This is a genomic window from Hymenobacter gummosus, assembly GCF_003970915.1.
GTDB classification, from domain to species: Bacteria; Bacteroidota; Bacteroidia; order Cytophagales; family Hymenobacteraceae; genus Solirubrum; species Solirubrum gummosum.
In genome coordinates, this window is the sequence record NZ_RXOF01000014.1 from 1 (window position 1) to 56,113 (window position 56,113).

50 protein-coding genes (1 of these 50 cut by a window edge) are annotated in these 56,113 nt (G+C 66.0%); 24 read left to right on the plus strand and 26 right to left on the minus strand.

The genetic code is table 11. The annotated features are described in order from the left end of the window. Positions 1-150: 150 nt before the first annotated feature. Positions 151-594, minus strand: coding sequence for a DUF3592 domain-containing protein (locus EJV47_RS20355; RefSeq protein ID WP_165903849.1), 444 nt, complete (start codon positions 592-594; stop codon positions 151-153). A gap of 211 nt (positions 595-805) precedes the next feature. Here EJV47_RS20355 and EJV47_RS20360 point away from each other — a divergent pair, with 211 nt between their 5' ends. The 3 genes from EJV47_RS20360 to EJV47_RS20370 all read left to right on the plus strand — a co-directional run bounded on the left by EJV47_RS20360 (position 806) and on the right by EJV47_RS20370 (position 3,502). Next, positions 806-1,453: a YceI family protein gene (locus tag EJV47_RS20360; RefSeq protein ID WP_126695049.1), complete on the plus strand. Its 648-nt coding sequence runs from the start codon at positions 806-808 to the stop codon at positions 1,451-1,453. 185 nt (positions 1,454-1,638) lie between these two features. Continuing rightward, positions 1,639-3,012: an OmpA family protein gene (locus EJV47_RS20365; RefSeq protein ID WP_126695050.1), complete on the plus strand. Its 1,374-nt coding sequence runs from the start codon at positions 1,639-1,641 to the stop codon at positions 3,010-3,012. Between the two features lie 73 nt (positions 3,013-3,085). Then, positions 3,086-3,502, plus strand: a complete 417-nt coding sequence (locus tag EJV47_RS20370) for a hypothetical protein (RefSeq protein ID WP_126695051.1) — start codon at positions 3,086-3,088, stop codon at positions 3,500-3,502. 201 nt (positions 3,503-3,703) lie between these two features. Here the strand turns inward: EJV47_RS20370 and EJV47_RS20375 are convergent, their stop codons facing one another. Then, positions 3,704-6,433, minus strand: coding sequence for an MGH1-like glycoside hydrolase domain-containing protein (locus EJV47_RS20375; RefSeq protein ID WP_126695052.1), 2,730 nt, complete (start codon positions 6,431-6,433; stop codon positions 3,704-3,706). 480 nt (positions 6,434-6,913) lie between these two features. Between EJV47_RS20375 and EJV47_RS20380 the strand changes: the two genes are divergently transcribed. Continuing rightward, positions 6,914-7,156 (plus strand): hypothetical protein, encoded by a 243-nt coding sequence (locus tag EJV47_RS20380; protein ID WP_126695053.1) that lies wholly within the window; start codon positions 6,914-6,916, stop codon positions 7,154-7,156. Positions 7,157-7,392: 236 nt separating this feature from the next. Here the strand turns inward: EJV47_RS20380 and EJV47_RS20385 are convergent, their stop codons facing one another. From EJV47_RS20385 to EJV47_RS20400, 4 genes are all read right to left on the minus strand, one after another. Further along, entirely contained in the window at positions 7,393-9,942 is a 2,550-nt protein-coding gene (locus tag EJV47_RS20385) for an FdhF/YdeP family oxidoreductase (RefSeq protein WP_126695054.1), read from the minus strand. Between the two features lie 103 nt (positions 9,943-10,045). Beyond that, positions 10,046-10,381: a DUF7009 family protein gene (locus tag EJV47_RS20390; protein WP_126695055.1), complete on the minus strand. Its 336-nt coding sequence runs from the start codon at positions 10,379-10,381 to the stop codon at positions 10,046-10,048. A 136-nt stretch (positions 10,382-10,517) separates the two neighbouring features. Continuing rightward, the gene (fdhD, locus tag EJV47_RS20395; protein WP_126695056.1) at positions 10,518-11,393 is read right to left on the minus strand and encodes a formate dehydrogenase accessory sulfurtransferase FdhD; all 876 of its coding nucleotides are present in this window, start codon (positions 11,391-11,393) and stop codon (positions 10,518-10,520) included. Between the two features lie 57 nt (positions 11,394-11,450). Beyond that, on the minus strand, positions 11,451-12,197 hold the full coding sequence (locus EJV47_RS20400) for a J domain-containing protein (RefSeq protein WP_165903850.1): 747 nt from the start codon (positions 12,195-12,197) through the stop codon (positions 11,451-11,453). Positions 12,198-12,406: 209 nt separating this feature from the next. Between EJV47_RS20400 and moeB the strand changes: the two genes are divergently transcribed. Continuing rightward, on the plus strand, positions 12,407-13,555 hold the full coding sequence (moeB, locus tag EJV47_RS20405) for a molybdopterin-synthase adenylyltransferase MoeB (protein WP_126695058.1): 1,149 nt from the start codon (positions 12,407-12,409) through the stop codon (positions 13,553-13,555). Positions 13,556-13,826: 271 nt separating this feature from the next. Beyond that, the gene (locus tag EJV47_RS20410) at positions 13,827-14,990 is read left to right on the plus strand and encodes a putative sulfate/molybdate transporter (RefSeq protein WP_126695059.1); all 1,164 of its coding nucleotides are present in this window, start codon (positions 13,827-13,829) and stop codon (positions 14,988-14,990) included. Positions 14,991-15,060: 70 nt separating this feature from the next. On the opposite strand, the gene EJV47_RS20415 is transcribed toward EJV47_RS20410, so the two are convergent. The 4 genes from EJV47_RS20415 to moaA form a co-directional block, all read right to left on the minus strand. Continuing rightward, entirely contained in the window at positions 15,061-15,450 is a 390-nt protein-coding gene (locus EJV47_RS20415) for a hypothetical protein (RefSeq protein WP_126695060.1), read from the minus strand. A gap of 95 nt (positions 15,451-15,545) precedes the next feature. Further along, positions 15,546-16,349: an alpha/beta hydrolase gene (locus tag EJV47_RS20420; protein WP_126695061.1), complete on the minus strand. Its 804-nt coding sequence runs from the start codon at positions 16,347-16,349 to the stop codon at positions 15,546-15,548. A 24-nt stretch (positions 16,350-16,373) separates the two neighbouring features. Further along, positions 16,374-16,778 carry a hypothetical protein gene (locus EJV47_RS20425; protein ID WP_126695062.1) on the minus strand — a complete coding sequence of 135 codons (405 nt, stop codon included), beginning with the start codon at positions 16,776-16,778 and terminating at the stop codon, positions 16,374-16,376. Between the two features lie 140 nt (positions 16,779-16,918). Then, positions 16,919-17,935, minus strand: a complete 1,017-nt coding sequence (gene moaA, locus EJV47_RS20430; protein WP_126695063.1) for a GTP 3',8-cyclase MoaA — start codon at positions 17,933-17,935, stop codon at positions 16,919-16,921. 117 nt (positions 17,936-18,052) lie between these two features. Here moaA and moaD point away from each other — a divergent pair, with 117 nt between their 5' ends. Both moaD and EJV47_RS20440 read left to right on the plus strand, forming a co-directional pair. After that, positions 18,053-18,295, plus strand: coding sequence for a molybdopterin converting factor subunit 1 (moaD, locus tag EJV47_RS20435; RefSeq protein WP_126695064.1), 243 nt, complete (start codon positions 18,053-18,055; stop codon positions 18,293-18,295). A 123-nt stretch (positions 18,296-18,418) separates the two neighbouring features. Next, complete coding sequence (locus EJV47_RS20440) at positions 18,419-18,835, plus strand: molybdenum cofactor biosynthesis protein MoaE (RefSeq protein ID WP_126695065.1); 417 nt, start codon at positions 18,419-18,421, stop codon at positions 18,833-18,835. A gap of 78 nt (positions 18,836-18,913) precedes the next feature. On the opposite strand, the gene EJV47_RS20445 is transcribed toward EJV47_RS20440, so the two are convergent. Next, positions 18,914-19,351 (minus strand): hypothetical protein, encoded by a 438-nt coding sequence (locus EJV47_RS20445; RefSeq protein ID WP_126695066.1) that lies wholly within the window; start codon positions 19,349-19,351, stop codon positions 18,914-18,916. Positions 19,352-19,438: 87 nt separating this feature from the next. Continuing rightward, positions 19,439-20,659 carry an XdhC family protein gene (locus EJV47_RS20450; protein ID WP_126695067.1) on the minus strand — a complete coding sequence of 407 codons (1,221 nt, stop codon included), beginning with the start codon at positions 20,657-20,659 and terminating at the stop codon, positions 19,439-19,441. A gap of 142 nt (positions 20,660-20,801) precedes the next feature. Between EJV47_RS20450 and EJV47_RS20455 the strand changes: the two genes are divergently transcribed. The 3 genes from EJV47_RS20455 to EJV47_RS20465 all read left to right on the plus strand — a co-directional run bounded on the left by EJV47_RS20455 (position 20,802) and on the right by EJV47_RS20465 (position 22,960). Then, positions 20,802-21,497 carry a hypothetical protein gene (locus tag EJV47_RS20455; RefSeq protein WP_126695068.1) on the plus strand — a complete coding sequence of 232 codons (696 nt, stop codon included), beginning with the start codon at positions 20,802-20,804 and terminating at the stop codon, positions 21,495-21,497. A 334-nt stretch (positions 21,498-21,831) separates the two neighbouring features. Further along, on the plus strand, positions 21,832-22,329 hold the full coding sequence (locus EJV47_RS20460; protein ID WP_126695069.1) for a VOC family protein: 498 nt from the start codon (positions 21,832-21,834) through the stop codon (positions 22,327-22,329). 172 nt (positions 22,330-22,501) lie between these two features. Beyond that, positions 22,502-22,960 (plus strand): hypothetical protein, encoded by a 459-nt coding sequence (locus tag EJV47_RS20465; protein WP_126695070.1) that lies wholly within the window; start codon positions 22,502-22,504, stop codon positions 22,958-22,960. A gap of 77 nt (positions 22,961-23,037) precedes the next feature. Here the strand turns inward: EJV47_RS20465 and EJV47_RS20470 are convergent, their stop codons facing one another. The 6 genes from EJV47_RS20470 to moaC form a co-directional block, all read right to left on the minus strand. Then, the gene (locus EJV47_RS20470) at positions 23,038-25,275 is read right to left on the minus strand and encodes a xanthine dehydrogenase family protein molybdopterin-binding subunit (RefSeq protein WP_126695071.1); all 2,238 of its coding nucleotides are present in this window, start codon (positions 25,273-25,275) and stop codon (positions 23,038-23,040) included. Continuing rightward, the gene (locus tag EJV47_RS20475; RefSeq protein WP_126695072.1) at positions 25,272-26,294 is read right to left on the minus strand and encodes an FAD binding domain-containing protein; all 1,023 of its coding nucleotides are present in this window, start codon (positions 26,292-26,294) and stop codon (positions 25,272-25,274) included. The genes EJV47_RS20470 and EJV47_RS20475 overlap by 4 nt, the downstream gene beginning before the upstream one ends. Positions 26,295-26,323: 29 nt before the next feature. Further along, on the minus strand, positions 26,324-26,896 hold the full coding sequence (locus tag EJV47_RS20480) for a (2Fe-2S)-binding protein (protein WP_126695073.1): 573 nt from the start codon (positions 26,894-26,896) through the stop codon (positions 26,324-26,326). Between the two features lie 245 nt (positions 26,897-27,141). Next, positions 27,142-28,443, minus strand: a complete 1,302-nt coding sequence (locus tag EJV47_RS20485; protein WP_126695074.1) for a leucine-rich repeat domain-containing protein — start codon at positions 28,441-28,443, stop codon at positions 27,142-27,144. Positions 28,444-28,506: 63 nt separating this feature from the next. After that, entirely contained in the window at positions 28,507-29,673 is a 1,167-nt protein-coding gene (locus EJV47_RS20490; protein WP_126695075.1) for an NTP transferase domain-containing protein, read from the minus strand. A gap of 171 nt (positions 29,674-29,844) precedes the next feature. Further along, complete coding sequence (moaC, locus tag EJV47_RS20495) at positions 29,845-30,333, minus strand: cyclic pyranopterin monophosphate synthase MoaC (protein ID WP_126695076.1); 489 nt, start codon at positions 30,331-30,333, stop codon at positions 29,845-29,847. Between the two features lie 245 nt (positions 30,334-30,578). On the opposite strand from moaC, the gene EJV47_RS20500 reads away from it, so the two are divergent. Continuing rightward, positions 30,579-31,820, plus strand: coding sequence for a molybdopterin molybdotransferase MoeA (locus EJV47_RS20500; protein WP_126695077.1), 1,242 nt, complete (start codon positions 30,579-30,581; stop codon positions 31,818-31,820). A 7-nt stretch (positions 31,821-31,827) separates the two neighbouring features. Further along, complete coding sequence (locus EJV47_RS20505; RefSeq protein ID WP_126695078.1) at positions 31,828-32,400, plus strand: hypothetical protein; 573 nt, start codon at positions 31,828-31,830, stop codon at positions 32,398-32,400. 61 nt (positions 32,401-32,461) lie between these two features. On the opposite strand, the gene ygiD is transcribed toward EJV47_RS20505, so the two are convergent. After that, a complete protein-coding gene (gene ygiD, locus EJV47_RS20510; protein ID WP_207895942.1) occupies positions 32,462-33,352 on the minus strand; it encodes a 4,5-DOPA-extradiol-dioxygenase in 891 nt (296 codons plus the stop codon). 124 nt (positions 33,353-33,476) lie between these two features. Between ygiD and EJV47_RS20515 the strand changes: the two genes are divergently transcribed. From EJV47_RS20515 to EJV47_RS20525, 3 genes are all read left to right on the plus strand, one after another. Next, the gene (locus tag EJV47_RS20515) at positions 33,477-33,875 is read left to right on the plus strand and encodes a hypothetical protein (RefSeq protein WP_126695079.1); all 399 of its coding nucleotides are present in this window, start codon (positions 33,477-33,479) and stop codon (positions 33,873-33,875) included. A 61-nt stretch (positions 33,876-33,936) separates the two neighbouring features. Next, on the plus strand, positions 33,937-34,305 hold the full coding sequence (locus tag EJV47_RS20520) for a VOC family protein (protein ID WP_126695080.1): 369 nt from the start codon (positions 33,937-33,939) through the stop codon (positions 34,303-34,305). A gap of 33 nt (positions 34,306-34,338) precedes the next feature. Next, positions 34,339-34,815 carry a cupin domain-containing protein gene (locus EJV47_RS20525; RefSeq protein WP_126695081.1) on the plus strand — a complete coding sequence of 159 codons (477 nt, stop codon included), beginning with the start codon at positions 34,339-34,341 and terminating at the stop codon, positions 34,813-34,815. Between the two features lie 119 nt (positions 34,816-34,934). On the opposite strand, the gene EJV47_RS20530 is transcribed toward EJV47_RS20525, so the two are convergent. Then, positions 34,935-35,534: a Crp/Fnr family transcriptional regulator gene (locus EJV47_RS20530; RefSeq protein WP_126695082.1), complete on the minus strand. Its 600-nt coding sequence runs from the start codon at positions 35,532-35,534 to the stop codon at positions 34,935-34,937. Between the two features lie 140 nt (positions 35,535-35,674). Between EJV47_RS20530 and EJV47_RS20535 the strand changes: the two genes are divergently transcribed. The 4 genes from EJV47_RS20535 (at position 35,675) to EJV47_RS20550 (ending at position 42,064) form a co-directional block, all read left to right on the plus strand. Continuing rightward, entirely contained in the window at positions 35,675-36,712 is a 1,038-nt protein-coding gene (locus EJV47_RS20535; RefSeq protein WP_126695083.1) for an LLM class flavin-dependent oxidoreductase, read from the plus strand. Between the two features lie 386 nt (positions 36,713-37,098). Then, a complete protein-coding gene (locus tag EJV47_RS20540) occupies positions 37,099-39,624 on the plus strand; it encodes a TonB-dependent receptor (RefSeq protein ID WP_126695084.1) in 2,526 nt (841 codons plus the stop codon). 90 nt (positions 39,625-39,714) lie between these two features. Further along, a complete protein-coding gene (locus EJV47_RS20545) occupies positions 39,715-41,034 on the plus strand; it encodes a PepSY-associated TM helix domain-containing protein (protein ID WP_165903851.1) in 1,320 nt (439 codons plus the stop codon). A gap of 166 nt (positions 41,035-41,200) precedes the next feature. Beyond that, on the plus strand, positions 41,201-42,064 hold the full coding sequence (locus EJV47_RS20550; protein ID WP_126695086.1) for a hypothetical protein: 864 nt from the start codon (positions 41,201-41,203) through the stop codon (positions 42,062-42,064). Positions 42,065-42,122: 58 nt separating this feature from the next. Here the strand turns inward: EJV47_RS20550 and dnaB are convergent, their stop codons facing one another. Next, the gene (dnaB, locus tag EJV47_RS20555) at positions 42,123-45,956 is read right to left on the minus strand and encodes a replicative DNA helicase (protein ID WP_165903852.1); all 3,834 of its coding nucleotides are present in this window, start codon (positions 45,954-45,956) and stop codon (positions 42,123-42,125) included. A gap of 424 nt (positions 45,957-46,380) precedes the next feature. Between dnaB and EJV47_RS20560 the strand changes: the two genes are divergently transcribed. Together EJV47_RS20560 and EJV47_RS20565 are read left to right on the plus strand one after the other, a co-directional pair. Beyond that, positions 46,381-47,763, plus strand: a complete 1,383-nt coding sequence (locus EJV47_RS20560; RefSeq protein ID WP_126695088.1) for a UDP-N-acetylmuramate--L-alanine ligase — start codon at positions 46,381-46,383, stop codon at positions 47,761-47,763. A gap of 128 nt (positions 47,764-47,891) precedes the next feature. After that, entirely contained in the window at positions 47,892-48,590 is a 699-nt protein-coding gene (locus EJV47_RS20565; RefSeq protein WP_126695089.1) for an alpha/beta fold hydrolase, read from the plus strand. Positions 48,591-48,805: 215 nt separating this feature from the next. Here EJV47_RS20565 and EJV47_RS28935 read toward each other — a convergent pair whose 3' ends face one another. The 3 genes from EJV47_RS28935 to EJV47_RS20575 are packed head-to-tail and all read right to left on the minus strand — an operon-like array spanning position 48,806 to position 50,373. Continuing rightward, positions 48,806-48,934, minus strand: coding sequence for a hypothetical protein (locus EJV47_RS28935; RefSeq protein ID WP_279389068.1), 129 nt, complete (start codon positions 48,932-48,934; stop codon positions 48,806-48,808). Then, entirely contained in the window at positions 48,931-49,566 is a 636-nt protein-coding gene (locus EJV47_RS20570; RefSeq protein ID WP_126695090.1) for a hypothetical protein, read from the minus strand. Before EJV47_RS20570 ends, EJV47_RS28935 begins: the two co-directional genes overlap by 4 nt. 15 nt (positions 49,567-49,581) lie before the next feature. Then, the gene (locus EJV47_RS20575; RefSeq protein WP_126695091.1) at positions 49,582-50,373 is read right to left on the minus strand and encodes a M48 family metallopeptidase; all 792 of its coding nucleotides are present in this window, start codon (positions 50,371-50,373) and stop codon (positions 49,582-49,584) included. A gap of 252 nt (positions 50,374-50,625) precedes the next feature. Here EJV47_RS20575 and EJV47_RS20580 point away from each other — a divergent pair, with 252 nt between their 5' ends. Together EJV47_RS20580 and EJV47_RS20585 are read left to right on the plus strand one after the other, a co-directional pair. Continuing rightward, entirely contained in the window at positions 50,626-51,240 is a 615-nt protein-coding gene (locus tag EJV47_RS20580) for a fumarylacetoacetate hydrolase family protein (protein ID WP_126695092.1), read from the plus strand. 228 nt (positions 51,241-51,468) lie between these two features. After that, positions 51,469-53,436, plus strand: coding sequence for a M23 family metallopeptidase (locus tag EJV47_RS20585; protein WP_126695093.1), 1,968 nt, complete (start codon positions 51,469-51,471; stop codon positions 53,434-53,436). Between the two features lie 71 nt (positions 53,437-53,507). Here EJV47_RS20585 and EJV47_RS20590 read toward each other — a convergent pair whose 3' ends face one another. Further along, entirely contained in the window at positions 53,508-55,130 is a 1,623-nt protein-coding gene (locus tag EJV47_RS20590) for a hypothetical protein (RefSeq protein ID WP_126695094.1), read from the minus strand. A 35-nt stretch (positions 55,131-55,165) separates the two neighbouring features. Next, on the minus strand, positions 55,166-56,113 hold the final stretch of the coding sequence (locus tag EJV47_RS20595) for a WG repeat-containing protein (RefSeq protein WP_126695095.1). 1,323 nt of this gene lie beyond the right edge of the window; only the last 948 of its 2,271 coding nucleotides appear in the window; its start codon lies off the right edge, out of view; its stop codon occupies positions 55,166-55,168.

The window sequence follows — 56,113 nt, forward strand, 5'->3', positions numbered from 1 at the left end:
GATGAACCCGCAGGCTCTCCTCAAACGAGCCCCAAGGTAAAAAACTGCTCCTGTTTCTTGCTTTCCATCACAGTATCTAGCCCCCCGCCGCTTGATGCGCGGAATCATCTGAGGAGGGGAACTAGCTCTAGCTTTAGACTAAGCCGCACTTTAAGCTAGATAGTAGAAGCCTCCCAGCACCAGCAGCGCCAGGCAAATCAGGCCGAATACGACGATGAGCAGGGTGTAATTGGTCTGGTCGAAGCGGCCCACGCTGAAGCGCTGCGGGTCGGCCGCGTCGTAGTGCACCGGTACCCGCTGCCCGCGCCGGTACTGCAGCCGGGCCAGGGAGTTGCCGGTGGCGGTGGTGCCCGTTACCGTCTGGCCCGCCAGCGTGCGGAAGCGCACCCGCAGCCGCGTCACCATGCCGCCCGCGGTGCCAGCCCCGATGCGGCCCTCCTCGAAGTCCACCACCTCGCCCTCCGTAGTCAGCGCGGCCGGCCCGGGGCTATGGCGCCGGCGAATCAGCCAGAGCACGAACAGAAACACCAGCAGCATGGCCGGGGCCAGCACGAGGAAGAAATTGCCGGGGGTGGGTTTGAGGGCCAGGAGCATGAGCAGCAAGGCTTGGTGCGTGAGCCGTATACGCGCCTGCGGCCCGCGCCGCCGTGGCTTCGTGGGGTGGCACGGGCCACTCCGCCCGGCCCGCCGCCGAGTGCGCCGCTGAAAACCTTGCCGCCTCGCGCCGGGCTTGTATCTTGCCCGGTGGCGGCCCGGCCCAGGTCGGCGGCCCCGGCTTCTCCAACTCCTTCTTTCTCCACTCCGCATGAAGAAACTGCTTCTCTCCCTGACGGCGGCCGCCGCGCTGCTCACGCTGCCCGCCTTCACCCCCGCCCCGACCCCGGCGGCGCCCCCGGCCGCGGCCCGCAAAGCCGCCCCCGAGCCCTACGCCGTGCAGCAGAACCTGAGCGGGGTGGGCTGGCGGGCCAAGAAAGTCGGTGGGGCGCACAACGGCGCGGTGCCGGTGAAAGAGGGCACCGTGCAGGTGCAGGGCAAGCAGATTGTGGGCGGCAGCTTCACCTTCGCCATGGACGGCCTGACGGTGGAGGACACCGACAGCCCGCGCCTGCTGAGCCACCTGAAGTCGGACGACTTTTTCAGCACCGCGAAGCACCCCACGGCCACTTTCGTCATCACCAGCGTGAAACCCACCAAGGCCGACGACCGGGGCAACAACGCCGACGTAACGGGCAACCTCACCATCAAGGGCATCACCAAGTCGATTACGTTCCCGGCCAAGACCGGCGTGAAGGACGGCCTGGCCTCGGCCTCGGGCACGGCCACCATCGACCGCACGCAGTTCGACATCAAGTACCGCTCGAAGTCCCTGCTCGAAACCGCCGCCGACAAGGTCATCGACGACAATTTCATCATCAGCTTCAACATCAACGCCAAGAAGGAAGTCCGCAGCTAAGGGCCGGTAAAACGGTTCTGGCCCGGGCGGCTCGGCGGCCATCCGGCCGCGCCCCGGTGCCGTGTGGCTGCCTGTACTGCCGCCCGTTTGGTCCACTGGCCGGACGGGCGGCCGTCTTTCCGGCGCCCCGGCACGCGAAGCCGCCCGGCCGCGGCGTTGTCGGGGCTGAACTACTTGCTTAGCCTATGCCCTACCGTTACGCCCTATGGATACTGTTGCTGCTCGGCAGCCCGCGGCCCGCGGCGGGCCAGAGCCGCCTGCGCATCGACGCGGCCGCGCCGGTGGATTCGGTGGTCGATAACGTACTGGTGGGCCGGGGCGTCCGCGTGGGCAACGTGCGCCTGACCGGCCTGCGCACCAGCCTGGGCAGCTTCGTTATCGATACCAGCGTCATCGGCATGCGGCGCGGGCTGCTGCTCTCCACCGGCGACGTGCGCCAGGTAGCCCAGGCCAACTCCTCGCCCGGCACCAGCGGCGTGGCGGCCGATTTCCGCCAGAAATTCCGGCCCGACAAGGATTTGGCGCGCATCTGCCGCTGCCGCCCCCGCGACCAGGTCGTCCTCGAATTTGACTTTGTGCCGGCCCACAACGCGGTGTCGTTCCGCTACTGCTTTGCCTCGGAGGAGTACCGGGAGTACGTCGGCTCGGGCTTCGACGACGCCTTTGCCTTCGTGCTCAGCGGCCCGAAAATCAAGCGCCGCAACCTGGCCTTGCTGCCCGGCAGCGAGGTGCGCGTGGCCATCAATACCGTCAACCAGCGCCGCCCGGAGCTGTACCTCAACAACGACTACTTCCTGAACTTCGGCCTGCTGAAAAAGTCGAAGAAGGGGCCGCGGGCCGCGTGGCCGCGCCGGCTCTGGAACTGGCTGTTCAACCGCCACAACTACGACCCGCGCGGCTTCTACACCCTGGAAAAGGAGAAAAAGAAGCTTAACCCGGTGCTGGTCGGCTCCTTTGAGTACGACGGCTTTACGCGGGTGCTCACGGCCCGGGCCTACGTGCAGCCCTGGCAGCTCTACCACCTGAAGCTAGTGCTGGCCGACGTGGGCGACGCGGCTTTCGACTCGGGCGTGTTTCTGGAGCAGGGCTCCTTCGGCAGCGTGCGCGACACCACCGAGCCCGGCTTCGTGGCCTACCGCGACCTGAGCCGGCGCATGAACTGGGACAGCATTTTTGGCCGCCTGCGCCCCGCTCCCACCGTGCTGGCCGCCCCGCCTGCCCCCGACCCCACCACCATTACCGTGGGCTTCGGGGTGGACGCCGACGGGCTGAGCCCCACCGAGCAGGCCCGCCTCGACGCCTTTGCCCGCTACGCCCTGGCCCACCCCGGGCCGCTGCAGATTCAGGGCTTCACCGACAACACCGGCTCAAGCCGCCACAACCAGGCCCTGTCGGAGCGCCGGGCGCTGCGGGTTATGTTCTACCTCAGCCGCCGGGGCGTGCCGCGCAGCCGCATGCAGTACCTGGGCCTGAGCGCCGAAAACCCCGTGGCCAGCAACGAGGACGACCAGGGCCGCGCCGCCAACCGCCGGGTGGAAGTCAGCCTGATTGAGGACTGATGCCGGCCAGAGGGGCGCCCGGCCTCCGTCCCGTTCCCAACTGCTTCGCTGCCTCACTGCTAAGTCGAGTACCATGCCCCTCTGGCACCTCACCGCCCGCAACATCAGCCCGCTACGCCTCTGGCGCACCGGCGCCTACTCGTTTCGGGTGATTGAGCCCGGGCCGCCCGTCGACGTGCTGACGAACTACGACTACGTGCTGTTTGACCGCCGATACGAAGGGGCGCTGCGCAGCACCGGCGCCGAGTTGCAGCTCACGCCCGTGACGGTAACTGATGAGGTGCGCCAGACCGTATGGCGGCACTACCTCGAAGCCAGTATCCGGCCCGCTGCTTCGCCCGAGGAAATAGCCCGGGCCGCGCCGCCCGGGCCGGTTATCTGCCGCTTCGGCGAAGACAGCGTGTTCGTGTCAGAGGCCCTGAAAACGCTGCTGCAGCAGATAGCCGGCCAAAAGCTCAGCTTCACGCCGGGGTTTTCCCGGTTTGCGTAGCCGGTTAGCCCAAGCGGCGGAGCGAGACTAAAACTAGCTCCCCTCCTCAGCTGAGGAGGGGTTGGGGGTGGTTGATGTTGTTCTGGAACGACATCTAGCTGTTAGCTTTCTAGCTCTAGTTTTTCAACCACCCCTAGCCCCTCCTCAGCTGAGGAGGGGAACTAGCCGTAGCTTTTAGCTCTAGCTCCGCGTCCGCGATTACTACATCGACAGCATGGCAGGTGCCCCGGGCTCCGGCTGCGGCTCGGCCTGCGCGGGGGCTTCGGGCTCGGCTTTCACCGGCCGCTCCAGGGCCCCGCCGATGGGGGCCAGCGGCTGCAGCAGGCGCACGACCAGGCCCGTCCAGCCGGTCTGGTGGCTGGCGCCGAGGCCGTGGCCGTCGTCGCCGTGAAAGTATTCGTGGAAGAGCAGGTAATCCTTGAAGTGCGGGTCGCGCTGCAGCAGCTGGTACTGGCCGAAGGCGGGGCGCTGGCCCTGCTCGTCGCGGCGGAAGATGCGGGTGAGGCGCCCGGCCAGGGCATTGGCCACGCCGTTGAGCGTCAGGTACTGGCCCGAACCGGTGGGGTACTCCACCGTTAGGGCGTCGCCGTAGTAGAAGTGAAAGCGCTGCAACGACTCGATGATGAGGTAGTTGATGGGAAACCACACCGGCCCGCGCCAGTTCGAGTTGCCGCCGAACAAGTCGGAGCAGGACTCACCGGCCTCGTAGCGCACCACGAAATCGGCTTCCGGGGTGTTGTAGATGTAGGGCTGCTCCTCGTGGTACTTCGACAGCGCCCGGATGCCGTAGTCGGAGAGAAATTCGGCCTCGTCGAGCATGCGGGTGAGCAGCTTTTCGAGGCGGTGGCGGCGCAGCAGGCTCAGCAGGTGCCGCTCCCCCTTGCCCGGCTCCTGCCAGCGCGACACCAGGGCCGAGAGCTGCGGGCGGTTGTCGAGCAGCCAGCGCAGGCGCTGGGTGAAGGCGGGCATGGCTTCGAGCAGTTCCTCATCGAGCACCTCCACGGCGAAGAGCGGAATCAGGCCCACGATACTGCGCACCTTGAGCTTCACCCGCTCGTCGTCGGGCAGGCGCAGCACGTCGTAGAAAAACTGGTCGTCCTCGTCCCAGAGGTTAAACGACCCGTCGCCGGCGTGGGTCATGGCCTCGGCGATGTAGAGAAAGTGCTCGAAGAACTTGCCGGCCATGTCCTGATACACCGGGTTGGTTTTGGCCAGCTCCAGCGCAATACGCATCAGGTTCAGCGCGTACATGGCCATCCACGAAGTGCCGTCGGCCTGCTCGATGTAGCCCCCGGTGGGCAGGGGCGCCGAGCGGTCGAACACGCCGATGTTGTCGAGCCCCAGGAAGCCGCCCTCGAAGATGTTGTGGTTGTTGCGGTCCTTGCGGTTGACCCACCAGGTGAAGTTCATCACCAGGCGGTGAAACAAAGTTTCGAGGAAGGAATGGTCGCCGTGGCCGTCGTTGAGCTTCTTGTCCATCTGGTACACGCGCCAGGTGGCCCAGGCGTGCACCGGCGGGTTCACGTCGGAGAAGTTCCACTCGTAGGCCGGCAGCTGCCCATTGGGGTGCATATACCAGTCGCGCGTCAGCAGCCGCAGCTGGTTTTTGGCGAATTCGGAGTCGACCACGGCCAGGGGCACGCAGTGGAAGGCCAAATCCCAGGCCGCGTACCACGGATACTCCCACTTGTCGGGCATCGACACGATGTCGGCGTTGCGCAGGTGGCGCCAGTTGGCGTTGCGGCCGCGGCGGCGGTCCAGGGGCAGGTACTCGGCGCCCGGGTCGCCGTCGAGCCACTGGGTCACGTCGTAATAGTAAAACTGCTTGCTCCAGAGCATCCCAGCCACGGCCTGGCGGTAGATGTTGCGGGCGTCCTCGTCGGGCTGCTGCTGCTGCAGGCAGTTATAGAACTCGTCGGCGTCCTGCAGGCGCTCCTGGAAGTGCCGGTCGAAAGCCGTGAAAGGCTCCTCCATCTGGTGCACGCTCAGGCGCAGGCACACCCGGCGCGAGGTGCCGGGCGCCACCTTGAAGGCGTAGTGCGCGGCCATTTTGGTGCCTTCGCCGGCGGGGTTCACGGCCAGGCGGTTGCCCTGCACCACGTAGTCGTTGATGCCGTCCTTATAGAACTCGCCCTCCCCGGCTTCCTCGTCGAACAAGCGGGCCACGTTGGTATCGTTGTCGCAGAAGAGCAGGTGGGGGTGGTCGGCGCAGTACAGGTAGTAGCGGCCCAGGTCGCGATGCTCCACTTCCACGGTGGTGGCGTCGAGCTGGCGCAGCTGGGGACGGTAGCTGTCGTAGCCCCAGCTCCAGGTGTTGCGAAACCAGAGCTGGGGCAGGATGTGCAGGGGCGCGGTTTTGGGGCCGCGGTTGTGGGCCGTAATCTGAATCAGCACGTCGTCGGGCCCGGCCTTGGCGTACTCGATGAACACGTCGAAGTACTTGTGCTGGTTGAAGATGCCAGTATCAAGCAGCTCGTACTCCGGCTCCTGACGGCTACGGCGGGCATTTTCATTGCGCAGACGCTGGTACGGAAACCCGCGCTGCGGGTACTTGTAAAGCATCTTCATGTAGGAGTGCGTGGGCGTGCTGTCGAGGTAGTAGTAGCACTCCTTCACGTCCTCGCCGTGGTTGCCCTGCCCGTTGGTGAGGCCAAACAGGCGCTCCTTGAGCTGCGCGTCGCGGCCGTTCCACAGGCCCACGCTCAGGCACAAGAGCTGCTGCTCGTCGGAGATGCCGCCCAGGCCTTCTTCGCCCCAGCGGTAGGCGTAGCTGCGGGCCATGTCGTGGGTCACGTGGTTCCAGGCGTTGCCGTCGGGCGAGTAGTCTTCGCGCACGGTGCCCCACTGGCGCTCAGTGAGGTAAGGGCCAAACTTCTGCCAGGGGGCCGTGCCGGCTTTGGTTTCGGCCAAGCGTATTTGTTCCTGCGTCATGCGGATATATGCCAGAAGCCCGCCGGAGCGGGCGCTGCGTCGTTGATTGAGAGAATAGCCGTCTGCGCATACCTGTCGTCATCGAATCCCGGGGTAGAGGTTCACCACTGAGCCCCGCTGCGCGCAGCCGGCTGGGCAAGTGTACGTAATCCGGGGCACACATTGTTGGGGCGAACCGGTAACTAGGCAGACCGGCAAGCCGGCGCAAACGTTTGCATTTAAGCAAGTTGCTCGACGGTATAGCTGACCTGGCCCCAGTAATAATCCTGGAAGCCAGCAGCGCAAAAACCGCCCTCAGGACGATGGCGCCTGACTTTTGCGGCTATAGTCCGTTGGCCCACCCCCATTGGTAGTAGCTACTCACCCCGGGGCATTTATAAATATTTCCTCCTCAACCAATTACCGCCAAATTTTCTCCAACGCCCCTGGAACTATCCGCCGATGCAATTGGCTTATGCGGCCAAACATTCCCCCACCCCTATGCTTGACACTTACCTCGTTGCCACTGGCTTCTACCAGATTGCCTGGCCCGACGCGCCCGGCGGCCAACCGGGCCTGACCTACGTGCGCCCCGGCGTCCGCGAATCGTTGCGGGTGTTTTTGTGCGCCGCCGCGCCCGAAATGGAAGTCTACACCGGGGAGCTGCAGAACGGCCGGCTGGTGTACCGCGGCCCCGCCGAGCTGGTGGAGCAGCTGCGCAACCTGGCCGAGCGGCAGAACTAGGGGGCCTCACCCCCCGGCCCCCTCTCCCGTGGAGAGGGGGAGCCTGACGTCAGCAACGACAGCGGGACCAATGAGCTTAGGCTCATTGGTCCCGCTTTGCATTTTCAAGTCGTTGAACAATCTCGTCAGCGGTGGGGTGGCGGAACCTGCGCGAAGCCACCCCGCGTCGCCAGCTGAGGTTGCTGACTTCAGGCTCCCCTCTCCACGGGAGAGAGGGCCGGGGGGGGGTGAGGTCCCTACGCCAGCGCCTTGGCCTTCGTTTCGCCTTCGGGCAGCATTTCCGGCACCGGCTCCAGCGTCACCACGGTGTACTTGGAGGTGGGCGTGTTGCTCACGGCGGCCACGCTGGCCACGGGTACCAGCACGTTGGTTTCGGGGTAGTAGGCGGCGCAGTTGCCCCGCGGCACGTCGTAGGGCACGGCAATGAACCGTTCGGCGTGGCGCTGCTGCCCGGCGAAGTGGCTCGTGAGGTTCACCAGCTGCCGGGGCCGGATGCCCCGCTCGCGCATGTCCTCGGCGTTGAGGAAGATGACGCGCCGCTCGCCGTACACGCCGCGGTACCGGTCGTTGTAGTCGTAGATGGTGGTGTTGAACTGGTCGTGGGAGCGGATGCTCATCAGCACCAGCTGCCCCGGCTCCAGCCGCTCGGCGGGCAGCTCGGTGACGGTGAAGTTGGCCTTGCCGTTGGGCGTGGTGAATTTCCGCTCCCGGGGGCCGTTGGGCAGGTAGAAGCCGCCGGGCCGCCGGATTTTCTGGTTGAAGTCCTCGAAGCCGGGAATCACCCGCGCAATCAGGTCCCGAATCCGGTCGTAGTTCTCGGTCAGCGCCGCCCAGTCGACTTGGGTTTTCTCGCCCAGCGTGGCCAGGGCCAGGCCCGCAATAATGGCCACTTCGCTGAGCATTTCGCCTTCCAGGGGCCGCAGCACGCCCTTATTCTGGCTGACCACGCCCATGGAATTCTCGCAGGAGGTGAACTGCGGCCCGCTGCGCTGCAGGTCGATATCCACGTGCGTGAGGCAGGGCAGAATCAGGGAAGTCTCGCCCGCGACGAGGTGGCCGCGGTTGAGCTTGGTGCTGATGAACACCGTGAGGCGCTGCCGGCGCAGGGCCTGGGCCAGCAGCTCGGTGTCGGGCGAGGCGGAGAGGAAATTGCCGCCCAGGCTCACGAACACGTGGGTGCGGCCCGCGTGCATGGCCTTGATGCTTTCCACCGTATCGAGGCCGTGCTCCCGCGGGGGCTGGAAGTTAAACTCCTTTTCCAGCGCGTCGAGGAAGGCCTGCTGCGGCCGCTCCCAGATGCCCATGGTCCGGTCGCCCTGCACGTTGGAGTGGCCGCGCACCGGGCACAGTCCGGCCCCGGGCTTGCCGATGGCGCCCTTGAGCAGGTGCAGGTTGACGATTTCCTGGATGGTCTGCACCCCGCTTTTCTGCTGCGTGAGGCCCATGGCCCAGCAGGTAATAATCTTCTGCCGCGGCCCGATGAGGTTGGCCGCTTCCAGCAGCTGGGCCCGCGTCAGCCCGCTCTGCTGCTCGATGTCCTCCCAACTCGTGCCCTCGATGTTGGCCAGGAACGCCTCGTAGTGGGCCGTGTATTCCTGGATAAATTCGTGGTCGACGACCTGGCCGGGGTTCAGGGCTTCGGCTTCCAGCAGGTGCTTCATGATGCCGCGCAGCACGGCCATGTCGCCGTTGATGCGCACCTGCAGGTAGAGGTCGGTGATGGGCGTCCCGTCGCCGAGCAGGGCGCCCACGGCCCGCAGCGGGTTCATAAAGTCCTGCGGGTTCTTGAAGTGGTCGAGGCCGGCTTCGCGCAGGGGGTTGACGGCAATGATGCGGGCCCCGTTGCGCTTGGCCAGCTGCAGGGCCGAGAGCATGCGCGGGTGGTTGGTACCCGGGTTCTGGCCCATGATGAGGATGACCTCGGCCTCGTGGATGTCGCCCAGCGTCACCGAGCCCTTGCCCAGGCCGGTGGTCGGGCTCAGGGCCGAGCCGCTCGACTCGTGGCACATGTTGGAGCAGTCGGGCAGGTTGTTGGTGCCGAACTGCCGCACGAACAGCTGGTAGAGAAACGCCGGCTCGTTGGGCACCTTGCCGGAGGTGTAGAACACCGCCTCGTCGGGCGACTGCAGCGCGTTCAATTTCTCAGCCACCAGCCCAAAGGCCTCGGGCCAGCTGATGCGGGTGTAGTGCGAGGCGCCGGGGCGCAGCACCAGCGGGTGCGTCAGGCGGCCGGCGTTGTTCAGGTCGCGGTCCGACATGCGCGAGAGGTCCGCCAGGCTGTGGCGGGCGAAGAACTCCGGGTCGGCGCGGCGGGTGTCGGCGTCGGAGGCGGTGGCCTTGGCGCCGTTTTCGCAGAACTCGGCCACGGAGCGGTGGTCGTCGGGGTCGGGCCAGGCGCAGGAAGAGCAGTCGAAGCCGTCCTTCTGGTTGAGCTTCAGCAAGGCGTGCGTGCCCCGGCCCAGGCCCGCCTCGCCCCAGGCAAACTCCGCCGACTTGAGCACCGCCTTGATGCCGGCCGCCACCTTGGCCGGCGGGCCCAGCTTCAGGCCGGTAAAGTCGTCGGGCGGCTGGGCCAGCACCGGGTGCTGGTGTTTGGCGCCCAGGGTGTCGGGGGCGGGCAACAGCTCGGTATCCGCGTCGGCCTTGCCCTGGGGGGCGGGGTCGTAGTGGTCGGGCGCGGGGGCTTCGCCCTGGGCGGGGCGCTGCCCACTCCGGGGTGCCTGCCCGGCGCTCTGCTGCTGGGTTTTGCCGGCCTGCCCGGGGTTGGTGGCGGGAGAATCTTCCATGCTGACTGGGTAACACGTGACAGTTTGGAGTGACAGGTGACAAGTAACACGTGACAAGTCAGAACGACCAACCTGTCACGTGTTACTTGTCACCTGTTACCTGTCACCCTTTAAAATCCTTTTCTACGATTATACGCAGGGTTTGCCCGTCGGCCACGTCCAGGCGGCCTTCCAGGCCGACTTCGCCGGGCTGCAGCCAGCCCTGGGCCAGCGCGGCGGGCACCAGCACTTCCAGCGCGCCGGGCGTGTAGGCCACGCGCAGGGCCTGCTCGGCGGCGGTGGAGCTGTCGGGAGTTTGCTGCAGGGCGTAGCTGAGCCGGCCGGTCGGGCCGGGCGCCAGCGGCACCGTCACGGCCACGCGGCCGGTCTGGGCAAACTGCGCCAGGTCTTCGGTGGAGAGGCGCAGGCGCAGGGAGTCGTCTTCGAGGCGGAGCTTCATAAACCGCTGATTAAGGCTGATTGCACTGATTTGGCTGACTCATTCGGCTGGATTTAGGCAGTTGGTGCGCCGCTGGCCGTTACTGGCCCTACGTTCAACTGGCCGGGCCCGCCCCCAACTTCACTCATTCGCTCATTCACTCATTCACTCCCTGAACCCGCCAGGGGTGCGCGTAGATGTTGTACCGCTGCTGGCGCACGAAGCCCAGCAGGGTCAGGCCGAAATCCTGGGCGGCCTGCACGGCCAGGGAGCTGGGCGCGCCCACGGCCGCCAGCACCGCAATGCCGGCCACGGCGGCTTTCTGCACCAGCTCGAAGGAAGCCCGGCCGCTGACCAGCAGCACGTGCCGGCTCAGGGGCAGTTCGTCGGCCAGCAGGGCCGCGCCGATGAGCTTGTCGAGGGCGTTGTGGCGGCCCACGTCTTCGCGCAGCAGCAGCAGCTCCCCGGCGGGCGAAAACAGGGCCGCTGCGTGCAGGCCGCCGGTCTGCTCGAAGCCGGCTTGGGCCTGGCGCTGCCGCTCGGGCAGCTCGTGAATCACGGCGGCGGGCACCAGCGGACCGTCGGCGGGCAGCACGGGGCAGGCGGCGGCGTGCACGGCCGCGATGCTGGTTTTGCCGCAGACGCCGCAGCTGCTGCTGGTGTAGAAGTGGCGCTCCAGGCGCGGCAAATCCAGGGCGGCGGCGGTGGCCAGCTCGGCGCGCACCACGTTTTCGCGCTCCTCGGGCTTTTGCACGTCGGGGCAGTGCAGCAGGCCGGTGAGGTCGGCGCGGCTCCGGATCAGGCCCTCGGTGAGCAGGAAGCCGGCGGCCAGCTCCAGGTCGTGGCCGGGGGTACGCATGGTCACGGCCAGGGTGCGCTGCTCCCGCTGCCCGGCGGGGCCGTAGCCCAGGCGGATTTCCAGCGGCTCCTCGGCGGCCAGGATGTCGTCGGCTTCGCGGCGCTCCGCCCCCGTCACGCGCTGCACGCGGGTGTACTCGTAGCTGGCGGGTGGCAGAAAAACGGGCGCGGACATGGGCGAAATACTTCGGTGAGGGCTGCGAAGTAAACGGAAGTCCGGCGGATCCGGTCGTCAGAAGAACAGCAGCACACCCAGCGTGAGCAGCAACAGCAGGCTACCCGCCACGGCCAGGTTGATGCGCAGCTCGGGGGAAATACTGGGCAACAGGCCCGCCGCCGTGCACAGCAGCAGCAACACCGGCACCCAGCCGAAACTCGTCTGGTAAATGGCGCCGTTGTAGGGCCGGAGCGGTAGCTGCCCCGTCCGCCGCTCCGGCACGTCGATCAGGCGCACCACGCGCAGCAGCGGGGTTTGCCACACGGTCAGGTAGTTGGCGTCGCGTATGATCAGGGCCTGCCGGCTGTGCAGCTGGAAGCTGGTGTGGGGGGTGCGGAACGCGTAGCCCAGCTGCGGATCCGACATGGAAGCCCCGACCGACACCACCCGCCGCTCCAGCACGGCTTCGCGGGTGTACTCGCGCAGCGGCAGCGCCCAGTCCAGGGCCAGCAGCAGAACGAAAACGGCCAGCCCCAACAACACCTTACGGGCCACGCGGGCGTATCCGACCAGCTGTTCCCGCTCCTCGTCGCGGGCGCGCATGGCCGGCGGACGCGTGTCGGGCTGCTGGCGCAGCCACTCGTCGTAGGCCCGGCGAAGGGCGGGGTCGGTGAGGGTGGGCAGGCCCTCGGCCGCGGCCTGCTGCCGGGCCCGGGCCGCTTCGGAATCGGCCGCCTGCTCGCTCAGCTCCCGGTAGGCGCGCTTGATTTCCGCGGGGGTGGCGGCCCGGGGTACGCCCAGCAAGCGGTAGTAATCGGACATCGGTGGTGTGGTTTGAACGGCAGCAGGTGGTGAACGAAGCCCCGGCGGCATAAAGTACACAGGGCCCGCGGCAGTCGAAAACGTCTGTCTTATGCCGACGGCGGAATAATAGCCAACCTTTGCCCGCATCCGGCAGTTTCAACAGCCTCAACCGCTCATCCGCGCCCTACTCACTTGTTACCCGTCACGTGTTACGTGTCACTCCGAAGATGCTCAGTCCCGACGAACGACTCCGCTACCGCCGCCACCTGCAACTAGCCGACATCGGCGAAGCGGGCCAGCTGCGGCTGCGGGCCGCCCGCGTGTTGGTGGTAGGCGCCGGCGGGCTGGGCTGCCCCATTCTGCAATATCTGGCCGCCGCCGGCGTGGGCACTCTGGGCATTGCCGACGCCGACCGGGTGGAAATCAGCAACCTGCAGCGCCAGATTCTGTACGGTCCCGCCGACCTGGGCCAACTGAAAGCCGCCGCCGCCGCCCGCGAGGTGCAGCGCCTCAACCCGCTGGTGCACTGCGAAGTCCACCCGGTGCGCGTAACGCCCGCCAACGTGCGCGCGCTGCTGGCGGGCTACGACGTCGTCATCGACGGCTCCGACAACTTCCCGACCCGCTACCTGCTCAACGACGCCTGCGTGAGCCTCGCGAAGCCGCTGGTGTCGGGGGCCATCCACAAGTTCGAGGGGCAGGTGTCGGTGTTCAACTACCGGGGCGGCCCCACCTACCGCTGCCTCTTCCCCACCCCGCCCGGCCCCGACGAAGCGCCCAACTGCGCCGCCACCGGCGTGCTGGGCGTGCTGCCCGGTCTGGTGGGCACGGTGCAGGCCACCGAGGCGCTGAAAGTCGTGCTAGGCCTGGGCGAGGTGCTCAGCGGCCGGCTCTGGCTGCTTGATGCCTTGACCATGCAGACGCGCACCCTGCGCTTCAGCCGCCACCCCGAGCGCAGCCTCCTCGGCCTCGACGCGGCCAACCCCGCCGACTACCACGACCCGGGCTGCGCCGCCCCGCCCGCGGCCCTCAGCGCGGCCGAGCTGCGCCAGCGGCTGCAGTCGGCCACCCCGCCCTTCCTGCTCGACGTGCGGGAGCCCAACGAGTTCGAGGCTGAGCACCTGCCCGGGGCCATCCTGCTGCCCCTGAGCCAGCTGGCCGCGGGCGTGGCGCAGGTGCCGCGGCAGCAGCCGGTGGTGGTGTACTGCCGCTCCGGGGCCCGCAGCGCCCGCGCCATTCAGCAGCTGCAGGCCGATTTTGGCTTCGACAACCTGCAGAACCTGGAAGGGGGCATCCTGGCCTGGGCAGAATCCGCCAACGACCCAGCACGACCTGGCGCCGGTTTAGCGAGTGAAACGAGCGTAACCAGTGCCTAAAATAAAGCAGGCTTCCAGCCTGCGTGCCGGTGCCTACGGGCCCCGGCTGCCCCCAAAGGACCACGCGCTAAGTTCTTCGGCCACACAACCAACGGCCAGGCCCAGCCGGTACAAGCGCAGCCAGCTGTTGCGGATTTACCTGAGCTGACTTGCCTGCCGCTCCTGACCTACCGAATTCGGCTGTTCCATCCCGCAGGCTGAAAGCCTGCTTTATTTCCGGCACCGGTTACGCTCGTTCCACTCGCTAAACCGGCGCCAGCCCCCTTGCTTCATGCCTCAAACCGCTACTCCGCCTGCTTCGCCCCGTATCCGCTTCGACCGCAACGAGCTGGCCGGGGCCTTTGGCGACCTGGGCACCGATCTGCCCCTGCTCATCGGCATCATTGCCGCCTCGGGGGCCGATAGCGCCAGCATTCTGGTCATGTTCGGGCTAATGCAGGTGTTTTCGGGGCTGTACTACGGGCTGCCCATGCCGGTGCAGCCGCTCAAGGCCTTTGCCGCCCTGGTCATTGCCCAGAAGCTGCCCGGCCGCCTCATCTTCGGCGGCGGGCTGGCCATCGGCCTGAGCATGCTGGTGCTGACGGCTACCGGCCTCATCGACGCGCTGGCCCGGCTGGTGCCCAAGCCGGTGGTGCGCGGCATTCAGTTTGGCCTGGCCCTGCAGCTGGCTACCCTGGCCCTGAAAGACTACGTGCCGGCCGACGGGCTGGGCGGCTACGTGCTGGCCGCGGCGGGCTTTCTGATTACGGTGGTGCTGCTGGGCAACCGCCGCCTGCCCGCCGCCCTGCTGGTTATCGGCCTGGGCGTGGTTTACGCTCTGATTTTCAAGCTCGACCTGGCCACCGCCCAGCGGGCCATCGGCCTGCACCTGCCCCAGTGGCACGTGCCCGCCGGCCCCGACATCCTCGCCGGCGCCGTGCTACTGGCCCTGCCCCAGATTCCGCTGTCGTTGGGTAACTCCATCCTGGCCACCCGGCAGGTGCTGGACGACCATTTTCCCGAACGCGGCATCACGGTGCGCCGCATCAGCTTCACCTACGCCCTGATGAACCTGGTGAACCCGTTTCTGGGTGGGTTTCCGGTGTGCCACGGCTCGGGCGGCCTGGTGGGCCACTACGCTTTCGGGGCGCGCACGGGCGGCTCGGTGGTACTCTACGGCCTGCTGTTCCTGGTGCTGGGCTTGCTGTTCAGCCAAGGCTTTCAGCAAGTGGTGCAGATATTTCCGCTCCCCATCCTGGGCGTGCTGCTGCTCTTCGAAGCCCTGACGCTGGCCTCCCTGCTGCGCGACATCACCGGGCACCGCGCCGATCTGCTGGTGGCTCTGCTGGTGGGCCTGCTGTGCGCGGGCCTGCCCTACGGCTACCTCATCGGGCTGAGCGCGGGCACGGCCGTGTACTACGCCATGCAGCGCGGCTGGGTGGGATTAGGAAAGTAACGGCAGGTGAGACGCCCGAATCCGTTGCACGGGTTGGCCGCCTCACTTCCCAGGTCTTGTGTCGCGGCGGCTACTCGGCGGCTTCGCCGGAGGCCACGCGCTTGATGTGGCGGCCCAGGCAGAGCGTGACGGCCGTAGCCAGGTGCTCGGGCGTGGAGCTGACGGCGTACACCAGCTGCCCGGCGCGGCGCAGGGTCAGCTGGGCCGGGGAGCCTTGCTCGGGCGGGCGGCGCGTGGCCACTACCAGCGAATGAGTATCGGGCCAGGAGGCTTCGAACGCCAGCGCGGCCCCGCCCCAGGGGGCCTGTACGGGCCGCATGCTGAGGGGCTGGTAGGCCTGCACGGCCTCGTAGGCGGTCAGCAGGTAGCCGGTCAGCTCGTCAAGGTGGGCGGGGTCGATGCCGGCGGGCGCCTGGACGCGTAGCGCAGCGGCTAATTCTTCGGGGGCAGGAATAGGCATGGCAAACGAAATGCGGAGCGCTGCAAAATGGGTATTTTTTGGGATACGCCGCCCCGCTTGCCTTTCGATTGGGCCGTCGGGGGCCTCAGCCGCCCTTAATCGGCCCCCAGCACGGCGCGGATGGTGCGCTGGTACTGCGGGTTATCGGTCATGCCGTTGTGGCCGGCGCCGGGCAGCTCCACCAGCCGGGCCGAGGCGGGCAGCAGGGCGCGCAGCTTGGCGGACGAAGCGGGGTAGATAACCTCATCGGCGGTGCCGTGGAAGAGCAGCACTGGCGCCTGCACCCGGGGCAGCACCTCGTAGGTACGCAGGGGGTAGCGCACCAGGAAGCCGGGCACCCAGGGATAGTGCGAGCGGGCCATGTCCTGCATGCTGTAGTAGGGCGCCTGCAGCACGAGCAGGCGCGGCTGGTGCCGGGCCGCCAGCCAGGCCGCCAGCCCCGTACCCAGCGAGTAGCCCAGCACCACGGTCTGCTGTTCGGGATAGTCAGCCGTCAGCTGCCGGTAGGCCGCCTCCACGTCGGCTTTCAGCTGCGCCTCGCTGCCGATGCGGCCCGGGCTTTTGCCGTAGCCGCGGTAGTCGAGCAGAAACACGTCGTAGCCCAGCGCGGTGTAGAGCGGGGCCACGTCGCCCCAGCCGTCGAGGGCGCCGCCGTTGCCGTGCAGGTAAAACACCAGCCCCCGGCGCGGCCCTTCGGCCCGGAAGAGCAGACCGTTGAGCTTCACCCCGTCGGGGGCCGTAATCCACCGCTCCTGCCAGCGGCCGGGAAAGCGGAAGCGGTAATCGGCGGGCAGCCGGGTGGGGAAGAACAGCAGGTGCTCCTGCTGAAAGTACAGCATCAGGCAGACGAGCACGTACAGCGCGCCGGCAATGCCGAGCAGCCACAGCAGGAGTTTCATGGAAGCAGGCGCGTAAGGACCGGATTACTTTTTGCGCCGGAAGTACGCAGTATCATGCTGAAATACCAGCCGGCGGCGCAAAGCCCTTCGGCTGTCCCGCACGGTGTACTGCAGGCGCAGGTCCAGTTTGGGACTGAGCGTATCGGCTGAGAGGCGGGTGACGGTGCCGCTGATGTCCGAAAAGTCATTGGGCCATTGCACGGCCATAAAACCCGAAACAGCTACCGCCGAGTCGGGCAACTTCACCGACCGCCCCACTGGCAGGTCACTCAGCCGCCGGACGTGCAGGTACAGCTGCGTGTAGCTACGGTTGTGGGAGCCAACGTAGGGCTTGACTTTCAGCCGGGTATAAAAGAAAACGTGCCCGGCGCCCGGCACTATTTTGCGCCCTTCGCGCACCTCGGCCCGCGCAATGTGCCTCGCCCACACGAATTTGCGGCGGGAAAGGATGCGCTTTGCTTTCCGGTAACCGCTGCAGCTCATCAGCAAGCCGGCAACAACCGCTACGCAGACCATGGAAGAGCGGAAACAGACCGTCATGCTCGGGGAGTTTCGCCTAATATACTCCCCTACCCCCCAATCGTCGACATGGACTCGAAGCTGAGCTGCTGCAGGGGCCGCTGCCGCTCGGCCTCGAAGCCGTTGGCGGCGCGGTGGCGGAAGGCCTGCGTGAGGGCGGCGCGGATGGCGTCGTCGGGGGCGCCGGTGCGCAGCAGGGCGCGCAGGTCGAGCACGCCCTGGTCGTAGAGGCAGGTTTTGACGCCGCCCTCGGCCGTGAGGCGCAGGCGGTTGCAGGAGCCGCAGAAGGTGCGCGAGTAAGCCGCAATGATGCCCAGCCGTCCCTGGTGTCCGGGCACGTGGTAGTGCGTAGCTGTGTCGCCGGGGCGGGCCAGCACGGGACTGAGCGCCCCGAAATGCGCCTCCAGGTGCTCCCGGATGCGGCGGTGATGCCAGGGCAGGGTGGCCGGCGTGGCCGCGTGGGAGCCGCCGTTGAAGGGCATTTCCTCGATAAAGCGCACGTCGACGGGCAGCTCGCGCGTCAGCTCGGCCAGGGGCAGCAGGTCCTCGGTGTTCTGCCCGTCCATCACCACGGCGTTGATTTTGACGCGGATACCAGCCCCGAGCAGGGCGTAGAGCGTGTCGAGCACCCGCGGCAGCTCGTCGCGGCGGGTTATCTGCTCGAAGCGGCGGCGGTCCAGCGTGTCGAGGCTGAGGTTGACGGTGCGCACGCCCAGCCGGGCCAGCGCGGGCACGTGCGGGGCCGTGAGCACGCCGTTGGTGGTCAGGGTCAGCTCCTCGATGCCGGGCAGCGCGGCCAGCCGCTCCATGAAGGGCAGCAGGTCGCGGCGCACGAACGGCTCCCCGCCGGTCAGGCGCACCTTGCGCACGCCCAGGCCGGCCATGATGCCCACCAGCCGCTCCATTTCCTCGTAGCTGAGCAGCTCGCGCTTGGGCAAATACTGGATGCCCTCGGCGGGCATGCAGTAGAAGCAGCGCAGGTTGCAGCGGTCCGTCACGGCCAGGCGCAGGTACTGCAGCGGCCGGCCGTAGGCGTCGAAAAGGGTAGTCGGGGCGAAATCAGGCATGGAAACGGGCGGCGCGAAACGCGGGCGTCGGGCTTCCCCAACAACGCAAAGCGGGTAATTGTGTTCGATTTCGGCGTATTTCGTAACCCAACCGGCCCGTTTCCCGGTTAAGGCCCCATGAAGTTAACCATTGCCCTGTTCGGCATCACCCGCGAAATCGTGGGCGCCCCGCAGCTGGAGCTGAGCGTGCCCGAGGGCCAATCGGTGCAGGCCCTGCTGGCCCAGCTGCAGCAGTCGTTTCCGGCCCTGGGCCAGCTGCGCAGCCTGGCCGTAGCCGTCAACAATGAGTACGCCGAGCCCGGCGCCCTGCTGCAGGAGCGCGACGAAGTAGCCCTGATTCCGCCCGTCAGCGGCGGCTAGGGGTCAATTAAAAATTAAAAATGAAGAATTAAAAATTGGCCTGCGCTGCCTTATTCGGAGGGCGTGGGCTAAGGTCGAACAACTCATTTTTAATTTTTAATTCTCAAATTTTAATTGACAAAAATGCTCATTCAGCTCACCGACCAGCCCATCGACGTGGCCGCCGTGCTCCAGGCCGTGCAGGCCGACGGGGCCGGGGCGGTCAATTCTTTTATCGGCACCATTCGCAACCGCAGCACCGGCCGCCGGGTAGTGCGGTTGCACTACGAGGCCTACGACCAGATGGCCGTGCACCAGCTGCGCAAGGTGGCCGAGCAGGCGGTAGAAAAGTGGCCCATGCTGCAGGAGGTGGCCGTGGTGCACCGCAAAGGCACCCTCGCCATCGGCGACGTGGCCGTGGTAGTGGCCGTGTCTACCCCGCACCGCGCCGAGTCGTTTGCCGCCTGCCAGTACATCATCGACACGCTCAAGGAGGTGGTGCCCATCTGGAAAAAGGAGGAATACGAGGACGGCTCGGTGTGGGTGGCCGCGCATCCCTAAATACCTGATGCAGCCCGGACAAGCTAAGCTAGGGTTTTCAATTCCGCCGGACCGGCCTTTCAAATTCAGTTTGGTAGCCTACCGCCGGCTCAACGACACTGTGCCGTCCGGTGAAACCCACTCGGTGATAATGGTTCTGTCGGGAAGCCGCCGCGTAACCTGCAGCCGCTCGCGGCCGTCGTTGATTACATACTGGTACTCGTAGGGCGTCAGCCGCTGGCCGGCCGCATTGTAGAGCTTGTAGGGCCCGTGACGCTTAAACCAGCCCCATTCCGTACTGGTGGTGGGCGGCCCAGCGCACCCGGGGCTCCTGAAGGTGCGCCGGCTAAATGTCCGCCAGGTGTGGTGCTTAGCGATAATGCCGGGCACCAGCTGCAAGTATTGCGTTTGTCGAAAAGGCCAGAGCGGCGGCTTGGTTCGCGGGGCCGGACCAAGCCCGTTGGGGCCTTCGGTTCCCCAAGGCCCTATCCCGGCGGCAGCAAGCTCCGGCAAAGTCACCAGGACAATCAGCAGCATACGGCCAGTCAGCATTAGCATAGCCTAAGATAGTACCAAAGCTTCTTTCAACCGACTTTTTCGCCCGCATATACGCCTTGCAGCCGGTTACACCCCGCAGCTCGGCTCCGTCACCACCACGTGGCGGTAGCGGGGCTTGCCGCCGGCCGTAGCCTCCGAGTCGGGGGCGGCTACGTCGGTGGGGCGGGCGTGGATGGGGTCCTGGGAGCGGGTGAGCATGCCGCCGGGCCGCCCCTGCCGCACGGCCTGAATTTCGGCCACGATGGACAGGGCTATTTCCTCCGGCGTCTCGCCGCCCAGGTTCAGGCCGATGGGGCTGTAGAGCCGGCCCTGCAGGCGCGCGTCGGCGTCGGGCACTTCCTGGCGCAAATCCTCCAGCAGACGGGCGGCTTTCTGGCGTGGCCCCAGCAGGCCGATGTAGGGCGTTGGGGCGTCCACGAGGCGCTGCAGGGCGGCCAGGTCGTAGAGGTAGTTGTGGGTGAGCAGCACGGCGTAATCGGTGGTGAGCGGCAGCTGGGGCACTTCGCCCAGGGGCACTACGCGCACGGCCGCGGCCTCGGGAAACCGCTCGGGCGCGGCCTGGCGCGGGCGGCCGTCGATTACCGTCACCTGCCAGCCCAACGAGGCGGCCAGGCGCACCAGGGGCTGGGCATCGTTGCCGGCACCGTACACCGTCAGGCGCAAGGGCGGGCGCAGCACTTCCAGAAACACGCGCACGGTGCCGTGGTTCGGAGCGGCGTATTCGCGAATCAGCGACTGGTCCTGGGCCAGCGCGTGGTCGGCGTCGTGACGGAGCTGGGCGGTGAGCGGGAGGTTGTCGAGGGCGGAGCCGCGCACCTGGCCGCCGGGCATGAGCAGCAGGCGCTGGCCGAGGTCGGCCACGGCCTGGCCGGCGGCGAGGCGAAACACGGTGGCCAGCACGGCCGGCTCGGGGTGCCGGGCAAAGCCGCGCAGCAGTTCCAGGGGGTTGTCGGCATCCTGGAAATCCAGCGGCTCCAGCAGGATGCGCACCACACCCTGGCAGCCGGGGCCCAGGCCGTGGCGGGGGTCGTCCTCGTCGGAGGTGTCGTAGGTGACCAGCGTGGGCTGGCGGCGCATGAGGGCCTGCCGGGCGCGCTGCCGGGCGTCGCCTTCGAGGCAGCCCCCGCTGATGGCGCCGGTGAGCTGCCCATCGTCGGTGACGAGCATACGGGCGCCGGGGCGGCGGTAGGCCGAGCCGTCCACCTCCACCACCGTGGCCAGGGCGCAGGCGCGGCCGGCGGCGCGGTAGTCATCGTAGGCAAGCAGCAGGCGTTGGAGTTCGGTCATGGCTCGGGTAACAGGCGACGCGGTGGATGGTTGGTACGGGCAGTACGCCCCGGCAACGGGCCAGGTTATCCGCCGGCTGATTGGCGCTGCCGGGCGGCGGTCTATCTTGCAGCTCCACTATTCCCCTCCGTTCAGTCCTCTCATGTTTCGTCGTCCATCCTTATCGGTCCTGAAGCTGGCCCTGTTGCTCATCATCACGCTGCTGGCGGCCCCCGCCCGGGCGCAGGACGGCGCAGCGCACGAATACGGCAACATTCTGCAGACCTACTACTCCCAGAACGACCCGGAGCTGGTCGGCAAGACCGTGACTTTTCTGAATACCACCAGCATGCCCTACCAGCGGCTGGCGCCCATGCTGCAGGGCTTTTTCGGGGCGCTGTTTCAGCAGAATCCGGCGGTGAAGACGGCCCTGTACGCCCGCCTGGGCGAGGTGAAGTCGGCGGAGCACCAGCAGCTTTTCCAGCGCATCCGCGCCACCAACCTCGACAGCCTGTACGCCCAGGCCCGCCCGACGCCCCAGCTCAACGACATGAACTGGTCCTCGTATTTCGCCACCGGCAACCCCAAATACCTCGACAACCTGCTGCGCAACGCCCAGTACTACGCGGAGCGCAAGGACCTGATGCTGTTCGTGACGGGCTCGTCGGCCATGTGGTCCTTGTCGTCGAATGCCCGGCAGCACCCGGCGGTGGGCGCCTACCTGGCCAAGGCGAAGAGCAAGAACGCCGCCTTGGCTCTGAAGAAGGAGCCCGGCTATTTCCGCCAGGAAATGACCGAAATCGTCCAGCAGCAGCGTGCCAAGGGCGTTTGGGACCCCAACTCCTACCGCCCGGAGTAGCCCGCTCCCAGCCCCGCCCTACGGCGGCCGGGCTTTTTTGGTGCGGCGCCGAGCTGCTCCGCGCCGCACCAACGTTCAGAGCGGCACGGGTATATCCGCGGCAGGCCTGCTTAGCCGGTGCTGCCGCCGGCCCGGATAGATGGGGCGCAGCAGCGGCACGCCCCCTCTTGGGAAGGGTCCGACAATGGTTGCCGCCATTTTGCCGCAATTCGCCCGCAGATTGGCGGATTCCGCCCGCTCACAAGCGCAGGCTTTTTGGCAATTTCGTAGCAGCTGAAAGTCAGCCCGATACGACCTGACTTCTGCCCTGATTTCCCACCCTAACCCCATTTTTATGGCTTCGCTGCAACGAATTAACCCCTGCCTGTGGTACGACAATCAGGCCGAAGAAGCGGCCCGCTTCTACGTGTCGGTGTTCCGCGACTCGTCGCTGGGCGCCGTTTCCTACTACAGCGCGGAAGGCCACGACATCCACGGCCGCCCCGCCGGCTCGGTCATGACGGTGGAGTTCGTGCTGGAAGGGCAGTCGTTTCTGGCCCTGAACGGCGGGCCGCAGTTCACCTTCACCGAGGCCATATCCCTGATGATCAACTGCCACAGCCAGGAGGAAATCGATTATTACTGGGACGCGCTGACGGCCAACGGCGGGCAGCCCAGCGAATGTGGCTGGCTCAAAGACCGGTTCGGCGTGTCGTGGCAGGTGGCGCCCGTGCAGCTCGACGAGTTGCTGCGCGACCCGGACCGCCGCAAAGCCGACCGGGTGATGCACGCCATGCTGCAGATGCAGAAGATTGATCTGGCGGAGATTATGCGGGCGGCAGAGGGTGCGTAGGGTCGCTGCTAGCGGGGCTTATTCGACACAGCATTGCGTACAGTTGCGGCGCGCTGGCTTGTGCCTGTTTTGCAGTTATTGCGCCCGTAAGCCGCAAAGCGCCCTCCACGTTCTAGCTGTAGAAGAGTAAACGTAATTGAGATGCAACATTGCAATTCATATATATTCACCTATGACCGAAAATGACAAAGGCAGCCAAGCCCTGGCAACTCTAACGGAGGCATTGATTGGAAATTTCATTTCCGGCTTCCGCGTCGGTGATTGGTGGTGCTTATATGTGGGCGGGTATTGTCTCTTGGCCCAAGAGGTCGTTTCGGCCGATGAGCCTCAACTCAATCAATGGTACCAAACCCACTATCCACCCTTCGCTGACTGCGTTGATAAAGAAAACATTAGCAAGACGACAGTTGTGGCCGCTCATCTGCGAAGGATCATCACAGAAGTAGCCTTGGATAACGATTACAACCTGACCTTGAGTTTTGATAACGGGCGGCGGCTAACGTTGTCGACCGATACGGACATTGTCGACTGGCAATGGGCGCTGAACGAAACCGATAACGACCCTTATATCAGCCATATCGTAGCCTGTTTTGGGGCCGGCGAAATTTCAACAACTGAAGACCCAGAGTAAGGCACAGGCCGCAACCAACAACGCCCCGAAACCGCAGCGGTTCCGGGGCGTTGTCATTGTTGCGGCGGGCGCGGCGGCTACAGCAGCTTATCCAGGTAAATTGGCAGGCTGCGTACGCGCTTGCCGGTGGCGTGGTACACGGCATTGGTGATGGCGGCGGCCACGCCCAGCAGGCCCACTTCGCCGATGCCTTTCACGCCCAGCGGGTTCACGTGCGGGTCTTCCTCCTCCACGAAGTACACCTCGATGCCTCGCACGTCGGCGTTGGTGGGCACGTGGTACTCGGCGTAGTTGTGGTTCATGTAGCGGCCGTAGCGGTGGTCCATCACGGTTTCCTCCATTAGGGCCATGCTGATGCCCCACACCACCGAGCCGAGCACCTGCGAGCGGGCGGTTTTCTGGTTGAGGATGCGGCCGGCGGCCACCACGTTGACCACCCGCGTGACGTGCACCGTACCCAGCTCCTCGTCTACCTTCACCTCGGCAAACACCACGTTGTGTGAGTGCATGGAGTACTTCTGCATGTTCACCGGGTTGGGCATGGCCGAGGAGTCCACCTCGATTTCCCGCTCCCCGCTCACCTGCAGCACGTCGCGCAGCACCACCGACTGCTGCGGCTCCTTGCGCAGCCGGATCAGGCCGTTCACAAACTCCACGTCCTCGGGCTTGGCGTCCTTGAGGGGTGAGTCGTCCATTTTCTGGGCCAGCTTGAGCAGCTTTTCGCCCAGGGCCTCGCAGGTATTTTTTACCGCTGTGCCCACCGAGGCGGCCGTCCAGGAGCCGCCCTGCAGGGGAGCTTCGGGCAGGGTAGTGTCGCCGAGGCGGACGGTGACAGCCTCCAGGGGCAGGCCCAGGGTTTCGGCCGCAATCTGGGCCATAATGGTGTAAGTGCCGGTGCCGTTTTCGCCGGCGGCGCTGGCCACGGTCAGGCGGCCGTCGGCGGTGATGGTGGCTTTGGCGGCGGCTTTCTGCATGGAGGCATCCCACACCCCGCCGGCCACGCCCCAGCCCACCAGCAGGTTGCCCTCGCGCGTGGCCCGCGGGGCCATCGGGCGCTTGTCCCAGCCGAAGCGGCGGGCCCCCTCGTCGTAAGCCTCGCGCAGCTTCTTGCTGCTGAAGGGCGCCTTCTTGTTCTGGTCCTCCTCGGCGTAGTTGCGGCGGCGGAATTCCAGCGGGTCGAGGCCGGCCTCGTAGGCCATTTCGTCCATGGCTACTTCCAGGGCGAAGGAGCCGGTGGCGGCGCCGGGGGCGCGCATGTCAAGTGGGGTGTACACGTCGAGCGGCGAAATTCCGTAGCTCAGGCGCACGTTCGGGCACTTGTAGAGCATGCCCGACCAGTTCACCACGTTCTCGGTGTAGTCCTCGAAGCGCGAGGTTTCGTGCAGGGCGTAGTGTTTCAGGCCCAGCAGCGCGCCGTCCGGGCCGGTGCCCAGCTCCAGGGTCTGCAGCGTGTGCGGGCGGTGGCCGAAGGAAAACATCTGCTGCCGGGTGAGCGTGACGCGCACCGAGCGTTTCAGCTCCAGGGCGGCCAGCACGCTCAAGAACAGCTCGTACTGCGGGCGCAGGCCCGAGCCGAAACCGCCGCCCATGAACAGGTTCACCACCCGGGCCTCGTCTTTGCTCAGGCCGAAGATTTTGGTGATGTACTGCTGGCAGTTGTACACGCCCTGGGTCTTGTCGTAGATGGTCAGCTTGCCGTCGGGGTGGTAGTGCACCGTGGCCCCAAACATTTCCATCGGGTTGTGGTGCTGCGCGCCGTGGATGTACTCGTGGCGGATGCGGTGCGCGCTCTGCTCCAGGCCCTTGTCGGCGTCTTCGCGGCGCTGCGGGGGCATGTAGCCGGTTTTGCCGCGGCCGGGCTCGTAGCCTTCGTCGCGCTTGCTCTCGATGTCGGTTTCGTGTTTTTCCACCTCGTACTCGACTTCGAGGATGGAGGCGGCGTAGCGGGCCAGCTCAAACGTGTCCGCCACCACCAGGGCCACCGGCTGCATATTGAACTTGATTTCGTCATCGTGCAGGGGGCGGAAGGGCGAGCCGCCGGGGGCCACGTCGTCCTTGTAGCTGCGGTCGAACCAGGCCAGGCCGGGCACGTTCTCGTGCGAGAAGACGTGCAGCACCCCGGGCAGACCGAGCACCTTGTCGGCGTGGATTTTCCGGATGCGGCCCTTGGCCACGGGGCTGCTCACCACGTAGCCGTAGGCGAGGTCGGGCACGTCGAATTCGGCCGCGTACTTGGCCGTGCCGGTGACTTTCAGCGGCCCGTCGACGCGGTTGGGCGCTTTGCCGACGTACTTGGTGTTGCTATCGGTGCTCATGGATTGCTGTTGGTAAAGACGTCGGATGCTTGCTGCTCGCCGGCCGCGGCCTGTTTCAGGGCCCGCACAATGGCGCGGCGGGCCAGCTCAATCTTGAAGTCATTGGTACCCTGCCCCTTGGCGTCCTTGAGCACGGCCTCGGCCACTTGCTTGAAAGTCGCCTCGGTGGCGGGCTGCCCGATGAGCAGCTGCTCGGCCTTTTTGTCGCGCCAGGGCTTGTGGGCCACGCCGCCCAGGGCCAGGCGGGCGTCCTTGATGGTGGCGCCCTCCAGCTCCAGCCCCACGGCCACCGACACCAGCGCGAAGGCGTAGCTCTGCCGGTCGCGCAGCTTGAGGTAGCTGAAGTGCTTAGCGAAGCCCTGCTTGGGCAGCTCCAGGGCCACAATCAGCTCCCCGGGCTGCAGGGTGTTGTCGCGCTCGGGCTGGTCGTCGGGCAGGCGGTGGAAGTCCTCGAACTTGATTTGCCGCGCGCCGTCCTTGCCCTGCACGTGCACCACGGCTTCCAGCGCGGCCAGGGCCACGCACATATCCGAGGGGTGGGTGGCAATGCAGTGCTCCGAGGCACCCAGGATGGCGTGGATGCGGTTGTAGCCGCCGATGGCCGCGCAGCCCGAGCCCGGCTCCCGCTTGTTGCAGGGCGTGGCCGTGTCGTAGAAGTAGTAGCAACGGGTGCGCTGCATGAGGTTGCCCGCGTTGGTGGCCATGTTGCGCAGCTGCGGCGAGGCCCCGGCCAGGATGGCCTGGTTCAGCAGCGGGTAGCGCTGCTTCACCTCCGGGTGCCAGGCCGTATCGGCGTTGGTGGCAGTGGCGCCCAGGCGCAGCCCGCCGTCGGCGGTGGTTTCGATGGCGTTGAGCGGCAGCTTATTCAGCCCGATGAGGTGCGTGGGATGCGCCACGTTTTCCTTCATCAAATCCAGAATATTGGTGCCGCCGCCGATGTAGGCCGGGCTGTCGTGGCTGCTGAAGTCGCGCACGGCGGCCTCAGCCGACGCGGCGCGGGTAAGGGTGAAGGGGTTCATGTTTTCAATTAAAAATTATGAATTAAAAATTAAGAATTGGAACTATGCCCATGGCTCCCATAGCATGTGCATGAAGCCATTTTTAATTCTTTTTCAGCCACTTCCTTCACCGCGTTCAGAATGCCCACGTAGGCGCCGCAGCGGCAGATGTTGCCGCTCATCAGCTCCCGAATTTCGTCCTCGGTGTGGGCCTTGCCCTCGTTGATGAGCCCCTGGGCCGAGCAGATTTGCCCGGGCGTGCAGTAGCCGCACTGGAAGGCGTCGTGGTCGATGAAGGCCTGCTGCAGCGGGTGCAGGTGCTCGGGCGTGCCCAGTCCTTCGATGGTGGTGATGTCGGCGCCTTCCTGCAGCACGGCCAGCGTGAGGCAGCTGTTGATGCGCTTGCCGTCGACGAGCACGGTGCAGGCGCCGCACTGGCCGTGGTCACAGCCCTTTTTGGTGCCCGTCAGGCCGACGTACTCGCGCAGGGCGTCGAGCAGGGAGGTCCAGGGGGCGAGGCGCAGGGTGTGCTCCTGGCCGTTGATGCGGAGCGTGACGGAGCCGGGCGGCACCGGCGGCCGCAGCTGGTCGTCGGCGGCGCTGGATGTGGAAACGATGCTCATAAGGCGCTTTGGAATTGGGATAGGGAAACAAGACGGGCGGGAACCCCGGCAGCCCGGACAAGCCGAACAGTCGTGCTTAAGCCCTACGCCAGCCAAAGCGGTGAAGTTTGTCGAAGCGTATCGTTTATTAAACTATAACGCTGATAAGGCCGAGCTCAGTCCCGACCTGGCACACACCAGTTAATTATCAATAAATCAAGCACTTTACTTGCCGCGCCACTTACCGGCGCCCCTGCTTTAGCTTCCTAATGCCACACCAGTTTTTTCAGCGTCGGTAGGCGGCGGCGGTCTACGGCCGTGGAATCGAGCCCGGTGCGACTGATATCCAGCTCCGCCAGCCGGGGGAGCTGGTAAACGGCTTCGGGCAGCTTCCCCGCAATAGCCCCGCTCAAATCAAGGCGGCGCAGCTTTGGTAATTCGGACAGTGCATCCAGGCTGGTCAGCTGATTGTGGTGGTTACCGTTGGCGTACAGCCCCGTCAGCCCCAGCACCTCCAAATTGCGCAGCCGGCCGATACTGCCGGGCAGGGTGCGCAGGCTGGCATTGCCCAGGTACAGCTCCCGCAGCCCCGTCAGCGAGTTAAGGGCTTCCGGGTAGCGCCCCAGGCGGTTGCTGGTAAGGTTGAGCACGCGCAGCCCCTTCATCCGCTGAATGTCGGCCGGAATGCTGTCCAAGTGGTTCCATTCCAGGTTCAGCTCCCGCAGGCTGTCCAGGGCCAGCAGCGCCGGCGGAAACCGCGTCAGCCCGGTTGCGTGCAGATCCAGCTTGCGGAGCCGCTTCAGCTTCGGCAGGCCCTGCCACGGCAGCTCGTCGAGGTGACTCAGGTGCAGGTTCATTTCTTCCACGTTCACCAGCTCCCCGAGGCGGGCATACAGGGTGTCGAACGGACTGGCGTCGCCGTAGATGAGGTGCTGCTGCACGGCGTAATCGACCAGATCCAGCGTTTTTACCTTGGCCGGCTCTTTCAGCGCCAGGCGCAGGTTGGTGTAGTGGCCCTGCTGGTCCTTGCCGACCGGCCCGGCCGAGGCGGAGTCCAGCGAAAAAGTGTACGTGGCCCGCAGCGCGTGGGGCCAGTTCTGCTTGTCGGTGTAGCGCAAATCGAACTGCAGGCGGGGCTGCGTGGCCGGGCTGCTTAGCCGGGTGACGGTGCCCGTAAGGTGGCGGAACAGGCCGTGGCTGTCGTAGCCGCTGAGGGTGAAGCTGGGGTGCGGCACCGGCAGCGGCTGGCCCACGGGAATATCCGCCAGCTGCCGGCAGCGCACGAACAATTCCTGCTCGTAGCGGCCGAAGCCCACGTGGAAGGGGTAGCTGCTTACCGCCGTGCTACGCAGTTGCTTACGAAACTGCAGCACCTCAAAACGCCCGGTATCCAGCTCCGTTCCGCCCACTACATCGGCCCGGCGCAGGTAGCGGGCCGATTCCTCGCTCGTGGTGTAGGTATGCCGCCGGGGAAACGTCCGTTGCGCAAACCGCTTCAGCGGCTTGCAGCCGGCCAGCAGCAGCGCCAGCACCACCAGCATCCAATACCTGCGCCAGCCGCTAGCCATGATTAACAATTGAATGCACGCTCACCCTCCTAAATAATTGCTCAGTTGTCTGCTCACTGCCACTCAGCCCGCGCCCAGCTCCTGCCGGGCCGCGTCGCGTTCCGCCGGCGTGTTTACGTTGCGCAGCTCCTGCGGCGCCGGCGCGGCCAGCAGCTCCACGTCGGAGTTGATGAGCACCTTGCGCGGACACGAATAGCCCAGACCCAGAAACTGCAGCAGCACCGGGTAGCTGCGCGGCTCCCAGATGGTAATGAGCGGCTCGGGAAACTCGTTGTCGGGGCTCTGAAACGCCGTGGCGACGCGGCCGGCGTGGCGCTGCTGCACCAGGTGCTGCAGGGTCTGCTCGGTGAGGAATGGTAAGTCGCAGGCAACCACCAGCCAGGCGGCGTTGGGGTCGTGGCGGAAGGCGGAAAGCAGGCCGCCCAGGGGGCCGAGGTCGAGAAACTGGTCGGGCAGGGCGCGCAGGCCGGCGGGCACGGCGGCCGCCTGATCGGGGCGGCAGCTGATGAGCACGTCCTGGCAGAACGGGGCCAAAAGCGCGGCGGCGTGCTCCTGCTGCTCCTGCTGGTGGTAGCGCAGCCGGCCTTTGTCCTCCTGCATGCGCTGACTGCGGCCGCCGGTCAGCACCAGGCCGCGCAGCGGGGCTTGGTGGCGCAGCAGCCACTGCTGCACCCAGGCGGCAATGGCGGCGGTATCGGCCAGGGGCAGCACGGGCACGGCTTGGTCGCCCAGGTGGGCTTGCAGCACCGCGGGCACTTCCGCTTGGCCTTCCGACAGCAGAATCAGCTGCACGTCGGTAAGACGGTCGAGCTTCTTGTCCAGGGGCTTGCGCGCGTCGATAATGACCACCTGCTGCCGGGCGCGGAAATGGTTGCCGTTGACCAGTACCAGGCTTTGCTCGTGCAGCCACTGGGGCTGGATGAACTTGTCCATTCCGCGGCGCACATCGAGGCGGCGGAAGTGGATTTTATCGGTCAGCTCAGCCGCGGCGCCGGCCTGCAGGATGGCATCGGCCCCGCCCGCCCCGCCGTCGGCCGCGTCGTCGCCGGCGGCGTGGTCGGCATCCACGTAGGCCACGCGCAGGGCGGGCGTGAGCAGGGGCAGCAGCCGGGCCGCCAGGTCCTTGATGACGCCGCAGGGCGCCCCGAGGAAGCCCAGCTCGTGCCGGCCGAATTCCCCGATATCGGGCCGGGCCAGCGCGGCGTGTTTCTGGTGTTTGTTCGGTTCCATGAGGGTCGTAAGGGAGGTAGCATAAGCTTGACTACGTCGACCTGCGGTTTAGCTTGTGCTGCGGCTAACGGCCGCAATGCGGGGGCGCGTCTTCTGGCACTCATACTGCTGGCGCAGTTCCACCTTGCCGCGTACCGCGGCAGCACAAGCTAAAGCTTATGCTACGGGCAGCTACTCCGCGTGCTGAAAGTCGCTTTTGCCGCCGGTTTTCGAGAGCAGCCGCGTTTCCTGAATGACGATGTCGTGCGAGAGGGCCTTGCACATGTCGTAGATGGTCAGCGCGGCTACGGAGGCGCCGGTCAGGGCTTCCATTTCCACGCCGGTTTTACCCGTCACGGTGGCGGTGCACTCGATGACGACGGCGTCGGGCGGGGCCACGGTTACGGTTACCTGGCAGTTGTCGAGGCCCAGCGGGTGGCAGAGCGGAATCAGGTCGGCGGTTTTCTTGGCGGCCATGATGCCGGCCAGGATGGCCGTCTGGAACACCGGCCCCTTGCGGGTGGGCAGGTCGCCCTGCTCCACCAGGGCCAGGATATCGGCGCCGAGCACGACGCGGCTGCGGGCCCGGGCCACGCGGCGCGTTACGGCTTTGGAGCCGACGTCGACCATGGCCGGCTGCCCGGCGTCGTTGAGGTGGGTGAGTTTGGCGGAATCAGACATAAGGCGGCAAGGTACGGAAGGCAGCGGTGCCGCCTGGGTCGGCGGCGCCGTAGCGCGAACCGAAGGTCGACGCAGTCAAGCTCTGCTTCGCGTATTCAGAACGATAATCGTTGAACGGCGCGCGTTGATTTCGTTCTGCGACAAACGTGCTGGTTACGCGAAGCAGAGCTTGACTGCGTCGACCTTCGGTTCGCGCTACGACGCGAACGGTGCGTACCCAGCGCCGGCCCGTTACCTTCGCCCGCATGATTTCCGTCGACGAAGCTACCCGCCGGGTGCAGGCCACGGCCACTCCCCTACCCGCCGAAACCGTGCTGCTCACCCAGGCCGCCGGCCGCGTGCTGCGCGAAGCCGTGTACGCCGACCGCCCCTTTCCGCCCTTCGACCGCGTGACGATGGACGGCATTGCGCTGCGCTACGAGGCCACGGCCGCTGGCCAGACGCAGTTCGTCCTCGAAAGCACCCAGTTTGCCGGCCAGCCCCCCGCCGCGCTCCGCGACGCCGCGGCCGCCGTCGAAATCATGACCGGGGCCGTGCTGCCGCCCGGCACCGACGCGGTGGTGCGCTACGAGGACCTGCGCATCGAGGAGTTGCCCGACGGCCGCCGGCTAGCCACCGTGCTGGCGCCCCCGCCCGCCGCGGGCCACAACGTGCACCGGCAGGGCTCCGACCAGGCCGCCGGCGCGCTGCTGCTGCCGGCCGGCACCCTGCTTGGCCCGGCCGAAATTGCGGTGGCCGCCACCGTCGGGGCCGTGACGCTGGCGGTGGCCCGCCGCCCCCGGGTGGCCGTGGTCAGCACCGGCGACGAGCTGGTGGACATTGCCGACGAGCCCGCCCCGCACCAGATCCGCCGCTCCAACGCCTACATGCTGCTGGCGGCCGTACAACAGGCCGGCGCCGAGGGCCAGCTTTTTCACTTCGACGACGACCCGGCCGCCCTGGCCGCGGGCCTGCCCCCCTTGCTGACGGGCTACGACGCGGTGCTGCTCAGCGGCGGCGTATCGATGGGCAAGGCGGATTACCTGCCCCAGGCCCTGCAGGCGGCCGGGGCCGAGCAGCTGTTTCACCAGGTGCAGCAGCGGCCGGGTAAGCCGTTCTGGTTTGGCCGCCACCCCGGCGGCGCGGTGGTTTTCGCCCTGCCCGGCAACCCGGTGTCCACGTTTATCAACTACTACCGCTACGCCGCGCCCTGGCTGCGGGCCGTGCAGCTGCCCGCCCCGCAGTTCGCCCCGCCCGCCCCCGCCGTACTGGCCGCCGACGTGACCTTCAGGCCCGCGCTGACCCACTTTCTGCTCGTGAGCCTGCGCCCCGATGCCACCGGCCGCCTGCTGGCCACGCCCGAGCGCGCCCACGGCTCCGGCGACATGGCCAGCCTGCTGCCCTCGGACGGGTTCGTGGAGCTGCCGGCCGAGCGCACGGAGTTTCGGGCCGGCGAGGTGCTGCCGGTGTGGCGGTTTCGCAATGTGACAACTCGTTCAGACTTCTGATTTACCTATGCCGCCTCTCAGCTACACCAACCGCAAGGGCGAAACCAAGTACCTGCGGGCTGTACAGGCCAGCAAAGGAGGAACACGCTATTACCTCGTCAACGACCCGGCCCAGTACCCGCCCGACGAATTGGTCAACGAAATGCCAGCCGGCTTCGAGTGGTATGAGTACCCGCACGACGGCAAAATCGTGTGGCGTAAGCACAAGCCAAGCACCATCACAGCGGCCGAGCACGCGCTGGTGCTGACTACCGCCCGGGCCCACTCACCCTACCCCGACCTCTACCTCGATACCGAACCGAAGCAGTTGGTACTGTATTTCTGCCGCGACACTCCCGAGAGTTGGGGCATCGACGAAGCCTGGTTTGTCCGCCACAAATGGTACGATGCGGTGCTGATTTTCGCCAAGCTGCCCGCCGACCGGTGGCAAGTGCAGCGCGAATGTCATCATCCGGGCTTTCCGGAGTGGATTCCGCTGGAAACCAGTCCTGACCTGGCAGTATTAGCGGCCAAATATACCCCGCACATCGGGCAGGAGAGCCTGCTGGATTTCTGGATTGAGGGCAAGCCCGACTTCTAATCTACGCCAGCGCCCCGGGGCGGCTGCTTACGGCCGCTCCGGGGCGCTGGACTTTTTAGCCTTAGCCGATGGCCACCGTGCGCATGCTCAGCCCGCCGAAGCTGACTTCCTCGAAGGCGTGGTGGATGGGCTCGTCCCGGTCGGCCAGGGCCAGGGAGTAGAGCAGGGGCCAGTAGTGGTCGGGGGTGGGCACCGCGAGCGGGCCGCTGGCGCCGGCTTTCTGCACGTCGAAGAGGGCGGTGAAGTCGCGCTGGTCGATGCGCGTTTTCACCCACTCGTCGAACTCCACGGCCCAGTCGTAGGCCGAGGCGTCGCCGGCCATGAGCTTCTGCATGCTCAGGCGCAGGTTGTGCACCACGTTGCCCGAGCCGATGATGAGCACGCCGCGGCGGCGCAGCTCCTGCAGCTGCCGGGCCAGGGCGAAGTGCTGAGCGGGCGACTTGTGCACGTCGAGGCTGAGCTGGAACACGGGCACGTCGGCGGCGGGGAACAGGTGGTGCAGCACCGTCCAGGTGCCGTGGTCGAGGCCCCACTCGTCGGAGCCGTGCAAATCGGGCACCAGGGCCATGGCCTGCTTGGCGTACGCGGGCGCGCCGGGGGCGGGGTACTGCATGGCAAACAGCTCCTGCGGGAAGCCGCCGAAGTCGTGGATGGTTTCGGGCCGCTCGTTCAGCGTCACGGCCGAGCCGCGGGTGAGCCAGTGCGCCGACACCACCAGGATGGCGTTGGGCTTCTGCCGCCGGCGAATGTCCTCGCCCATCTGCTTCAGGGCGCGGGTGAAGGTGTTGTCTTCCAGGGCGTTCATCGGGGAGCCGTGCCCGATGAAGAGCACCGGCATCTTGGCGCTGGTCTGGAACGAGGACGATACTTTATGAAGGTCTTGCAGGTTCATGGCAGCGGCGGAAGCAAACGGCAGCAGGGCCAGCGTCTTCAGAAAGGCTTTGCGGTCCATCGGCGGCTTCCGGAGTTTGGTACGGTGCAAAATTACCTGCCCGGGCAGGGCCCGCGCCTTGATGTATGGTAAGAAATGCGGGCTTGCTCAAACGCTGCTACCTTAAGGGCCCAGCCTACCCGCCATGCCTTACGAATTTGACCTTGAAGCCCGGGTTATCCGCCAATGGATAGTGCCTCAGCAGCAGGAGCGGTTTCTGGCCTGCATCCGCAGCCCCAAAAGCCGCCCCAAGTTTCTGGCGGCGCTGGCCCACGGCGTTTTTCGCACCGAACTGCTGGAGCCCTGCCCCACCGAAAGCCAGCTGGCCGCCCGGGTCCGCCCGTTTGCCGACTGCTACCTGCTTTCTACCGACCCCGCCCTGGATGGCCGCCGCCTGCCCACCGCCGAAGCGCTGGCGGCTGGCCTGCGCGGCTGGGCCGACCAAAACACGCTGCTGGTGTTCGGCGCCGCGGCGGTGCTGTACGTGGAAACCGAAGGCCGCAACGCCCGCTGGGTAAGCCGGGCAGACGGGGCAGCGTGGTGACGCCTGACCAGATACCTGCCATATTCGGCCCGGCTATACCAATCGCCCCTGTTTCTACCATATGCAGCAGCAAGCCCTTTCCCTCCGGCCTTTCATCGGGTCCAAAGACTTCGCCGTTTCGCGCAGCTTCTACCGCGCCTTTGGCTTCACCGAAACGGTTTTGACCCCGACCATGTCGCTTTTTGCGCGGCCGGGCGCCTGCTTTTACCTGCAGGCGGCCTACGTGGCCGACTGGATCGGCAACACGATGCTGTTTCTGGAAGTCGCGGACGTGGAGCAGTACTGGCGCGAGCTGACGGCCCTGGACTTGCCGGGCCGCTTCCCGGGGGTTCGGGTTTCGGCTATCCGGCAGGAGGCCTGGGGCCAGGAAGGATTCGTGCACGACCCCGCCGGCATTCTGTGGCATATTGGCGAGTTCAACCAAGCCTAACGGCCCTTCTTGCATTCCTCCTTTCCCAGCGCCATGACCGCCCAGGACCTTATCCGCCAGCTCCAGCTGCTGCCCCACCCCGAGGGCGGCTACTACCGCGAAACCTACCGTGCGGCCCAGACCGTCGCCAACGCCGACGGCCAGCCGCGCAGCGTGAGCACGGCCATTTACTACCTGCTCGAAAACCAGGACAAGTCGCACTTCCACCGCATCAAGTCCGACGAGCTGTGGTTTTTCCACCAGGGCCAGCCGCTGGAAATCGTCATCATCGCCGACGGTCAGCTGACCACCATCGTGCTGGGCCCCGACGCGGATAAAGGCCAGGTGCCGCAGGCCGTGGTGCCCGCTCACCACTGGTTTGGCGCCCGCGTGCAGGGCGGCCGCGGCTACGGCCTGGTCAGCTGCACCGTGGCCCCGGGCTTCGACTTTGCCGACTTCGAGCTGGCAGACCGCGCCGCGCTGACCCGGGAGTTTCCGCAGCTGCAGGGCGTTATCGAGCAGTTTACGTAACCCAAGTTGCCGAGCGGCGGCCGACCACTGTAGCGCGGGCTTCAGCCCGCGTCCATCTGGACGATTTCGTTCGGGCGGACGCGGGCTAAAGCCCGCGCTACATGCCAGCGTCCCCAGCCTCAGTGCCCGGCCAGCTCGCGCCGGATGCGGCTCAAGGACTCCGGCGTGACGCCCAGGTAGCTGGCAATCATGCGCTGGGGCAGGCGGCGGGCCAGGGTGGGGTACGTCTGCCCGAAATCGAGGTAGCGCTGCTCGGCCGGGGCGCTGAGCGTGAGAACCAGGCGGCGCTGCAGGGTGCGCACGTTGTTCTGGAGCAGGCGGTGGAAGAACTCGGTAAAGGCGGGTGTGAGCTGGCTGAGCTTGCGGAAAAACGTCGCGTCGAACAGCAGCACGTCGGCGTCCTCCACCGCGTCGATGCTGAACAGCGCGGGCTCCTGGCGGTTGAGGCTGTTCTGGTCACTGATCCACCAATTTTCGGGCGCAAACTGCACGATGTGCTCCTTGCCCTTCTCGTCGACCACGAAGGAACGCAGGCACCCGCGCGCCACGAACGCGCCCACGCGCGCGACTTCGCCCGCCCGCAGGAGCACCTCGTGCCGGGCCAGCTGGCGGGGCTCAAACAGGGCTTCGATGGCCGTGAGCTGCGCGGCCGTAGCCTCGGGCAGCTGGCGGCGGAAGTACTCGTGCAGGACGGTGAGCGGAGCAGCGGGTGGGTTCATAGCCGCAATATCGGGGGCGCGGCGGCCCGGGCGGCGGTGGCGGGCGGCGGGCGGCTGGTATCGGCCAAGGTACCGCCGCGGCCGAACCGATGGCCGGGCCAGCTGGTTATACCAGCCTTAATCCACCCACCGCCTTTTCTATGGAATCCACCCCACGCCTGCGCCTGAGCGTGCTCGACCAGTCGCCGGTGCGGCCCGGCGCCACGCCCCGGCAGGCCGTGCTCGAAACCGTGCAGCTGGCCCGGCTGGCCGACCGCCTCGGCTACCACCGCTTCTGGGTGTCGGAGCACCACAACACGCCCTTTCTGGCCGGCACCACCCCGGAGGTGCTCATTGCCCACCTCGCGGGCCAGACGGAGCGCATCCGCCTGGGCTCGGGCGGGGTGATGCTGCCGCACTACTCGGCCCTGAAAGTGGCCGAGAACTTCCGCATGCTCGAAACGCTGTTCCCCGGCCGCATCGACCTGGGTATCGGCCGCGCCCCGGGCTCCGACCGGTTTACGGCCCAGGTGCTCAACCCCGGCAACCAGTTCAGCGACGAGGAATTTGCCGAGCAGCTCATGGACCTCAAGGCCTTTCTGTTCGACGAGGAAGTGCCCGATACCATCCACGCCAGGGTGAAGGCCATGCCCCAGGCCGCCACCGTGCCCGAGCCCTGGCTGCTCAGCTCCAGCGGGCAAAGCGGCTTGTTCGCGGCCCACCTGGGCATGGCGTTTTCCTTTGCCCAGTTCATCAACCCCAACAGCGGCCCGAAGCTGATGCAGCTGTACCGGGACCGGTTTAAGCCCTCCGCTTTCTTCGCCGAGCCCACCGCCAACGTGGCCGTGTTCGTGCTCTGCGCCGACACCGAGCAGAAGGCCCACGAGCTGCGCGCCGCCATGGAGCTGCAGATGCTGCGCATCGAGCAAAACCGCCGCGGCCCCTTCCCCAGCTACGAGGAAGCCCGCACCTACCCCTACACCGACGAGGAGCGCGGCCGCCTGGCCTACAACCGCAACCGCATCCTGAGCGGCACGCCCGCGCAGCTGCGCGAGCAGCTCACGGATCTGGCCCGCAGCTACCAGGTCGACGAAGTCGTCATCGTCACCATCACCGCCGACTTCCAGGACCGCCTCCGCTCCTACGAGCTGCTGGCCGAAGCCTTTGAGCTGGTGCCGGCGGCCGCGGCCACGGTGTAAATCAAGAACGTCATCGTAAATCAGCCCGTCATCCTGAGCAGCGCGAAGGACCTTCCTCGCACCCCGCACCGCCGCTGATGCCAACGTGCAGACACTAATCGACTGCAACGATAAAGCGCAGCCACTACCAGTTAGGGGCTGCGCTTCTTCTATTGTTACAGGATGAAGGTAGGTGTCTGCACTCTGTCGGAGGGGGCAGTGCTGGGTACGAGGAAGGTCCTTCGCGCTGCTCAGGATGACGTTCTGGTGTTGCTTACCTGCTGCCACTCCGTAGATGACATTTATCAGCTTATTTAGAAAAGTTTCATTTTGTTTTAATGTTTGTTTGGACCGAATCTAAACAGTGCGTTGCTTTGCACCACTTTTGAATCGGTCTAAATAACCAGATGAACCGTACGCTCCCCTTCCTGCTGCTGGCAGTAGCTCCGCTGGCCCTCAACGCAAGCTCCCTGACCTCCCTCACCTACCGCGGCGGCGACAACCCGAACGCGACGACGCAGCCCGCCAGCGGCGTGGTAACGGGGAAAGTGGCGCTGGCCGACGGGCAACCGGCCGAAGGGGTTTCGGTGCTGGTGAAGGGTACGTCCATCGGCACTCCGGTGGAGGCCGACGGCTCGTTCCGGCTGCGCGTACCGGCCGGGGCGCACACGCTGGCCATTACCTACCTGGGCTACCTCACGCAGGAAATTCCGGTGGAGGTAACGGCCAAGGGCACCATCAACGTGCCCGCTGTGACCCTCGTTAAGGGCGACAACCAGCTCACGGAGGTCCAAATCACCGAAACGCGCAACATCAACCAGCGCCCGACCAGCGTGGGCAAGATGCCGGTACGCCCCTTCGACCTGCCCCAGAGCGTGGTGACGGTGAGCCAGCAGACGCTGGAGCAGCAGCAGGTGCTGCGCCTGAGCGACGCCATCGTGAACGTGTCGGGTATTTACGTGACCAGTACCACCGGCGGCACCCAGGAAGAGCTGGGCAGCCGCGGCTTCGCCTACGGCTCGAACAACACCTTCAAGAACGGGGTGCGCTTCAACAACGGGGTGATGCCCGAGGCTTCCTCGCTGGAAAGCATGGAAGTGCTCAAGGGCAGCGCCGCCATCCTGTACGGCAACGTGGCCGCCGGCGGCGTGCTGAACCTGGTGACCAAAAAGCCCAAGTTTGAGCAGGGCGGCACCGCGGCCCTGCGCGTGGGCTCCTTCGGCTTCTGGAAGCCGATGGTGGACGTGTACGGCGCCGTGGGCCAGAGCGAAAAAGTAGCCTTCCGCCTGAACGGCACCTACGAGCAGGCGGGCAGCTTCCGCGACGAGGTGGAGTCCAACCGCGTGTACGTCAACCCCTCGCTGCTCTTCAAGCTCAGCCCCAAGACCACGCTGGTGGTGGAGGGCGACTACCTGCGCGACAACCGCACCCCCGACTTCGGCGTGGGCGCCGTGGACTACCAGATTTTTGAGTCGCGCACCCGCTTCCTGAACGTGGCCGGCGCCCGCAACGCCACCCAGCAGACCAGCACCACCGCCACCCTCAGCAGCCGCCTCTCCGACGTGTGGCAGGTGCGGGCCGTGGCCGGCTTCCAGCGCTACGACAACGAGCAGCGCAGCGCCGCCCGCCCGGTGGCCTCCGTCATCACGCCCGGCCCGAACTACGGCAACTGGAACCGCAACCTGCAGCGCAGCAAAACCCGCGAAAACTACTACCTGGCTCAGCTCGACTTCACCGGCACCTTCCGCACCGGCTTCCTGGGCCACACCCTGCTGGTGGGCGCCGACGTGGACCAGTACCAGACCAACAACCTGGCCTACACCGCCCGTCCCTACGACGCGCTGAACCTGCTCGACCCGACCAAGGCCGTGTCGCTGCCGGCTGGCACGGTGCCCGTCGGCGGCTTCGACGAGCTGGCCCTGAACACCCGCACGCTGGGCAACACCCGCCGCGCCGGCTTCTACGCCCAGGACATGCTCACCTTCACCGAGCAGCTGAAAGCCCTGGTGGGCCTGCGCTGGAGCTACCAGGAAACCCCCAGCGACGTGTACACCTACACCCCGCCTACGGCCGCCGTGCAGCAGGTGACGGTGCGCGAAAACCGCCGCTTCGACAACGCCGTGACGCCGCGCCTGGGCCTGGTGTACCAGCCCATCAAGACCCTCTCGCTGTTTGCTTCCTTCTCGAACTCCTTCTCCCCGAACACGGGCATCGACAACACCGGCCGCAACCTGGCCCCGTCGATGATCAAGCAGTACGAGCTAGGCGTGAAGAACGACCTGTTCCACGGCCTGCTCTCGGCCAACGTGACGGCCTACCAGATTGTGAACAACAACCAGGCGCAGACCATTCAGCAGTATTTCGCCGGCGGGGTGCTTAACCCGGCCTGGAACCCGAACTTCACCGCCGCCCAGGAGCTGGCCGGGGAAGTGACAAGCAAGGGCGTGGAAGTGGACGTGTTCAGCAAGCCCTACCTGGGCTGGACGTTCATTGCCGGCTACAGCTACAACAACACGGCCTACACCAAGAGCAACATCTACTCGACCGGCAGCCGCCTGCGCTACAACCCCGCCCACACGGCCAACCTGAGCCTGTACTACAACTTCAACAACCTGTTTGCCGACCACACCTTCCTGCGCGGCCTGAACGCGGGCATCACCTCCTACTACGTGGGCGACAAAATTGCCGGCCGCAACCCGCGCAACCAGTACGACAAGGATGGCAACCTGATTCCGGACGCCAACAAGTTCATCACCATCCCGAACTACCTGCTGTTCGACGCCTCGCTGGGCTACACCTACGACCGGTTCTCGCTGCGGGTGAAGGCCGCCAACCTGCTCAACGAGCTGAGCTACAACCTGCACGACGACAACAGCGTGAACCCCATTGCCCCGCGCAACTACTCGGCCACGCTGGCCTACAAGATCCGCTAATCCATCTGCCCTGGTTTCTCAGGACCACTGCCAACCCATCGGGCCGCCAGGCTCGGTGGGTTCGGCATGAATAGTCACTCAGCTTCCGCCATGAAGATTTTCTTTCGCAACATTCACCTCTACCTCAGCCTGGTTGCGGGCCTTGTCATTGCCGTCGTGTGCTTTACCGGCGCCGTGCTCGTGTTCGAGAAAGAGCTGGAGCAGCAGTTTCACCCGAAGCGGTACCGCGTGACGCCGCCCGCCGCCGACGCCCCGCGCCTGAGCGTGGAGCAGATGGTGGCCGCCGTGCAGGCCCAGGCCGGGCCCAAAGCCAACATTGCCGGCGTGAAAATCTACGCCGACCCCACCCGCACCGCCGAAATCAGCCTGGCTGGTGGGGGGCCGGGTGAGAAGGGCGGTAAGGAGGGCCGTGAGGGCGGCAAGGAAGGCCGCATGGGCCGCGGCGAAGGCGGCGGCCAGCAGCGGGCCGGCCAGGCGGGCCCGGGCGGTGAGCGGGGCGGCCGGGGCGAAGGCCAGGGCCAGAAAGGCGGTAAGGGCGAAAAGGGCAAAGGTGGCGGCGGCGAAGGCGGCCGCGGCCCGCAGTACTTCGTGAACCCCTACACCGGCGCCGTGGTGGGCCCCTACGTGTACCGCGACTCGTTCTTTTTCACCATGATGGCCCTGCACCGCGGCATGGTGGGCGGGCCGGTGGGCAAGCTCATCGTGGGCGTGTCCACGCTCATGTTCCTCTTCATCATTGTCACCGGCATCGTACTGTGGTGGCCGGCCTCGAACAAGATTCTGAAGCAGCGGCTGACGGTGAAGTGGGACGCGAGCTTCAAGCGCCTCAACCACGACTTGCACATTGTGCTGGGCTTTTACTCGGCCCTGTTCCTGTTCATCTTCGCCTTCACCGGCCTAGCCTGGTCGTTTGAGTGGTTCAACAACGGCATCTTCGCCGTTACCAATTCTGACCCGAAAGGCCCGGAAGCCCCGAAATCGGAAGTGGTGGTGAGCGGGCAGAAGCTCGGCTTCGACCAAGCCTACACCGTGGCCCGCCAGCAGGTGCCCGATGCCCTGTCCTACGCCATTTCGCTGCCCAAGGACTCCACCGAGGCCCTGCGCGTGATGACCACCTCGGCCGACGCGGCCTACGAGGGTGCCACCGACGAGCTGTACCTCGACCAGTACACTGGCCGCCCGCTGGGCAAGCTGGCCTTCGAGGACCGCAACCTGGGCCAGCGCGTGCGCCGCACCTTCAAGCCCGTGCACACCGGCGCCATCTACGGCACGCCCTCCAAGATTCTGGCCCTCATCGTCTGCGTGCTGGGCGTAACCTTCCCCGTCACGGGCGTGATTATGTGGCTGAACCGCCTGAAAAAGGAGAAAAAGAAGCTTGCTAAGAAGCAGGTAGCTACGGCGGCGGCCTAAGCTGCAGCTACTTCACCGCCCGGCGGCCCGACTGGTTTCTGCGCGAAACCGGCCGGGCCGCCGACGTTTTACGCCAGGTCATGGGGCGGCCCTCACCCGCATATGTGGTTTCGTCGGGCGGCTGAATTGGCCAACTTGCGGCCCCGTCCTGTTCCTCTCCTCCGCTATGAAAACCCACTTCCCCGCCCTGCTGATCGGCCTGCTCACCGCCGCCGCCGCACCGGCCCTGGCTCAGTCGCCGGCTTCCCTGCCGCCCAGCCCCTGCGACCAGCAGCTTGTCGGCTACGCCCGTCAGGGGGCGGCGCCGGCCTCCTGGAACTACGTGCGCGCCACCGCCGGGGGCGGCAGCGTCGCGTATTTCGGGGCCGAGCACAGCCAGGACCCCGGCCACGAGCAGTTTGCGCGCCTGCTGCGGGCGTTTGAAGCCGCTCGGCCCACGGTGGTGTTCTTCGAAGGCCCCAATCGCGGCGTCGACAGCACCGCGGCCGGCACCATCAGCCAGTACGGCGAATCGGGCTACGTGCGCTGGCTGGCCCGGCAGCGCGGCCTGCCAGTGGAGCCCCTCGACAACCCGGTGGCGGAGTACCAGTACCTGAAAGCCAAAATCGATTTGGAGCAACTCAAGCTGTTTTACCTGCTGCGCGAAGCCCAGCGCCTGCGCACCCGCACCGGCGCCACCCAGGCCCAGATCGTGCAGGCCACCGAGAAGCTGCTGGCCCGCAGCGCCCAGGTGCTGCCCGGCTCCGACCAGGTCATCCGCACCGTGGCCGAGCTGGAAACGGCCTACCGCAAGTACTGGTCCGACGGCAGCAACTGGTGGGAAGCCCCCGCCGCCTGGTTCGACCCGGCGGCAAGTTCACCAACGACATCAACCGCGCCTCCAGCGAGTTTCGCAACCTGTACATGTACCGCACCCTGGCCGCCAAAGCCCGGGCCGGTCAGCGCGTTTTTGCCGTGGTGGGCCGCAACCACGTACCCGCCCAGGCCCCCGCGCTGGACTGCGCCCTGTCCGGGAAATAGCCTTGCCTAAAGCAAAACCGCCCGGCAGCGCAGGCTGCCGGGCGGTTTTGCTTTTCGGAATCCCGCCCTTAGAACGGCGGGTCCTCGTTGGCGAAGTTGCTCTTGGGGAAGGGCTGCGGCGCGCCGCCCGAGTCGTTCATGCGCGAGCCCAGCCGGATGGTGTTCGGGGCGAAGCCGGGGTCGGGCTCGTCGAAGGTGCTGGCGGGTAGCTGGCCGGTGTTGTAGCTGGCCTCGGGCGCGAAACCGCCGGCGGCGCCGTCGAGGTCGGCAAACTTGGTGAAGCGGCCGATGAATTTGAGCGGAATGTTGTCGAGGCCGCCGTTACGGTGCTTGGCAATGATAACCTCGCCCACGCCCTGGGTCGGGTTGCCCATTTCGTCCTCCGTGATGCCGTAGTATTCAGGGCGGTAAAGGAACATCACCATGTCCGCGTCCTGCTCGATGGAGCCCGAGTTATGGCTTACGATGCCCTCGTTGGCCAGCCAGTTGTGCGGGCCGGGCACAGTAAGGTCGAACACCTCTTCCTCGCCAGCCGGCTCCACGTCGACCACCGTATCCCAGAACAGCTCGTCCTGCGCCATGCGAGCCAGTTGCTCGTCGTGCAGGCATTCGGCGTAGCTGGCCAGCACCTCCCGGCTCGGGGCAAACTTGAAGTGCGCCGTGCCGCCGTAAGCCGTGCCGCGCAAGGCCGCCATCTGCCGCTGCGAAACGCCCTGGGCCCGCATCACCCGCCGCACCTCCTCAAAGGCTTCTATGGGCAGCGTGTCCACGTTGGGATTGGCCGCGACACCCGTCAGGTAGGCCCGCACGGCTTCCGCGGCGGCTTGCTTATCGCCGAAGGCACCCACCTGTTCCAGAAACCGGCGCTGCTGCTCACTGCCGGATACGTCCACGGTGTACATGGGCCGGTGTGCCCCCTGCTGCACCACGCGGCGCCGCGCCACCAGCCCGAAGCGGCTGAGCAGCGCCACCACGTCGCCGGCCAGTCCAAGGCTGTTGGTAGCGAAAAAGATCCGGGGGCTCCGGCCGGGCATCTTGGGCACCCACAACGAGCCATCTGTGGCCCACAGGTGCCGCAGAAACAACGCCACCTGCTCGTTGGGCAGCTGGAAGATGACCTCGGGCACCCGCTTCTCGTGGGAGCGTTGATTGAACACGCCCAGCTCCCGCAGCCACTTGTTCAGCCCCAGCGGCTGCCAGCGCGTCCCGTTGCCGCTGAACACCAGCTGATGCCAATTGCCGCGCCCCGCGTGCCGGTTCACCACGCAGCCAAATTCCGTCTGGGCCGCCGCCGTCATAAACGCGCTGCTGGCTTCCGACGCGGTAGTAAAGCGTAGCGGCTGCCCGCTCAGGTAGCTGCCGTCGCCGATGAGCTGCGCCAGCAGCCCAATCCGGGCTTCGCTCAACGCTTCCGTCAGGGCTGGTTGCGGCACCGTACGCACGGTGGCCAGCCGGCTGCCCGCCGCCAAATCAACCACCGTCACCCACCCGTGGTAGCCCAACAGGCGGTGCTCGGCGGTGGCCGTGATTTGCCGGCCGCTAGCCAGCCGCACCCGGAACACGGGCTTGCGCCCTACCGGCCACACCATGTCGGCCGTGGCGGCGTAGGGACGCCGCAGCCCATCCAGCGCCCACACCTCCGGTTGCTGGCCCACCAGCCCGGCAATAGGTACGCGGCGGCCGTCGCTGAGCCATACCAGCGTGTCGCCGGTCACGCACTCGCGCAAGTCGCTGAGCTGCGGGCGCTTGTCCCCGCCGCGGGTTTCCACCGAGCGGGACAGCTGCGAAAGGGCAATGACCGGAATGTTCAGCTCCTTGGCAATGCCTTTCAGGGCCCGCGAAATCGAGGCAATTTCCTGTTCGCGGTTGCCGCCCGGCTTGCCGTCCCCGTTGCCGGTCATCAGCTGCAGGTAGTCGATGATAATCATCTGAATGTCGTGGTGCGACTTCAGACGGCGGGCCTTGGTGCGCAGCTCGCGGATGCTCAGGCCGGGCGTATCGTCGATGAAGATGGGCGCATTCGAGAGGGTGGCAATCTTGTGGTTGAGTTGCTGCCACTCGTAGTCGGCCAGGTTGCCCTTCTTGATTTTCTCGGAATCCAGCTCGGCCTCGGCCGAAATCAGACGGTTCACGAGCTGAATCGAGGACATTTCCAGCGAGAAGAAGGCCACCGCTTTCTTGTCCATCACCGCCGCGTTGCGCATGCACGACAGCACGAAAGCGGTGTTGTGGGTCACCGTCATATCCTGCAGCAGGAACAGCCGGTTACCGTCGATTTCGAAGCCGTAGTAGTCGTCTTCCTGGTCAAACTCCACCGAAATACCGGTCATGCGCCAATTGTGAGTGCTCTTCCATGGCAGCGGCTTCTTGCGAGCCAGCCGCACTGGAATATGGCCCAGGTCGCCACCGTTGAAGCGCACCCGATACACCTCGCTCTCGTAGCCCCGGCTGCTGATGACGGCCCGCTTCTTCTTAATCGAGGTGCGGAAGCCCAGCGAATCGGCCAGGAACTTAATCTGCCGGGCCAGACGGTGGTTTTTCTGGGTTATTTCGTAGCCGTTGGAAGCGGGGTTCAGGTGTCCGTCCGAGTCAATCAGCCCGGCCAGCAGGCGCAGCCGGTTCTCGGTAGAGTTGATGAGGTATACTTGCGGAATGTGCTTGTCGCCGAGCACACCCAGCTGCCGCAGTTCATCCTGCACCGAGTACTGTTCTAAGCTTCCGCCCTGCCGACCGCGCGTGATGCCGTAGGAATTGCAGCGGTTTTCAACCACGCCTACCGTCACCTGCATATCCAACTCGGCGGCATACTCGTGCAAATAGTCCACGATTTCCTGGTCCTGCGAGGTGATGCGGCAGTTCAGGCTGCTACCATCACCCAGCCAGAGGCCGAGAAAATACGGGTCGAGTGGTACGTCCTGAGCGGTAAACTCCACCGGCACCTTGTAGCCTTTGTAGTTCGAGCGGAACTTGTCGGACTTCTGCAGCCACTCGCGCACGGTGATGTTGAGCACCTCACCGTGGCGGTGCGGGCCTTCGTTGCGGCTGCGCTTAAGCGAGAGGATGTGGCTTTCGTTGACGCGGTAATCCTCGGCGTGATTTTGGCGCACCCAGTACATCCGCTCCCGGCCGCGCGCAATGCCCAGCACCCGGCGCGGCGTCGAGTCGTCGCCCATCAGCAGCTCACCTTCGCGCACATCCTCCACATTGCGCAGCGTGCCGTCGTACATCAGCACCTTGGTGCCTTTGCCCAGGCACTTGCCCATAGCCGGGCGCGCCGCAATAATCACCAAGTCAGACTTTTGCCAGCCCGAGGTGACGCGGTCCAGGGCCACCATACCCGACGTGACGCCGGTGAGGCCGCCGGTCTGCTTGCTCTTTTCTTCCAGCTCCTTGATGGCCTTGCCCATCAGGCTGCGCATGTCGTCGAAGTTCTTACGCAGGTTCGACTCCGACACCTCGAACAGGGCCTGCTCGGTCTGGTCGAGCAGATTGAACACGTCCATCGTGTCCTCGTAGGCGTCGCGGTGCACGTTGGAGGCAATGGCAATCAGCTCGCGCTTGATGGCGTGCTCGGTGATGATGCGCGCGTGCGTCTCGATGTTGGCCGCCGACTGAATGCGGTAGGTCAGCTGGGCCACGTACTGCGGACCGCCGGCCATTTCGAGGGTGCCCATGGCGCGTAGCTCCTGGGTCACCGTCAGGATGTCGATGGGCTCGGTTTTGTCGAACAGGCTCAGGATGGCCTGAAAAATCTGCTGGTGGGCTTCCTTGTAGAAGCTTTTGGGCTTGAGAATATCGATGACGCTGGTCAGCGCGTCCTTTTCCAGCATCAGCGCCCCGAGCACGGCGGCCTCCAGGTCGAGGGCCTGCGGGGGCAGCTTGCCGGTGGGGGCGGCGGGCATGGCCGGCCGGTTGTATGCTTGAAAAGCCCTGACGGCTTGTCGTTTAACGCGGCTATTGCTGTCTTCCATCGGCGTGTGCGGCTTCTCCTCCTCGCCCCGAAAATACGGCAAGGGGCTCCAAAAATACGGCTGAGCCGCTGATTTATTGGCGTTGATTGCGGACGTAGTTTTCGCTACATTCCCTGACCACAGATGCAGACGGATGAACTGAGCGGATGGAACGGATTCGTTCGGGCGGCCCGGAGGAAGTCAGATGACAGCGGCGCGCTTGGCCGTCCGTTGCTCCCGCCACGTCTGAGCGAATCCGTTTTACGCGGTCAAATTATCCGTTCCTGTCTGTGGTCTATCTTTGCCACTCGGCTGTATACGGCTGGCCCGGCCCCGCGGCCGGCGCACCTTTTAGCGTACCCCCCGACTGCCCCGCATGGCTCACCCCACGTACCGGCGCGTCCACCTCATTGCGGTGGGCGGCAGCATCATGCACAACCTGGCCCTGGCCCTGCACCGGCAGGGCGTGCACGTCAGCGGCTCCGACGATGAAATCTTCGACCCGGCCCGCACCCGTCTGGCCGCGGCCGGCCTGCTGCCCGAACACATGGGCTGGGATGCCGCCCGCATCACGCCGGACCTCGACGCGGTCATCGTGGGCATGCACGCCCGCCCCGACAACCCCGAGCTGCACCGCGCCCAGGAGCTGGGCCTGCGCATCTTCTCGTTTCCCGAGTTTATCTACGAGGCCTCGAAGGACAAGCAGCGCATCGTCATCGGCGGCTCGCACGGCAAAACCAGCATTACCTCGCTGATTCTGCACGTGCTGCGCTACCACGGCCGCCGCTTCGACTACGCCGTGGGCGCCCAGCTCGAAGGCTTCGACCTGATGGTGCAGCTTTCCGACGACGCGCCCATCATCGTCATCGAGGGCGACGAGTATTTGTCGTCGCCGGTGGACCGGCGGCCCAAGTTTCACCTCTACCAGCACCACATCGGGGTTATTTCGGGCATCAGCTGGGACCATATCAACGTGTTCCCGACCGAGGAAATCTACCGGGAGCAGTTTGCCATTTTCGCCCGCATGACGCCCAAGGCCGGCGTGCTCATCTTCGACCAGGACGACGAGCAGGCCCAGCTGGTGAGCGTGCCCTCCAACCCGGACGTGAAGTACGTGGGCTACGGTCCGCACGAAAACGTCATCAAAAACGGCAAGACCTTCCTCGTCACCAAGAAGGACGAGCTGGTGCCCGTGCAGGTATTCGGCGAGCATAACCTGCGCAACATCTCGGCGGCCCGGGAGGTGTGCAAGCAGCTGGGCATCAAGGGCAAGGACTTCTACGAGGCCATTGCCTCGTTTAAGGGCGCGGCCCGGCGGCTGGAGCTGGTAAAGGAAGGTGCTACTTCGGTGGTGTACAAGGACTTTGCGCACGCGCCCAGCAAGCTGAAAGCCACTTCGGCGGCCCTGAAGCGGCAGTTTCCGGAGCGGCGCTTGGTGGCCTGCCTGGAGCTGCACACGTTCAGCTCCCTGAACCCCGCGTTTCTGCCCCAGTACGCCGGCACCTTCGACGCGCCCGACGTGGCCGTGGTGTACTTCAACCCGCAGGTGCTGGCCCACAAGCGCCTGCCCCCGCTGAGCGAGATGCAGGTGGCCGAAGCCTTTCACCGCCCCGACCTGCGCGTGTTTACCGACAGCCGGCAGCTGGCTGAGTTCCTGCGCGGGCAAAGCTGGCACCACGCCAACCTGCTGATGATGACCTCGGGCACCTTCGACGGACTGGACCTGGGGCAGCTAGCCGCGGAGGTGACGGGTAACTAATTCCGACTGCTGTAGCGCGGGCTTCAGCCCGCGTCTGCTTGAACGATATCGTTCGGACGGACGCGGGCTGAAGCCCGCGCTACATTCGTAGCCGCCGGAGCCAGGCTTCGCGCTACATTAGCGCTGCTATGAAACCCCCTCTTCTCCTGCTGCACGGCGCCTTGGGCTCGGCCGCGCAGCTGCAGCCCCTGGCCGAGCGCCTCGCCGCCGATTTCGACGTGTACCCGCTTTCCTTTGGTGGCCACGGCGGGCAGCCTCTCGACGCGGCCCGCTTCACCATGACGCACTTCGCGGCCGAGGTCAGCTACTTCCTGGCCGAGCGGGGGTTGGACCACGTGCACGTGTTCGGCTACAGCATGGGCGGCTATGCGGCCATCCTGAGCGCGGCCACCGACCCGGGCCGTATCCGCAGCATCACCACGCTCGGGACGAAGTTCGACTGGTCGCCGGAAACGGCGGCCGAGGAGCTGCGCATGCTCGACAAGGAGAAGATGCAGGCCAAGATTCCGCAGTTTGTGGAGCAGCTCAGCCGCACCCACGCCCCCACCGAGTGGCACGCCGTGGTGGACGCCACCACCGCCATGATGCGGGAGCTGGGCGAGCAGCCGGTGCTTAACGAGCTGAACCTCGCGCAGCTCAGCATTCCGGTGCAGGTGCTGGTGGGCGAGCAGGACCGCACGGCCGGCGTGGAAGCCTCCCGGCAATTTGCCGCCTACCTGCCCGAAGCCACCTTCGAGGTGTTGCCCAACACCCCGCACCCGCTGGAGCGCGTGGACCTGGCGGCGCTGGCGCTGCGGATTCGGGAATTTGCCGGGGCCAACGGCTGAAGCTGGCGCCGGTTTAGTCAACAGAAGGTGGCGTAACCGGCGCCCGGCTTTCAGCCTGCGGGCGGCGCCCAGACGGGTATTGCAGCCTTGCTGCGACAACGCTGCACGCAGGTTGAAAACCTGCTTTATGTTGGGCACCGGTTACGCCACCTGCGGCGGCTAAACCGGTGCCAGCGGCAAAAAAGCGGCCCGCTTCAGGTGAAGCGGGCCGCTTTTTAGTTACCCTCTTTCTCGTCCGGGTCGGCCGGCTTGGGCACCGCGGGCGCGGAGCGCCGGCGCCGGTCGGTGGTGACCAGCAGGGCCAGGGCCGTGAGAGTCAGGCGCAGCAGCCACTTGCGGCTCATTGGTTTTTCGGGGGGAAGAAGGTGTTGCTATCGACCACTGTCATGGTGCAGGTGCCGCCGCCGGAGTTGTCGTCGCAGAGCGTGCCGGTGATTTTGTCGCCCTCGAAGTTGAAGTAGCACATCTGGCAGCCGCGGCCTTCCAGCACGTACCGCTCGGCGGTGGTGCTCAGGTACAGCTGGTTTTCGGTGCTTTGCTCCAGGGGCAGGGCCATGGCCCGAAACATGCCATTACGCAGCCCCATGCCCACCAGGTAGTAGCGGCCTTTCTCCTTGGGATTCTTGCCCTTCACCTGCCGCACCAGCGCCTTGTCGACCACGGTGCCGTCGTCGAACTGCCAGTTGAACTGCTGCATCAGAATCTGGCGGGGCACCTTGTACTCTACTTTGTTCTCAACTACGCTGGCCACCAGGTGGTTGGGCGAGTCGAGGATGCGCAGGTCGGCGGTTTCCTTGCGCTGGCGCCGGTCGATCCGCTCACTGCGGCGGGTGGGCTCCCCGCCCCCGGCGGTTTCGACGCCGTCGCCGGGGTTGGCGGTTTCGGAGGTGCGCCGGCTGGTTTCGCAGGCGCTCAGCAGGGTGGCCGCCAGCAGCAGGGCCGGGGCGAGAAGGCGGAAGGGTGTGGTTCGGAACACGGGCAGATGGCCGCCTTAGCGGGCGGTGTAGTATTTGCGCGCCTCGGGCAGCTCGCGCTGAATATCGGCAATGCGCGTGGAGCTGGAGGGGTGCGTGGAGAGGAATTCGATGTTGCCGCCCTGGTCGTTGGCCGCCATGCGCTGCCAGAAGCCCACGGCCCCGTCGGGGTTGTAGCCGGCCATGGCCATAAACACCAGGCCCAGCCGGTCGGCTTCCGATTCCTGGTTGCGGCTAAACTTGAGCAGGCCCACCTGCGAACCAATGCCCACGGCCTGCAAGAAGAGGTTTTGGGTGGTGGTGGGGTTCTGGCCCACGGCCGTCGACAGCACCCCGCCCAGGCCCTGCGCGGCCATTTGCTGGCTCAGCCGCTCGTTGCTGTGGCGGGCCACGGCGTGGGCAATTTCGTGGCCCATGACCACGGCCAGGCCGTTTTCGTCCTGCGTAATGGGTAGAATGCCGGTGTACACGGCCACCTTGCCGCCGGGCATACACCAGGCGTTTTGCTGGGCATCCTCAATGAGGTTGAACTCCCACTGGTAGCCTTCGAGCTGCTGGCTCTGGTTTTGCTGGCGGAAGTAGGTTTCGACGGCCTGCTGAATGCGCTGGCCCACGCGGCGCACCATGGCGGCCTGCTCCCCGCCACTGGCCACGCGGCTGGTTTGCAGCACCTTTTGGTATTCCTGCGCGGCCATGGCGTTGATTTCCTGGTCGGAGACGAGGCTGAGCTGGTTGCGGCCCGTTATCGGCACCGAAGCGCAGCCAGCGCTGGCCGAGAGGGCAACGGCCAATAGGAGTTTTTTGAACATGGGCGGTAGGGGGTGTCGGGTTGTGGAACACGGAACGGGCCGCTTCCGGGGGCCGAAATCCGCGTTTCGGGCCGCGCCGGCCGGGTGCCTGCTATACGACGCGAGGCGGGCAAAATGTTGTGCTGCCGCTAACGCCCGCCCACCCGGCTGCGTAAGGCGGCGGGGCGGAAATCGGGTTTTGCCGGGCCGCCCAATCCCGTACTTTTGCTTACCCCGGGCTGCGGCCCGCTTTTTTCGCCTGATTTCGCCCCCATGAAAATACTTTGCATCGGCCGCAACTACGCCGAGCACATCGCCGAGCTGCAGAACGAGGTGCCCGACGCGCCCGTCATTTTTGCCAAGCCCGACACGGCCCTGCTGCAGCGCAACCAGCCCTTCTTCTACCCCGATTTCACCCAGGACATTCACCACGAGGTGGAGTTGGTGCTGCGCATCAGCAAGAACGGCCGCCACATCGAGGAGCAGTTTGCCCATACCTACTACGACGCCATCGGCCTGGGCCTGGACCTGACCGCGCGCGATTTGCAGAGCAAGCTCAAGAGCAAAGGATTGCCCTGGGAGCTGGCCAAGGGCTTCGACGGCTCGGCCCCGCTGGGCGCCACCTTCAAGCCGGTGGCGGAGTTCGAGGACCTGAAAAACATCAATTTCCGCCTGGAAGTCAACGGCGAGGTGCGCCAGCAGGGCAACTCCGCCATGATGCTGCACGACTTCAACAAAATCATCAGCTACATCTCGCAGTTCATCACCCTGAAGATGGGCGACCTGATTTTCACCGGCACCCCCAGCGGCGTGGGCCCAATTAAAGTCGGAGACCAGCTTGTGGGCTACATCGAGGACGAGCAGTTCTTCGACGTGAGCGTAAAGTAAGAGCTAAGAGGCTAGCTCCCCTCCTCAGATGAGGAGGGGCTGGGGGTGGTTGAAAACTAGAGCTAGAAAGCTAACAGCTAACTGACGTTCCAGAACAAAATCAACCACCCCCAACCCCTCCTCATCTGAGGAGGGGAGCTAGCCTCTTAGCTATAGTCTAGCTAGTTTTCTTTCCTGCGGCGCTACCCCCAAGGCGGCCGCTCAAAGCTCGTTGTTGCCCCTGTGTTGTTGAATCACCTGTTTGCCAAGCTGCTGCTGCTGGCCATGCCGGCGCTGCCCCTCTCCTGCTCCTCCGAGCCCGGCACGAAAACCGAAAAGCCCCGAGCCGCCGCCCAACCCGCGGCGGCCCAGGATACCACCGTCAGTGCGCTGAAGGATTACTTTCTGTTTCCCATCAAGCCCGGCAAGCCCAACCTGCTGGCGGCCAGCATGGGCGAGCTGCGCCCCAACCACTTCCACGGCGGCCTCGACATCAAGACCGATGGCCGGGTGGATTTGCCGGTGTACGCCGCCGCCGACGGCTACATCTCGCGCCTCAAGCAAAGCTCCTTCGGCTACGGCAACGTGCTCTACATCACTCACCCCAACGGGCTGACGACGGTGTACGGGCACCTGAACCACTTCAAGGGCCCGGTGGCCCAGGAGCTGCTGCGCCGCCAGTACGAGAAGCGCAGCTACGAGCTGGAGCTGTTCTTCGAGCCGGGGCAGTTTCCGGTGAAGCGCGGCGACATTGTGGCGCTTTCGGGCAACACCGGCGGCTCGGCGGGGCCGCACCTGCACTGGGAAGTGCGCGACGCCCAGGATCAGCAGCTGAACCCCTTGCAGTGGGGCGGCTTCGCCGAAATTCAGGACCACGTGGCCCCCACGGTGGTGGGCGCGGCCGTGGAGCCGCTCAGCATCGACGGACGGGTGCAGGGGCGCTTCGAGAAGCGGCTGTTTACGCCCGTGGGCGCGCCCGGCACCGGCTTCGCGGTGGCCGATACCATTTCGGCCTACGGCACGGTGGGGCTGCTGCTGCAAGCCTTCGACCGGTTCGACAACGCCTGGAACAAGAACGGGCTGTACCGGGTGGAGGTGCAGGTGAACGGGCAGCCGCTCTACGCGCACGTCATCAACGGCATCGGCTTTCCGGACGAGACGCGCGAGGTCAACCAGCACATCGACTACGAGTATCTGATGAGCAGCCGGCGCACCTTCGAGAAGCTGTGGGTGGACGACGGCAACCGGCTGTCCATTTACAAAGTCGGCCCCACGAAGGGCAAGCTGCGGGTGGAAGCGGGCAAGACCTACGACGTGGAAATGCGCCTGTTCGACGCCTACGGCAACGTGACCCCGCTGCGCATGGTGCTGCGCGGCGAGCAGCCGGAGTACTGGCAGACGCGCTCGGCCGCCGTCAGGAAGCCCACCCTGCGCTACGACGTGCTGCGCAACATCCTGCGCGTGACCGTGGACGACACCGCCCGCCAGGCCCCGAACCTGACCCTGCTGCGCGGCGGCCGGCAGCTGCAGCTGCGCCCGAGCTACACCGACCAGAGCCGCACGGTGTATTTGTTCGACCTGCGCGCCGGACTGCCGGAGTTTCTGCGCTTCCCGGGCATTGCCCAGGACCAGCGCTTCGACCGCACGGCGGCCGTGCCGACCGGCACGGAGCAGCTCTTCGCCAACAACCTGCTGAACGTGGTCTTCGCCCCGCGCACCAACTACGACACGCTCTACCTGCAAACGGGCTTCAAGGACAAGACGTGGACCATCCAGAACCCGCGCACGCCCATTCAGCAGGCCATGCGCGTCACGCTCAAGCCCGCCGTGCCGGTGGCCGACAAAGCCCACGCGGCGGCCTACCTCATCCGGGGCACCACGGCCAGCTGGGCCGGCGGCACCTGGGACGGGGAGCTGCTGAGCTTCAACACCCGCAACTACGGGCAGTTCCGCATCCTCACCGACACGCTGGCGCCCACGGCCCGGCTCATCAGCCGCGCCGGCGGGCTCACCTTCAAAGTCAGCGACAACCTGGCGGGCCTGGCCAGCTACGAGCTGGAAATCGGCGGGCGGTTCCGGCTGCTGCGCTTTGAGCACAAGAATTCCACCCTCTTCACCGAGCGCACCGATACCCTGGGCCCGGCCCTGCGCGGCCCCGCCACCCTGCGTCTCACCGACCAGGCCGGCAACGCGCGAGTGATTCAGCTGCAGCTGTAGGGGCGGTTTTCGAGCACTACACGGAGCGGGCAGCTTGTTTTCTGGCAACGGAAAGTAAGCTACCCGCTTTCTTATTCAGCCGCTTCGGCCGCATTCCCTTGTAGCTCGCTGGTAAGCATACAACCGCTGTGAGTCATGAAAGCCTCGTTGAGCGGTAGTTGGGTGTAGGAATCGGGCTGGCCCCAACGCACTCTAAGCAAGCCGCCGGCAAAAGGAATCGGGTGTCGCTCTTCGGGGTGGTAGAAATCACGCTCATACCCGGAGTAGTAGTCGAAATCCGGCACTACGCCCGGGGGCAACGGCACTCCGCAGGGCTGCCCAGCGGGCGTGAGTACCTGGATAGCGGCATCGGGGGTGGGCCGGACGGCAAACCAGCCGTCGGCCAGGAGTTGCGCCCAGGCATAGGTGCGGGGCGTGACGGCTTGCCCAGCAGCTGACACCAGCCGAAAACGGCCACTGTCGGCAGCTACTACGCTGGCAGCGGGCCGCTGAAACACGGTAGTTTCGTGGGGAGGCAGGGCTTGTTGGCGGCCGTCCAGCCATAGCTGCAGCCGTTGCCCGGTGCTGTCGACCACTTCCGCCGAGCCGTTCCGAAAATCCTGCGTTTCCTGGAAAAGCTGCCCCGGAAATGCGGGCTGGTCCTGCAGCGTCAGGTACTCCCACCGACGTTTCCGGCCCGGCAGGTCCACGGCGTGCTGCACCAGCCCCGCTTCATCGGGCAGGTGTAAAGTCCCGGGCCGGGGCGCCAGCACGAAGGAGCCCGTTGTGTCAATCAGGGCGTAGCGCCGGGGTTGCTGGTCTACCACAGGCAGGACGACGACGGCCCGGTTGCGGCGGAAGTTGCTGGCTTCCTGGTACGGCCCCAGCACTTCGCGGCCCCGGCCGTCCAGGTAACCTTGATGCCCTAGGCCGTTTTTCACCCAGTGATAGGAGAAAAAGCTGATCCGGCCCTCGCGCAGGGGGCCAAAGTAGCGGTACCGGTAGGGCGTTAGCCGACGGCCGTCGGCGGTGAAGACGGCAGCCGGCAGCCGAACCTCGTGGTATACGGCGGAATGGCGCTGCTTCCGGCGCTTTATCTGGCCTTCGAGGCGAAGGTAGCGCCACCGGGGCAGCGGCCCATCGACGGCGTATAGCCCGGCTCCCAGGTATTGCGCCAGGTACACCTTTGAGCCTTTGGCTTTCGTCCTGCGCTGCCAGTTCATCCACTGCTGCCGCAGGCTGTCGGTATCGGGCCGCGACGCCAAGTACTGCTCGTAGCCGTACTGCGGCTCCGCCAGATGTCGCCGGACAGGCCGGGCACGCAGGCTGCCATCGGGCTGCCGGTAGGCCGCGCGGCCGATGGGCACCTGCAGATACTGCCCACGGGCATTCAGCCAGACTTCGTAGCCGCGACGCCATTCAATAGCGCCCTCATAGTCGCGGTGCCGCACGAAATCAAACCGCCGCGTCATCAGAAACGGCCCCGGCTGGGGCAGCACGGGGTCATCGGTGAAGGCCTGCACGTAGGGACGGCCCAGGGTGTCGGCCAGGCCCCAGGCGCTATCGGCCCGATACGGCACCAGCCCACCCGGCGGCAGCGGCACGGGTTTCAGCCGACGCACCCGGTGCAGCCGGTAGCCGCGCGGTGGTGGGGCCGATTGAGCAGCGGCCAGCACCGGCAGCAGCAGGCAGACGAGTAGTAGCAGCTTGGGCATTGGCCAAAGAGAAATCAACCTGGAAGAAAGCCGGCTTAGTCTTCCCACAGCCGCCGGCCGCCGCGGGTGCGGTAGCCCTTGTCGGTGGGCAGCAGGCCGCGCTGGTAATACAGCTCGTGGTAAGCCTCGTACTCCAGCCATTTTTCGCCGGCAAACACCGGCAGCAGGCCACCCGACGGGGCGAGCAGGCGAAAGTCCGGGGCGGGCCGTTGCCGGGTACCGGCGGGCAGGGCAATCCAAAACCAGCCGTGCCCCCGGGATTCGTCGGGGCGGTAGGGGCTGCGGGCCAGCTCCCGCAGCCGCGCATCCAGCAGCCGTACGCCCCCGCCCTCCTCTTCCACCATGAAAGCCGTGCGCCCGGCGGGCTGTGGCGGCCCGAGTACCAAGCTCCAGTACAGGTCGGCAGTTTTGCGCTGGTAGAGGCCCATGCGCGGCTGGCGTTGAATGCGTTGCCACTGCGGGTCGAGGTCGGCGTGGCGGATGGGGCGCGGCGCGGCGTGCACCACCCGGCCCGTGGAGTCGAGCAGCTGCCAGGTGCGGCCCCGGCGGCTCAGCAGCCAGCCCTCGGGAGTGGGGTAGCCCTGGCCCGCCACCCAGGGCGTGCGCTGCCGGCCCGTGGTATCGAGCAGGGCCCAGGCCGTATCCGGGGAGGTGCGGGTCAGGTGCAGCAGCCGGCCGCGCGGCGTCAGAAAATCGATGCCCCGGTAGCGGCCCGCGGCCAGCTCCCGGCCCTGCGGATCCAGCACGAAGGGCTGGCCGCCGCGGTAGGCGCAGCCGAAGCCGTGGTAGAGCATCAGCGTCGCCGAATCGTAGCGGCAGGGCACCACTTCCCGGCCCGAGTGCCGGGCCACGAAACCGTAGCGCCCCGCGCGGCGGGCCAGCAGGTAGGCGGTGTCGGGCAAGGGATGCACGAGCGGGTAGGCATCCGACCAAGGGTTGAGCAAGTATTCGGCGGCATCTGATTCGGGCGGGGGCAGCACGAG

Excerpts from the sequence above, each read along its gene's own strand:
- EJV47_RS20355 (WP_165903849.1), bottom strand. The coding sequence starts at position 594 with ATGCTCCTGGCCCTCAAACCCACCCCCGGCAATTTCTTCCTCGTGCTG.
- EJV47_RS20360 (WP_126695049.1), top strand. The coding sequence starts at position 806 with ATGAAGAAACTGCTTCTCTCCCTGACGGCGGCCGCCGCGCTGCTCACG.
- EJV47_RS20365 (WP_126695050.1), top strand. The coding sequence starts at position 1,639 with ATGCCCTACCGTTACGCCCTATGGATACTGTTGCTGCTCGGCAGCCCG.
- EJV47_RS20370 (WP_126695051.1), top strand. The coding sequence starts at position 3,086 with ATGCCCCTCTGGCACCTCACCGCCCGCAACATCAGCCCGCTACGCCTC.
- EJV47_RS20375 (WP_126695052.1), bottom strand. The coding sequence starts at position 6,433 with ATGACGCAGGAACAAATACGCTTGGCCGAAACCAAAGCCGGCACGGCC.
- EJV47_RS20380 (WP_126695053.1), top strand. The coding sequence starts at position 6,914 with ATGCTTGACACTTACCTCGTTGCCACTGGCTTCTACCAGATTGCCTGG.
- EJV47_RS20385 (WP_126695054.1), bottom strand. The coding sequence starts at position 9,942 with ATGGAAGATTCTCCCGCCACCAACCCCGGGCAGGCCGGCAAAACCCAG.
- EJV47_RS20390 (WP_126695055.1), bottom strand. The coding sequence starts at position 10,381 with ATGAAGCTCCGCCTCGAAGACGACTCCCTGCGCCTGCGCCTCTCCACC.
- fdhD (WP_126695056.1), bottom strand. The coding sequence starts at position 11,393 with ATGTCCGCGCCCGTTTTTCTGCCACCCGCCAGCTACGAGTACACCCGC.
- EJV47_RS20400 (WP_165903850.1), bottom strand. The coding sequence starts at position 12,197 with ATGTCCGATTACTACCGCTTGCTGGGCGTACCCCGGGCCGCCACCCCC.
- moeB (WP_126695058.1), top strand. The coding sequence starts at position 12,407 with ATGCTCAGTCCCGACGAACGACTCCGCTACCGCCGCCACCTGCAACTA.
- EJV47_RS20410 (WP_126695059.1), top strand. The coding sequence starts at position 13,827 with ATGCCTCAAACCGCTACTCCGCCTGCTTCGCCCCGTATCCGCTTCGAC.
- EJV47_RS20415 (WP_126695060.1), bottom strand. The coding sequence starts at position 15,450 with ATGCCTATTCCTGCCCCCGAAGAATTAGCCGCTGCGCTACGCGTCCAG.
- EJV47_RS20420 (WP_126695061.1), bottom strand. The coding sequence starts at position 16,349 with ATGAAACTCCTGCTGTGGCTGCTCGGCATTGCCGGCGCGCTGTACGTG.
- moaA (WP_126695063.1), bottom strand. The coding sequence starts at position 17,935 with ATGCCTGATTTCGCCCCGACTACCCTTTTCGACGCCTACGGCCGGCCG.
- moaD (WP_126695064.1), top strand. The coding sequence starts at position 18,053 with ATGAAGTTAACCATTGCCCTGTTCGGCATCACCCGCGAAATCGTGGGC.
- EJV47_RS20440 (WP_126695065.1), top strand. The coding sequence starts at position 18,419 with ATGCTCATTCAGCTCACCGACCAGCCCATCGACGTGGCCGCCGTGCTC.
- EJV47_RS20445 (WP_126695066.1), bottom strand. The coding sequence starts at position 19,351 with ATGCTGCTGATTGTCCTGGTGACTTTGCCGGAGCTTGCTGCCGCCGGG.
- EJV47_RS20450 (WP_126695067.1), bottom strand. The coding sequence starts at position 20,659 with ATGACCGAACTCCAACGCCTGCTGCTTGCCTACGATGACTACCGCGCC.
- EJV47_RS20455 (WP_126695068.1), top strand. The coding sequence starts at position 20,802 with ATGTTTCGTCGTCCATCCTTATCGGTCCTGAAGCTGGCCCTGTTGCTC.
- EJV47_RS20460 (WP_126695069.1), top strand. The coding sequence starts at position 21,832 with ATGGCTTCGCTGCAACGAATTAACCCCTGCCTGTGGTACGACAATCAG.
- EJV47_RS20465 (WP_126695070.1), top strand. The coding sequence starts at position 22,502 with ATGACCGAAAATGACAAAGGCAGCCAAGCCCTGGCAACTCTAACGGAG.
- EJV47_RS20470 (WP_126695071.1), bottom strand. The coding sequence starts at position 25,275 with ATGAGCACCGATAGCAACACCAAGTACGTCGGCAAAGCGCCCAACCGC.
- EJV47_RS20475 (WP_126695072.1), bottom strand. The coding sequence starts at position 26,294 with ATGAACCCCTTCACCCTTACCCGCGCCGCGTCGGCTGAGGCCGCCGTG.
- EJV47_RS20480 (WP_126695073.1), bottom strand. The coding sequence starts at position 26,896 with ATGAGCATCGTTTCCACATCCAGCGCCGCCGACGACCAGCTGCGGCCG.
- EJV47_RS20485 (WP_126695074.1), bottom strand. The coding sequence starts at position 28,443 with ATGGCTAGCGGCTGGCGCAGGTATTGGATGCTGGTGGTGCTGGCGCTG.
- EJV47_RS20490 (WP_126695075.1), bottom strand. The coding sequence starts at position 29,673 with ATGGAACCGAACAAACACCAGAAACACGCCGCGCTGGCCCGGCCCGAT.
- moaC (WP_126695076.1), bottom strand. The coding sequence starts at position 30,333 with ATGTCTGATTCCGCCAAACTCACCCACCTCAACGACGCCGGGCAGCCG.
- EJV47_RS20500 (WP_126695077.1), top strand. The coding sequence starts at position 30,579 with ATGATTTCCGTCGACGAAGCTACCCGCCGGGTGCAGGCCACGGCCACT.
- EJV47_RS20505 (WP_126695078.1), top strand. The coding sequence starts at position 31,828 with ATGCCGCCTCTCAGCTACACCAACCGCAAGGGCGAAACCAAGTACCTG.
- ygiD (WP_207895942.1), bottom strand. The coding sequence starts at position 33,352 with ATGGACCGCAAAGCCTTTCTGAAGACGCTGGCCCTGCTGCCGTTTGCT.
- EJV47_RS20515 (WP_126695079.1), top strand. The coding sequence starts at position 33,477 with ATGCCTTACGAATTTGACCTTGAAGCCCGGGTTATCCGCCAATGGATA.
- EJV47_RS20520 (WP_126695080.1), top strand. The coding sequence starts at position 33,937 with ATGCAGCAGCAAGCCCTTTCCCTCCGGCCTTTCATCGGGTCCAAAGAC.
- EJV47_RS20525 (WP_126695081.1), top strand. The coding sequence starts at position 34,339 with ATGACCGCCCAGGACCTTATCCGCCAGCTCCAGCTGCTGCCCCACCCC.
- EJV47_RS20530 (WP_126695082.1), bottom strand. The coding sequence starts at position 35,534 with ATGAACCCACCCGCTGCTCCGCTCACCGTCCTGCACGAGTACTTCCGC.
- EJV47_RS20535 (WP_126695083.1), top strand. The coding sequence starts at position 35,675 with ATGGAATCCACCCCACGCCTGCGCCTGAGCGTGCTCGACCAGTCGCCG.
- EJV47_RS20540 (WP_126695084.1), top strand. The coding sequence starts at position 37,099 with ATGAACCGTACGCTCCCCTTCCTGCTGCTGGCAGTAGCTCCGCTGGCC.
- EJV47_RS20545 (WP_165903851.1), top strand. The coding sequence starts at position 39,715 with ATGAAGATTTTCTTTCGCAACATTCACCTCTACCTCAGCCTGGTTGCG.
- EJV47_RS20550 (WP_126695086.1), top strand. The coding sequence starts at position 41,201 with ATGAAAACCCACTTCCCCGCCCTGCTGATCGGCCTGCTCACCGCCGCC.
- dnaB (WP_165903852.1), bottom strand. The coding sequence starts at position 45,956 with ATGCCCGCCGCCCCCACCGGCAAGCTGCCCCCGCAGGCCCTCGACCTG.
- EJV47_RS20560 (WP_126695088.1), top strand. The coding sequence starts at position 46,381 with ATGGCTCACCCCACGTACCGGCGCGTCCACCTCATTGCGGTGGGCGGC.
- EJV47_RS20565 (WP_126695089.1), top strand. The coding sequence starts at position 47,892 with ATGAAACCCCCTCTTCTCCTGCTGCACGGCGCCTTGGGCTCGGCCGCG.
- EJV47_RS28935 (WP_279389068.1), bottom strand. The coding sequence starts at position 48,934 with ATGAGCCGCAAGTGGCTGCTGCGCCTGACTCTCACGGCCCTGGCCCTG.
- EJV47_RS20575 (WP_126695091.1), bottom strand. The coding sequence starts at position 50,373 with ATGTTCAAAAAACTCCTATTGGCCGTTGCCCTCTCGGCCAGCGCTGGC.
- EJV47_RS20580 (WP_126695092.1), top strand. The coding sequence starts at position 50,626 with ATGAAAATACTTTGCATCGGCCGCAACTACGCCGAGCACATCGCCGAG.
- EJV47_RS20590 (WP_126695094.1), bottom strand. The coding sequence starts at position 55,130 with ATGCCCAAGCTGCTACTACTCGTCTGCCTGCTGCTGCCGGTGCTGGCC.